Genomic DNA, 57,393 nt, shown 5'->3' with positions numbered 1-57,393 from the left:
ACCAATAACACCACAATCGAAATGACCGCAGAACGCTCCGGTCTCATGTTCAGGGCGAACAGCGTATAGATCAGCACAACGAACGGTAAAATGAAGTGCCAACCCTGTTTGAGTGCTTCGCGGCCACTCGGGATATCAGCTTCTTCAACCTGTGCCACCCCTCGCCTGGCCGCTGTCAGATCAACATTGATGAAGATAGCGCTGTAGTAGAGCAGAGCAGATGGCAAAGCCGCCAACATCACGGTCGAATAATCCACGCCAATAAAGTCGGCCATGATAAAGGCCGCTGCGCCCATCACAGGCGGCACCAGTTGCCCACCCGTAGACGCGACCGCCTCAACCGCGCCAGCATATCTTCCATTAAAACCAGCTTTTTTCATCATCGGGATCGTAACCACGCCAGTGCCGACGACATTTCCAACCGCTGATCCTGAAATAGATCCGAACAAAGCCGACGCCGAGACTGCTACTTTTGCTGGTCCACCCCTGAAACGACCCATCCCGGATAAAGCCAGGTCATTGAAAAAATCCGCGGCTCCACAGGCCGTCAGAAACTGACCGAACAACAGGTAGGGAACGACAATTACGACGGCAACTTTCAATGCTGCGCCAAGAATGCCGTTTGCATCCAGGCTCAGATAGATGACAAGTTCGTCCCAATAAGTAGGGCGGCTCTGGAGATCACCGGGGAGAAGATGCCCCCAGAGCCCGTAGGCTATGAAGACTAGCACTACGATTAGAATTCCGGTGCCCGCAGAACGCCGCAACAACAAAAGCAACCCACCCAGCAGAACGCAGCTGATCGCAACCAGCAAAGGGGGCACAAACGGAGCGTCCATCGAAAGCCGGACATAGTTCACCGCAACGTAGCCACCGGTAACAAGTGTGACCGCGGCCCACAGGACAGCAATTCTACGGGTGATCGGCCTGTCCGCGGTTTTCGCAAAACTTAAAATTCCAGAGGCGAGTGCGAGCGCGAAAGACGCGACCAATAATTGCGCATCATAGACGGACACCCCGACATAGCGATGCAGATTGGCAGCATAGATGACCGAGAGGGCCACGATCAGCCCACTCAGCACCTGATTGGCTTGCTCCAAACGAGCGGTTTTGGATGTTCCAACCATGATTTATGTCAGCAGAAGTTACTGCGACAAACCTGCTTTCTGATAATAGGTGGCCGCTGCCGGATGGTAGACGAGATCCCCCATATCAGGCGCCATTTTTTCCGGGTCGAACCGCGCGAAAGTTTTAAAGATACTCCGCACTTTTTCCGGATTCTGGTGAATGTATTCGACAATCGGGGCGATCGTTTCATCCGAAACATGCGCGCCTGCCAAAAGCACATAATCATAGAACATCATGTTCGTATCGACATCCACACCAGGGGCCGATCCTGCGGCTACAGTGTCAATATATGCGGTCGGAACGAATTCGCGCACACCGGCGAGTGCCTCGGGTGTGTTCTCCAGCCCCAACCAACGGACTCCTATCGCGGCGTCCGCTTCGCGTGTCTTGCCCCCAGCAAGGGCAAAGAACGCAACTTCAGCGGTGCCGGAAATCAAGTCGTCGACGCCGTTTGGCACCGACGGTACATTGTCGAGCTGCATCTCATCGATGCTTAAACCGCCGCCTGCAAGAATGGCGTCGACCTGTGGCCGAAGCGTCGGTTGTGCGGTGTATCCATAGGTGATCGTTTTGCCTTTGGCGTCTGAGACCATGGCCATGTCGCTGTCTTTGTTGACCATGAAACCATAGGCGGACCCACCCATGGCTGCAACGATGCGCAAATTACCTAGCTGTCGCCCTTCGAAGGCACCTGTACCACCCGCGGCGGCAGAAAAGTCAGGGCTGGGAGCAAGCAGCAGATCCAAGCGGGCATTATCGACCAGAGGCATTGTTTGGCCTGATCCCCCAAACGATTGCACTCGAATATCGTACCCAAGCTCATCGGCCAGAAGTTTTGCGAAACCAGCATTGGCCGCATAATTCTGTGATCCCTGTTTACTGGCTCCGATCCCCAAGCTTTGTGCGCTGGCAACTGTGCCAAGCGTCGCAATACCCAAGGCAAGAATTGCCATCCGGTTGATCTTACTGAACATAAAAATCCCTCCCTGTCAGGGTTGGCTCTTGGCTCATGCGGCAAAAGACGAGTGTTTTTAGGCTCTTAAAGTTTGCCAATGGTTTTGGGCGAGCAAAGCCAACCTCTATGGTGGGGATGATTTTTAGCAGAATTTCTATATAACAATAATACAATACACGGCATATTACATATCGTATGAAGTATACTTATCTACTCAATTCGCTCAGCCAAGGCTGGAGCAGGCCTGCCACGCGCCCCTTTTCAACTTGAGGGACAGGAGGTTGCGCACCGACCCAGGCAAGTCGATGGCTGGTCAAACAGCCAGCCATCTCATTAGGTTACACTGCGGGCTGCGAAAGCCCCAGAAGTGACCGCGCTTCTGTCCAGGTTGCCACCGGGCGGCCGTGATTATGACAAATCTCTGCAGTTCGGGCCACCAAAGCGGCATTTGATGGGGCAAGTGTGTTTCGATCAAGTCGGACATTGTCCTCAAGCCCGGTTCTTGCATGACCGCCGGCCGCAATCGACCATTCGTTCAGTTCAAGCTGATGCCTTCCAATCCCGGCGGCACACCATTCCGCGTCCGGGGCAAGCCTTTGCATTGTTTTCACATAGTAATTGAAGACATTCTTGTCGGCCGGCATTGAGTTTTTCACACCCATCACGAACTGCACGTAAAGCTTGCCCGGAAGCTTACCTGCGTTACTCATGGCGACAGCCTGGTGAATATGGCTCAGATCGAACGCCTCGATCTCTGCGGTAATTTCGTATTTCGTCATTTCCGCAGCCAGCCAATCGACCAGATCGGGTGGATTGTCGTAGGTCCGAGTTGGAAAGTTTGTCGATCCAACGGACAAAGAGGCCATATCAGGACGCAACGGCAAACTGCCCCCGCGTTCATGTCCTGCGCCCGATCGTCCTCCGGTCGAGAACTGAACAATCATACCCGGGCAATGTTTGTTCAAACCTTCAAACAACCGGCCGAATTTATCGGGATCCGAGGTAGGCGAGCCATCGTCATTGCGAACATGACAATGTGCGATCGTCGCCCCGGCTTCGAATGCAGCTTGTGTGCTTTCTATTTGCTCGGAGACCGTGATAGGCACCGCCGGGTTGTCTGATTTTTGGGGCAAAGATCCTGTAATTGCCACACAAATAATACAAGGCTTTTGCGTCATTGGCTTAGGACTCCACCTTTTCTGGCACCATCACAAAGTCAAAAGGAGAACGCCAAACTGTATCACCGTCCCTATTTTCAACAAATGGTGCAACCAGCGTCGCCTTTACGCCAAAAACCGCATCAGACTTGAGGTATTCATCTTCGCCAACAAAGGTATGCGTCACGATTTTCTCATGGCCAGGCGCCGTCACCATGTAATGCATATGCGCAGGGCGGAAGGGGTGGCGATCGAGCTTGATCAGAAGTTTTCCAACCGGCCCATCATGGGGGATCGGATATGACACCGGCTTAATCCCCTTGAAGTGGTAGCACCCATCCGGGCCAGTCGTGAAGACACCCCGATTGTTCCACTTGGGCTGAATACCGGGTTGCTGAACGTCGTAGAAACCATCTTCGTTGTCGCACCAGACATCGATACGCGCACCTTCGATCGGGTTTCCTTCAAGGTCCAAGACCCGCCCCTCAAACAGGCAAGACTGTCCCTTGCCGTCCAATGAGATGTCGGCACCCATTTCGTATTCAGGGGCGTTTTCGACATGGAATGGGCCAAACACCGTGTTCTCGGTTGCGCCTTTCGGGCGTCGGTTATTGATTGCGTCTGTCAGCATCGAGAAACCCATGACATCGCTCAACAAGATAAATTCCTGCCGGTTTTCGTCACAGATTTGACCGGTTGCCGTAAGGAAATCGATTGCGATGTCCCACTCGTCCTGACGCAATTCGACGTCCTTGGCAAAAGCATGCAAATGCTTGATCAATGCACCCCAAATCTGTGCCAGACGGGCATCGGCATTTGAACCATTGCGCCCAAGCACGGCCTCAACAGATGACTCTTCAGTGAAATAGTCGATTTTGGAAAGATCAACCAAATTTGACATGGGTATACCTCTATATTTGTGTGTGTCAGCGCGCTTGGTTTTCTTCCGGGGGCAGCTGTCGCAGAGACAAAAGCTCAATCCCGGTTTTTTCAGTGAACAGCCCCCACAATCCGCGCCGAGCGAACAGCATCACGGCAATCCCGAGACAGCCCAGAACGATCAGATAGACCGTGCCATAATCAGCAAGGGCCCGTTGCAAGAAATAGAACACGATCACACCGATGATCGGTCCCGGCAGTGTTCCGATTCCACCAATCACGGTTATAAAGATCACGAAAGCGGTCCAATCCACCACCGAGAATGCCGCCTCGGGTGTAACCCGTGTAATCTGAATGAACAGAAGTGCACCGCAAAGACCGGTACCAAAAGCCGTCAGCATGAACACCCAAGCTTTCAGACGCGTAGGATTTACACCGACTGACCGGGCAGCCTCTTCGTTGTCGCGCAGCGATTGCAGGCCCAGGCCCATTCGTGACTTTAGGAAAAGATACGCCGCAATAAGGGTTGCAAGGGCCAGGGTCAGTGCTAGCCAATAGGTCAAAGCGTCAGATGCGGCGGATGAACTACCACCCAACCAACTTTTGATCTCAGGCACGCCAAACATGGTTTTTGTGGTGCCTTTCGGCAATGAGGTGCCGGTACCGCCGCCAAGTGCTTTCCATTGGGCAAAGCAAAGGCGCGTTATCTCTGCGATGACCCATGTTCCGATGGCAAAATAGGCCCCGGCCAACCGGAATGAAAAGAAGGCCATTGGAATTGCCAGGATCATGGCAGTGATACCTCCAACGGCGATGCCAATCAGAGGATCCAGACCCAGCAGGATAACGCAGGCGAACATGGCATATGCACCAACGCCGACAAAAGCCTGCTGGCCCACGGATACCAACCCGGCAAATCCTGCAAGCAGATTCCAATTCTGCGCCAGGATCAAAAGCGTCAGCACGCCAAACAGATCTTGCACCAAGGCCCGGGAGCCAATGACAGGCACGAGAAACAAAAGTACGATGCCAGCAAGGCCAAAAAGCTGAAGCAAGCGGGTCATATTCTTTTGATCAGACACTGCGGGTACCTCAGTCTTTGGAACGTGGGAAAAGTCCGCGGGGGCGAACGAGAAGGACAACGACAAATGCGATATGTCCGGACAGAATTTGCCATTCGGGGTTGATGGAAGCGCCCAAAGCCTGAGCGACACCGATAATCACCCCACCAGCCAAAGTGCCCCAAAGCGAGCCAAGCCCACCAATGATCACCGCCTCAAATGCGTAAAGAAGGCGTGCGGGGCCAATGCTGGGATCGAAATTGGCGCGAATGCCAAGATACAAGGCTGCAATCGTGGCAACTACCATCGCAATACCTGTAGCGACTGCAAAGACGTTATTGGGGCGGATCCCCATCAGACCTACGGTCTCGCGGTCGTCCGAAGTGGCTCGGAATGCACGCCCAAGCTTGGTTCTGTAGAAGATCTGGTTCAGCGCAAAGATAACAACAACAGCGGATACAAAGGTCAGCAAAGGCATCACCCCAACGGTGACCGGCCCCAGCGCCAAAGACTGTGCCTCGATGGGCCCGGCTGTCAGTTTCTGACTATCCGCTGTGAATATTTCCAGCAAACCATTCTGAATCACCACAGACAGGCCGAAAGTCACGAGCAAGGGAGGCAGGATATCATCCCCAAGCACACGGTTCAGCAAATAGGTTTGCAGCCCCCACCCCACAGCAAACATGATGGGAAACGCGAGGATCACCGCGACAAACGGGCCGAGATTCAGAGCCGTGCCGATGGACAAAATGACAAATGCTGCCAGTACAATCAGATCACCATGTGCCAAGTTGACAAGGCGCATAACGCCAAACACCAGGCTAAGCCCGGCAGCGAACAGAGCATATAGGCCACCAAGCAAAATGCCCTGAATGAGTGTGTCGACTAAGATCATGCGCTTACCCCGAAATACGCGTTGTGAATCTCTTCTCGCGACAACTCGTCGGGCGTGCCCTGTAACGTCACGCGACCTTCCATCATGCAAAACACCCGGTCTGCAACTCTCATCGCTTGCCCAATATCTTGCTCAACGACGACAACAGAGGCTCCGCGCTCTTTGATCGTCGGGAACGAAGCATAGATTTCTTTGATGACAACAGGTGCAAGCCCAAGGCTGAGTTCGTCACAGAGCAAAAGATCCGGGTTTGACATCAACGCCCGACCAATCGCTACCATTTGCTGCTGACCACCGGATAATGCGGTACCCGGATGATCCCGGCGGTCCTTCAGTGCAGGAACGACTTCGTAAACACTCTCAAGGTTCCAGACCCCATTTCCGGTTCTGGTATGTGCCCCGATCAGAAGGTTTTCTTCCACCGTGAGAGAGGGAAACAACCGTCGCCCTTCCGGGACCATGGAAATCCCCCGCTCCAGCACCTCTGGTGCAGAGAGGTCACCAATGCTCTCACCCCGAAGTTTGATTGCGTCCGGTTTGTTCTTCAATAGACCCGTGATGGCACGCATCAGTGTGGATTTTCCTGCACCGTTCGCACCGATGATGGCAATCGTTTCGCCCTGCTTGATGTCGATATCGACACCAAACAGGGCCTGGAAATCACTGTAGTGAGCCGTAAGTCCGTGAGTGGATAATAGTGGCTCAGTCATACTTCAATCCCCAGATAGATTTCTCGGACCGCAGGGGCGTTCATGACCTCGTCAACCCCTCCGACCATGAGATTCTTACCGAAATTCAACACCATAAGACGATCGACAACCGAGTTGAGAGCATGCAGCACATGTTCAATCCAGATGATTGACGTACCCTGACTGTGGATGTTCTTGATCGTCTTGATCAGATCGACACACTCACCGTCGGTTAGACCTCCGGCAATTTCATCCAACAAGATCAGCTTGGGAGAGGTCGCCATAGCCCGCGCCAATTCCAGGCGCTTGCGCTGCAACAGTGATAGACCACCCGCCAGATCGCGTGCGCATGATTCAAGACCGGTTTCAGACAATATGGACATGCAAAATGTCCCTGCCTCGTATCCCCGATGTTCTCCTCCGAACTGGGCAGCAACCATCAAGTTTTCGTAGACACTTAAATGCGCAAAAGGTTGTGGAATTTGGAACGACCGCCCGACCCCGGCATGAACTCTTTCCATGGGTGTCCGCTGAGTAACGTCCACACCCTCAAGAAAGACCTGCCCTTCATCCGGTTTGATGTTCCCGGCAATCAGATTGAACAGGGTCGACTTCCCTGCCCCGTTGGGCCCGATAATTCCCAGAGCTTCCCCTGCCTGAACGTCCAGAGACACATCGTCCGTAACCTTCAAAGCCCCAAACGATTTAGATACTGATTTGAGTGTCAGGATAGACATTCGAATCTCCGAACAAAAGGAATTGGCACCGGGCCCGATTGGCCCGATGCTCAAAGGCGCTAGTTGAGGGTTTCGAGCGTACCGTCGAGCGGGATCTCGGGCGCGTTGCTGTTCTCAACGATCAGAAGTTCGAAATCACCACTGTCCTGGCGGCGCCACTGGCCACCGACCAGGGGTGTCTTGGCCACGTTTTTCTGCGCAAATGGTGGCAGGTTGTCTTTGCCCCAACCGATATGGCCAACCACTGTTTCCAGATCGGTGCTGGCAATCGCTTCAGCCAATGCATCTCCGTCTGTTGGGTCTTCGGTGCGCTGAATTGCGCTGGCCGCAACTTCGAAAAGGGCGTGTGTAAAGCCGACGGGTTGCGTCCATTTGCGCTTAGCCGCTGTTTCGAAACCGGCGGCCAGCTCAGCACTGGTTTCACCAGTCAGTGACGATTTGAAGGGGAACGAAGGTGTCCAGTAGACTTCGCAGGTCAAGTTGTTCCCGAGATCGCCAAGTTGCTGAACGCTTTCGGGGAACAACAATGCCTTGGCGATCGAAGCCATCTTTGGATTATAGCCCTGCTGTTTCGCCTGAGTCCAAAACGTGGTGAAATCCGGAGGGATCGGAATGCCCGTAAAAATTTCCGCGTTCGCATTTTTATAAGCGTTGATCTGCGCGCTGAAATCATCGGTCAGGTTTTGGTACCGACCCGGATCGATCAGCTGATATCCTGCAGCCGCTGCAGCCGGTGGCATGCCAACATCACTTGCCCAGGCGTTCCCGTCCCCATCATTGGGCCACAGCGCCCCTAGTACCTTGTTGCTTTCAATGCTGTTCCACATGTTCAGGAACACGGACACGTTGTCTTCCAGCCCCCAGAAGAAGTGGTAGACATAGTCGAATTCCTGCCAGCTGGACGGATCACCCGGATTGCCTTGCTGACCGATGAACCACGGCTGCCACGGAGCCACAGAAGAAATCACCGGGATTTCTTCGGCTTCTGCAATGGTGCAGACAGGGTTTGTAGTTTCAGGTGTCGATGCGACACAGATCAGATTGACCTCATCGCGGACAATCAATTCGCGCGCAACTTCGGCCGCACGGTTGGGATTGGATTGGCTGTCCTTGACGATCACTTCAACATTCAGACCGCTTGCGGCACTGTTCTTGATGAACTGTTCGATGACATAGTTGTCAGCCTCGGAAAATGCGCTGAGCGGGCCGGACTGCGGGCTGACATATCCAATCTTAACCGTTCCGTTCTGGGCCAGGGCTGGCATCGCCAAGGCGGTGGCCCCGGCGGCTGCGCCTGTTTTCAGAAGTGTGCGTCGTGTCAGCATGTTGGTTTCCTCCCTGATGCATTTGACGGTATTTCAGGCTGTTACTCTGGTCGGCGACCTTCAAAGGCCTGCTGCAGCAATTCCCTGATCGCCTGACGTTCTATTGGGCGTGGATTCCAATAAGGATTCTGGGTCGCAATCTCGGTCGCGAGGTCCAGATCGACTGCTTGGACATTCAAATCGCGCAGTGCCAGCGGGGCATTCAGAGATTTCGCAAAATCCCACAATCCTCCGCCAATAGAACCACCGAACAGATCGGCGATCGGTTGCATCTCATCAACCACAGCAGGCGCGTTATATGCGGCTGAGTGTGGCAACATGATCGCGTGCGTTTCCGCATGCGGCAGATCAAATGTCCCGCCCAGTGTGTGGCAAATCTTGTGGTGCAGAGCCATGCCCACAGTCCCCAGGACCGCGCCACAAAGCCAGGCACCATACAGTGCTTCGCTGCGTGCTTCGATGTTTTTTGGGTTCTCCACAATGCCGGGCAGAGCGTCTCGTAGCGCGCGAACACCTTCCGCTGCCATAAGCGAGGTCACCGGGTTGCGGTTTTCAGCGTAAACAGCCTCGACCGCATGCGCCATCGCATTCAGCCCCGACGTTACGCTCATGCCTACGGGCAGACCCACGGTCAATTCGGGATCATAAATCACAACTTCGGGCAGGATCTTGGCGTGACGGATAGTTGTCTTCAGTCCATTTTCAGTCTGCCCGAGGATCGGCGTGACCTCTGATCCCGCGTAAGTGGTTGCAATCACGACCTGAGGGGTGTCATTGCGATAGGCGATTGCCTTGCCGAGGCCGATAGTGGACCCTCCGCCCAAGGCAATAACACAGTCAGCATTCGCTGCTTCATAGGCAGCCATGGCTTTCTCAGTAACATCCACAGGCGTATGCATGGCCGCCTGTGAGAACACCCCAACGGCAAGTGAGCCCAGATCCGCAGCCAGTTTTTCAGCGTCATTCGCCTGAAATGGCGTCGACAAAACCAGTGCCCGGCTACAGCCCAAGCTGCTAACTTCTGCCGCGACATTGGTCGATGCTCCCAGCCCGAATACGATCCGCGCTGGATTTGCGTTGTAGGTAAACCCTGAAAACATGGCGCCCAACCTCACTCAGCGGCTACGGCAACGGCCGTATCCAGGTGCAATGCTGACATGACCTTGTCAAAACGAGATTGGAGATTTTCCGGTGTGTTGGCAGTAATAGCCACGTAAAAATCAGGACGCACCAAGACATATTTCGCGTCGATGTCTTCCAACCAGGCCTTATAAGTCCCTTCGGTGTCGACAACATCATGCTGACCGCCTGGTGCACCAATCTGAACGCCGAAGCCTTCCAATTTTCCTAGTTGCTCACGCTGGGTTTCAGTCAATGCTGCAATCGGGTCCGCCTGATAACCGATCAGAACCCAACCCCGACCAACAGCCTGGTCAAAGCGACCGTTGTTTCCATTGTATTTGACAACGCCTTGCACAGAAAGTTCACCGGCATGAGCGCTTTCATCACACCAGACACCCTCGCCCAGATGGCAGATATCTGTCGGTACCGGCTGATTGTTCCGATGTTTTAGATCGGCGATCATACGCGCGTCGCGGTCAATCGCTTCCTTCTCATCACTGATACAGATGATGCTGCCCAGCTCCTGGCTGAAGTTGATGTAGTGTTTGGCGTGCTCAATGCGTTCTGACGAGTAGCTTTCCAGCACCTCAATCCCGGTCTTACCCTCAAGAATGGCATTCAGACGCCAGCCCATCGCCACTGCATCGCGCAAACCAGCGCACATCCCTTCGCCAGCAAAAGGCGGCATCAGGTGTGCAGCGTCGCCGCCGATGAGGCACCGGCCGCTATGCCATTTCTTGGCCCAGCGGGCCTGAAAGCGATAAACTGCAGCGCGTTCCAATTCAGAGTTTTCCGGGGTCAGCCCCCAAGGCTTCAACAACCTCCAGGCATTTTCCTCTTTCTGAACTTCCTCCACTGACTCACCAGGGAGAACCATGAATTCCCAACGCCGGCGATCCGGGCCACCTTCGACAGGGCCAGGCCCGCCTGGCACAATCGTTGTTGGGCGCTTTGGATCGCACAGCTGCCACTGCGCCGGATCTTCCGGGCGTGAGGCGCAATAGTCGAACTTCGGGACCATATCCAGGATGAGCCAATCGAAGAAGTAACCCTTGTCTTCGTTCTCGATACCCAAGCTTTCGCGCACGAAACTGTTCGCGCCATCGGTTCCAACGGCGAATTTTGCGCGAATGACTTTGCGTTCTCCGTCGGGCCCAAATTCTTCGGGGTTTTGCTTAAGCGACAGCGACACGCCAGTGCTATCCTGATCCAGAGCAACGCCGTCCCAACCGCGCAAGATTGTTACGTCGGGGATTTCACCGGCAATCTTCAGCAAGCGCTTTTCAAGCAGCGGCTGGTTGAACCAGTAACGCACGCGCCAGCCGCTGGCTGATTGGCTCTGCCAGTCAACAATCTGCAGGTTCTGACCATCCCGGTTGCGCCAGTAATACAACTCATCATGACAGTTGATCGCTGAATCGGTTTCGGAATCGATTCCAAGGGACGCCAGAATGCGGGCAATCTCGTGGTCGTATGTAACCGCACGCGGCAGGCCGTAATGCGTGGACCACCGCTCAACCAGAGTGACCTTCTTCCCCTTCTGGCCCAGCAGAATGGCCAGCATGGTGCCAACCGGACCAGCACCTACAATTGCAACATCAGTATCGAAATCACTGTTGGTCGCGGGATGGGTCATCTTTGTCTCCTCCTAAGCCCTTAGCCGTTCAACCAGAGCCCTTAAACGGGCTGGAACGGCCAAAAAGTTACCTCTTCTTGACGCTAGATCGTTTTCGAATACTCGTCAAGTTTGGATACTATTCGCTATTGGAGGCCACTCTTTCCAGTGAAGGTGAGAAATATTATTGTTTGTTTATCGTAAGTTATGATCGCATTCCGGCGTTTTAGGGTGAGATCCAAAAATACGACAGAAGCAATCCATAGGCTTCAACTTTCCCAATGGTTGTGAAAGAAGTTGTGGCAAAATTCAAAATTGAATATGATTCGATTATTGTCAGGCGGAACTCAAAATGAGCGAAATGATCCCCGTTAAGGAGGGCCGAGTTGCAAAGCGTCAGCGTCGAAATAAACAGGCGCTGATTGGGGCTGCTCGTGAAATCATGTCCGAGCGCGGCGTCGATGCCGCAACCATGTTGGAGATTGCCGAAAAGGCAGATGTCGGCGCTGGCACAGTCTATAGCTATTTCAAATCGAAAGACGAATTGGCAATCGCCGTTTTGGAAACCCTGATGCATGATCTGGCGTTGAGGATCGAAGAGGTCACGGACACGTTCGACGACCCCGCCCAGGTCTACGCCTTTGGTATTAGAACCGTGCTCGATACAGCAACAGGCGACACGCACTGGAAACAGCTTTTGCACAGATCTGAGGTCATATCAGACACGATGTTCCGGATGATGGGTCCCTTCGCCATTCGCGACTTGAGGCGGGCCTCACAGGCCGGTCGATTTCAGGTCTCTGATGCCGAGCTGGTCTGGAGGTTGACCACACATGCCCTGATTGGTGCCGCCCTTGCGATAACCAATGACAATGTCCCTCACAGCAGCAAAAGCCAAATCATCACCCAACTTTTGTGCATGACGGGAATTGGCAAGAATGCAGCGGTTGAGCTGGCTGCGCGTCCACGTCCGGAAATCAGTGGTCAATAGCACCTACGCTTCAACGCCTACTGCCCAAGCATGAGGTTCGGCAGCCACAAGGTCAACGCAGGGAAGAACACGACCAGGGCCAGCAAGACAGCCAATGCGATTAGGAACACTCCGGCTTCACGCACGACCTGACCAACTCTGGCACCAGACTGGGCCGCGGTTACGAACAGCAAAATGCCAACCGGTGGAGTAACCAGACCAATCGCACCGGCCAGGACCATCACAAGTCCAAACTGAACTATATCCACCCCTGTCATGATCGCTGTGGGTGCCACAATCGGGGCCACAACGATTGTGATGATCACCGGGTCCAGTACCGTCCCCAGAATCAGCATAAAAACCGCCACAAGCGCCAAAAACATTGTCGGAGTGGGCTGAATCCCATTCACCATTGAAACGAATTGCGCCCCAACCCCCATGCGTGCGGTGATCCAGATGAATGCACCGGACACACTGACGATGATCAGGACCTTGGCGCTGTCAATCGCCGCATCCCCAAGCGCCGCACAAAAGCTGCGCAGCGTCGTCTCGCGATAAATGAGAAGTGAGACAATTATCGAATACAGTACGGCAATCGAACCAATTTCTGAAACAGTTGCGAAGCCAGATACCATCCCTCCAATGACGACAACTGGCAGGATCAGCGCAAGGATACTGCGCCGCAATGCGACCCAAACCGCACGCCAGCCCTGCCAACGCTGAGCGGGATATCCGCGCTTGATCGAAACGACGATCGATACGCCCAAAAGGAAAATCCCCATGAGAATCCCGGGCAAAATCGCAGCCACGAAAAGTCGCGTGATATCTGCACCCGTAAACAGCGCAAAAACGACCATCGGAATTGAGGGGGGAATGACAATTCCGATGGTCGCAGAGGCTGTAGTCACCGCCGCCGCGTAGGCAGGGCTATACCCATCGCGTTTCATTGCGGGGATCATTACTGATCCAACTGCGGCGACATCAGCTATGGCAGAGCCTGAGATACCGGCGAAAATCATGCTCGACCCGATATTGGCATGGCTCAATCCACCCCGGATATGCGCCAACAGAGTCCGGGCGAGATCCAGCAATCGCGCACTCATGCCTCCGGCGTTCATGATCGTGCCAACAGCCATGAAGTAGACCAGCGCCGTAAAGGCGGAATTGTCGAGGCCCTGAACCAATCCCTGCACCACGACCGAGGGGCGCATGATCGGTGCATAGACAAACGCAAAAGCTACGACCGAAAGTGCCATCGCATAAAACACCGGAAACCGTAGCAGCATCAGGACAATCATTACGGCTACGGTAAACGCAGTCTCTAACACGGCTTCAGTCCTTTTGAACGAGTGCCGTGATACTGACCAAGATCAGTAAAAACGACCCCACCATCACTGGAAAGAACTTCTGGTTTGCATGCGCGTCAGGTATTGATGTCAGATCAATCTGCGCATAGCGGGCCGCAGCCTCAGACGCGTGATACAACAGGAATCCACCGCTCACCGCCATGGAAAGCTGTAAAACAATTTGCCCTACCCTGCGCAGGGACCGGATGTTTGGCACAGGTATGAAATCGACGGATATATGCGAACGTTTCATCCACAACAGAGGGGCGCCCAGCCAAGCCAGCCACATCAACCCGATTGTTGAAACATCTCTTGCCCAAGGCAACCCCAGCGCAAAAAAGTAGCGCAGAGTGACCTGCGTAGACTCCAGCAACACCAACCCGACCAAAAGCCCCCCCAGCACAGCCCGCAAAAACCATGTGAGGGAGGTGTCGATCTGTTTAGACCAATCAACGACGTGCAACATGAACCTCAGAGACCTTTGATCTGGTCGTACAACCCTGCGGGCCACATCTCTCCGTCAAGTTTTTCGATGACTGGAGCTATGGCCTCCTGAAAGGCCTCAATATCCGGCGTCGAAATCGTGACACCACGCTCCGCCGCAAGCGCCTGAGCGGCCTCCATCCGGGCTTCTCCGGCCGCGTTTATAGTCGCAGAAGTGACAGTTGCGGCTTCGGTCACCCAACCCTTTTGCTCCTCTGTAAGTGTGTCCCACTTTCCACCTGACATCCAAAGCCCCATGCCGGCATGGACGGTATTGATTGGCGCGTAATAGGGACTGGCCTCATCATAGCCCGCGTCAAGGTAGTCTACGAGACCTTGATCTTGACCATCTACCGTTCCGGTTTTTAAAGCGATCATAAGTTCGGGCGACGGGATCGGTGTCGGCACCGCACCAAACGCTTCGTAGGTCGCTACGATGGCCGGGTGCATTGCCACACGCACCCTTTGGCCCGAAAGGTCTTCGGGTTTGACAACTTTAATATCACGGGTGGAAACGGCACGTGGATAGCGATCGCCAACATACCCGACATAATGAATTCCGGTCGCAGTGTCAGCGCGGTCCATCATGGCCTTGAACAGCTCGCTTTCTGTAAACCGATGTAGATGCGCTTGATCTTCAAACAGATAAGGCGCGAAGAGTACTGAAAAGTCCGACGCTTCCTTCATGAAGCTGACGCCGACAAGTTCAAACAGATGCAGATCCAGATCACCGGCCCGCAGTTGAGCCCAGTGATCCGGAATACCCCCCATTGCGCCGCCGCCAACAATATCCACGGCAACCGTTCCGCCGGATAGGGTGTCCAGTGACTCGGCAAAAATCTCGGCGCTTTCCTGAAACACCGAATTTGTTGGTGCGGTATGACCTAACAAAAGTGTGACATCTGCTGTATATGCAGCACCTGCGCTTAACGTCAGTGATGCAATAGTACCGTTCATCAATCTCGTAAGCATTCCCATGAGTTTTCCCCTCCGTATTCGGTTTCAAACAACCCTGAATTAATCCAATCGGCATCTCTCTAAACTGGACAGCCATTGGCGCGGTTGTTTCCGGGGCCGATCTCAGAATTCACATTGAGCGCATCAGAGATGTGGCAAGCCTTGCAAGCTGACGGCACATCGATAGCGTTGTTCTGCATTTCGAACCTATTAGCCAAAACGGCCCCCAATTCGGCTAACGATTGTAGCCTAATGTCGTAGAAAACATTGTGTGAAATACATAATTTTTGCCCCATTAATATCCTATAGGATATGTTTCAGAAAACTACTAAGAGGTTGCCGCAATGGAAATCCCGAGACAGCTCCCAAACCTAGTGAGCGAGGACAAGGCACTCAATCTAACCTGAGGAATCCGCCTTAGGTCGGTCATCCTGGCCAGGATGACGCATCGCGCTTGTCAAAAAAGATGCAAAACTTCGGTTTTTGTGCAGACTAGAAAAGAAACCGAAGGGAGAATGCGCATGTGCCAGGTATTTGCCGGTCAAGACCCGGAACGTTATGCGAGCGCAACGCGGCGCATTCGTATTAATGGCCAAAGCACGAGCATCAGACTCGAAAATGCATTTTGGCAAGTCATTGATACGATTGCGGATAATGACGGGATGACGACACCGGTTTTCATCTCGAAGCTGCATAGCGAAGTTCTGGAGCTTCGCGGAGAACCCGTTAATTTTACGTCGCTTTTACGTTGTGCCTGTTTGAAATTCATGGAGATTTCTACCCATGATGAACAGCCAGCGGTAGCCGCGGAATAACCTCGGAGTTCTTAGAATATAAATTCTGCAGGGTAGTAAGCCTATACTACCTGCCTAGCCAATGATGGTCTGTAGACTGCTTCTGTCACAACAGAAGGGGGAAGCGGGCTTTGGCAAAAGCAATACACTCGATGATACGTGTTCTGAACGAGGCACGATCCGTCAGCTTCTACGGCACAGCATTCGGCCTCAAAGTTGCCGATCGTCTTGATTTCGAGAATTTTACGCTCGTTTATCTCAGCAACCCTGAAAGCAGTTTCGAGCTGGAACTGACCATCAACAAAGGCCAGACCGAAGCCTATGGGCTGGGAAATGGCTACGGCCATTTTGCGGTGTCTGTCGACAACCTTGATGAAGAACATGCGCGGTTCGAACGCGAAGGGTTATCTCCACGTAAGCTCGTCGAGTTTGCCCCGGACGGCAGACTTGTCGGCCGCTTCTTCTTTGTCACCGACCCGGATGGCTATGAGATTGAAGTTCTCGAACGGTCTGGTCGCTTTCAGTAAAATCAAAGGGAGGAAAAGATGGAGAGTTTAAAACGCCGGAAGGGGCTGACACGTCGACAGCTTTTGTCTAATGCGACAGCAATAGGCGCGTCCTTCGTCGTCGGTGCAACATTCATCGCCGCACCAAACGCAGCCTGGGCCGTCGAAACGTCAGTTCTAAAGCCCGAGACATTTGCAACGCTGGTTCAGATGGCACGCGATATCTACCCGCACGACAAAGTGGGTGACGAATTCTACGTGATCGCGGTCAAAGGATATGACACCGACGAAGCCGCAGCATCTGTCGAGGCCGGTATTGACGCCCTGAACGCGGCTGCACAGGGCAAGGGATATGACAGCTACCTGGGCACCGGCTGGGAACGAGATCGCGTCGATATTCTGCGCAGCATGGAAGATAGCCCGTTTTTCCAGACAGTTCGCGGTGGTCTTGTGACCGGTCTTTACAACCAAAAAGCCGTTTGGCCAATTTTTGGGTATGAGGGCTCCTCTTTCGAGTTCGGGGGATACATCGACCGAGGCTTCAACGACATCAACTGGCTTTAAAGGGAGAGATGGCACCATGACGGCACCTTTTGATCTCACCGACGACAGCGTTGTTGTCGTAATTGGAACCGGCGCTGGCGGCGGCGTTCTGTCAAACGAATTGGCGCAGAAAGGCATTAGTGTTGTCGCGCTCGAAGCTGGCGGGCGATACCTGCCAGAAGATTATGTAAATGACGAATGGGAAAGTTTCGGCCAGCTTGCCTGGGTCGACCCTCGAACGACATCGGGTGACTGGCGTGTTGCAAAGGATTTTTCTGGCCTGCCTGCCTGGATCGTCAAGGCCGTTGGCGGCACCACAACGCATTGGGCCGGAGCGTCGCTGCGCTTTCAGGACCACGAGTGGAAGGCCGCGACGACCTATGGTGACGTTCAGGGTGCAAACCTATTGGACTGGCCCATCGACCCGCGCGAGATGGATGATTACTATACCAAAGCCGAAAACAAACTGGGTGTGACCCGAACCGGAGATCGTGCCGGCTTGCCGGGAAACAACAACTATCTCGTCTTCGAAAAAGGCGCAAAGGCGCTTGGGTATGAGCAGGTTAATACCGGTCGTATGGCAATCAACTCTGCCGAAACCGAAGATCGCTTGGCCTGCCAACAAACCGGGTTTTGTTTTCAAGGATGTAAGTGGGGTGCGAAATGGTCCGCAGCGTACACTGATATCCCAGCAGGCGAGGCCACCGGCAACTTAGAGGTGCGCGAAAACTCCCATGTCGCACGCATCCTGCACAATGATGAAGGCAAAGTCACCGGCGTCGAATACTTCGACAAAGATGGCAATCTTCAGATGCAACAGGCCCGTGTAGTTTGTGTTGCGGGCAACTCGTTCGAAAGCCCGAGAATGCTTTTGAACTCTGCCTCTTCGATGTTCCCTGACGGTTTGGCAAACAGCTCTGGCCAGGTTGGGCGGAACTATATGCGTCACATGACCGGTTCGGTCTATGCTGTCTTCGATCAACCCGTGAAAATGTGGCGCGGCACCACGATGGCAGGGATCATCCAAGATGAATCACGTCATGATCCAAGTCGCGGTTTTGTCGGCGGTTATGAACTTGAAACTCTGGCTCTTGGGTTACCATTCATGGCGGCCTTCTTGGATCCGGGCGCTTGGGGGCGTGAATTCACATCAGCTTTGGATTCATACGAGAATATGGCCGGTATGTGGATTGTTGGCGAAGACATGCCACAAGAAACAAACCGCGTTACGCTCAACCACGAAGTGAAAGACCAGCATGGACTGCCAGTCGTGAATGTACATTTCGATGATCACCCAAATGACATTGCAATGCGCAATCACGCCTATGCGCAAGGCGCTGCTGTCTATGAAGCGGTTGGTGCGACACGGGTCTTCCCGACGCCACCTTACCCCTCCACCCATAACCTCGGGACAAATCGAATGTCCGAGAATCCGCGGGACGGCGTGGTGAATAAATGGGGCCAGACCCATGACATTTCCAACCTCTTCATCTCGGATGGTTCGCAGTTCACAACCGGCGCTGCCGAGAACCCGACACTGACCATTGTGGCTCTTGCCATCCGTCAAGCCGACCACCTTGCCGAACAAATGTCAGCGGGTAACCTCTGAAACTTTATTTGCGTGCCCGGGCAATCCGGGCACCAAAACATCATATTTGGATCGCATTATTTCAGCGTGAATCCGCTGGATTTTGAAGATACAAGAAAAACTATGCCAGAGCCCATGTTTTAAGGGCATTTCATCGTTGTATTCGGTGCTCAGCCTAGACTCAGAAGGCTGAAATTGCTAGTTTAAGATACATAATAAAAAGCCAAAATAGCACGCGGACAAACATATCGCTTTTTGTCACGGTTGTTGCCCCGTTGTTTTTTTGGCGAACCGAACAAACAGGGAACTGCGAGATTAGGCATGGTTGATATTTTCTCGAAAAAAGACGGCCCGCGCCGTGAAGACCAAGACGCAAGGCGCCTTCTGCAAGGGAACGGCGCAACCATTCGTCGACTAGCAGATCAAATCAGCGGCGGCGGATACTCTCGCTCCCGCGCTGCCATGGCAAACGCCAAGAAAGAACCAGAGCCTGAGGGCCTGAACATCCATGTCTATGGCGGTCCATCTGCGCCCTCGGAACTAAATCCCGTCGTTCGCATCAGTACAAATGAACGTGTTTTTGTTATGGATGCGAACTCTGGTAAACAAATGGAGTTCCTAGGACAAATACGCGTAAATGATGGCGTAAAGTTCTTTGCTCTGGCGACCAAAGAAAATGGGTTTGTATCTCCACTCCCCGATGAAGTCACAGAGGTTTTGAGCGACCTGAACAACATCGTAATCGAGTCTGATGAAATAAAGGAAAAGCTCGCAGATGTCATAACACGTCGTCTCGAACTTTGAGGCCATCCCAGAAGTAGCCGTTTTTTGAACCGCCTATCTATTAGAGGTGGTGTCAGTGAAAGAAAAACATGCGAAACAGATCCTCCACCTTCCCCAAAACCCCCCTCACGCAAGTCAGCAACGACAGCGACCAAAGAGCGACAATGAACGCTTGGGAAGCTTTCGTCGACACTGGGCGAAAGTCCGAAGAAGTCGAGAAAACCGTAAGGCGGGAAATCCTGGACTCGTGGACGAGGTGCACAGATTTAGGCATCAACGCACTGACGCCGGCGGGCACACCGCAAAAAATTGGCGACGAACGCGTAGACGAATTGAAGCGGAAAAACGCTTCTTTATGCCGTGCTGCGCGCTCGGCTTTTCTGCGGCTTGGCCCCCATTTGTCAGAGTCCGGTGCTGTCCTTCTTTTGACCGACCGAAACGGAACAATAATCGATGCCATTGGCGATGATAAAACCCTGGACGAAGGGCGTGATATCCAACTGGAAGTAGGCGGTGTCTGGGACGAAAATGTCATTGGCACAAACGGTATCGGCACAGCTTTGCGCACAGGAAAACCAACCTATGTGCACGCGTCAGAACACTTCTGTCAGGGCATCAAATCCTGGACCTGTGCCGGTGTTCCGATCTTTGATCCGCTTGACCGGCAAGTCTTAGGGGTCGTCGATCTGTCGGGACCACTGGATATTTTTCGCCCCCATAATTTAGCGCTGGTTGTGGCCGCCGCAAAAGAAATTGAAATCGCTCTGGCAGAACAACAAAGGGAAGAACGAACCAATTTGCTTGAGGCATTTATCGATTTGCAAAAGCCGCGCAGCACAGACGACACTGTCGTCTTGCTGGATTCAACCGGCCGGATCGTTTTCAGTCGAAATACCGAGGTTGAACCTATTCTGAAAACTGGCGGCCTACCGATCGGAAAACAGCTTTTGTCCTGGACGCCAGATATGACGGACGGGGATTTGGTCGCAGCATTACCATCTTCACTGAGCGGTATTGAGATAGATATTCTTAAGTCCGGAACGCAGATTCAAGGCGCGGCACTAATACTTCCAGAGAAAAGAACATCCCCGACACCTACACGATCCACTGGGATCACCATTCGGCCACGGCATGGCGTTGAAGAAGACGAGATCCAAATTCTCGGCGAATGTCCTAAGATGTTGGAAGCTATCGAATTCGCCCACCGGGCCGCAAAGGCAAACGTCACGGTTCTTGTTCAGGGCGAAACCGGCGTTGGAAAAGAACTGTTCGCCCGTCTCATCCACAGCCATCACGCCGATAAAAAAGCCCCCTTCATTGCCGTCAACTGTGCAGCGATTTCGGGTGAACTTATCGGGGGTGAACTGTTCGGCCATGTTGCCGGGGCCTTTACAGGTGCCTTACGTGAAGGTCGGCCCGGAAAGTTTGAGCTGGCAAATGGCGGTGTCCTTTGCCTGGACGAAGTTGGTGATATGCCACCCGAGCTGCAAACATATCTGCTGCGCACGCTAGAGCAGAGGGCGCTTTATCGAATTGGCTGTGACAAACGCCGTCCGATTGACGTTCAACTGGTGGCGGTGACAAACAGAAACCTTCGGCAGGACATCGAAGCCGGCCGGTTCCGCAGGGATCTTTTCTATCGAATTGGCACCATAGTCATCGATGTACCTCCACTGCGTGAACGTGGGCGGGACATCGTCTTGCTGACTGAACATTTCAATCAAAAACTGTCAGCGAATTTTGATCGTGAACCGCTGCAATTTGATCAAGATGCCATGGCCGCTCTTCAAAGCTATCATTGGCCTGGAAATGTCCGTGAATTGCGCAACATAGTCGAACGGCTTTGCCTGTTGCACGGTACCGCAAGGGTATCTTTCGCCGATCTACCCGAAGAGATTTCCAGCCCCGAACCAAGCGACAGCATGTTTGGGAATACACCCCGGAATGTATCCACCAATTTCAATCTGCATGGAATTGAATCCGAAGCCATCCAACGTGCCATTGAGCAGGAAAATGGGAACCTGACGAAGGTGGCTCAATCACTCGGAATTTCGCGCCCAACTTTGTACCGGAAGATAAACCTGTACGGTCTTGGCCGCGGGAAATAATAGATGCGGCGACAGATCAAATCTGCCGCCGCATTTAGGGACCGATTTTCCATGGGGAGACGGACAGAACAGGTTCCCTAATTAGGCTGTTATTCGCGACTCTAAGGAACGATGACAGCGCGTCCCGTGAACTTGCGATTTTTAAAATCGTCAATCGCTTGATTGATGGCATCAAGCGAATACTCAGTCTGGTGCATCTTCACCAACCCATCGGCATTCAGCTCCATCAACTCTACAAGTTCGGTATAGTCTCCAACCAGGCTACCGCCAATTTTGATCTCATTGACTACCAGGTCGACAGTCGGGATCTCGATCTTACCACCATAACCCACAACGATCAGTTCGCCGCCTTGCCGCAAAAGCTTCCAGCAAATGTTCTCGACGCCAAGCTCGCCGACAAAGTCGATGACAACATGGCTACCACCGCCAGTGACATCCATGACTTGTTCAATCAGATCCGGACCACCATCAAGAACAATGTCGGCGCCGAGTTCCTTGGCCAGAACCTGCGCGCCTGGCTCACGGTCAACTGCGATAACTCGGGCGCCGCACAGGTTCTTCAAACACTGAATCGCAATATGCCCTAGGCCACCAACGCCCAGAACAGTGACATATGCGCCTGGGTAAACCAGTTCGGCCGCACGCTTTGCAGCGCGATATGCAGTAATGCCCGCATCAGCCATAGGGGCAACTTCCAACGGAGTCACATTGGTGTTCAACTTGATCAATGAGCTCTCGTTTGTAACGAAATACTCTGCAAATCCGCCGTCCAGACCGAGGCCGGGAAACAAGCCATGATCACAATACATATCGTGGCCATACCGACAGTTTAAACAGATCCCGCAACTGCGATGTGGATGGCAAATCACCGCATCACCGGGTTTGACAGAGGTCACGTTGCTGCCAACATCTTCCACCCAACCGGCATTCTCATGGCCCATAATGTAAGGCAAAAGGCTGCCTTCGACATCCATGATATCTTTCCAGACGCCTTCAATGATGTGCAAATCAGTACGGCACAAACCTGCGGCACCGACTTTCACAATCACCTCATCCGGAGAATTTACCGTTGGGGCAGCGACCTCTTCGATCTTTAGCTGAACATTCATGGCCGGATCGTAATCATACAAGCGTGCGGCTTTCATGTTTCATTCCTTTTCTTAACTTATTTTCGGGTCTTCAAAAGCGATAGGTTACGGGCGGCCCAACAATTCGGCACCGCCACCCAGGGCCGGGCCTTCGGTCGGATCGGCTTCACCTTCTGACAGGTCACCGACCAGTGTTTCAGTGGTCAGGATCAGCGTTGCGACTGATGTCGCATTGACCAAGGCACTGGCAGTGACACGAACGGGATCGATTATTCCTGCTTCAAACATGTCTCGGAACTCGCCCTTTGACGCATCAAAACCGTGCCCTCTTGGACCGGCCGTAATGGATGCAATCACTGCATTCGGATCCGCGCCGGCGTTGCTGGCGATCCGTTCGACTGGACGGGTCAGAACCGAGCGAACCAATTCAACACCTTTGCTGACATCGCCGTCATTCGCCGAAACAATGCCTTCCAGGACCGAGCCAATCTGAGCAAGCGCCGTTCCACCACCTGCGACGACCCCATCTTCAGAGGCCGCGCGAACCGCACAGAGGGAGTCCTCGATCAACTGAATTTTGCGCTTTTGTTCAACAGGTGTGAAACCACCGGCATAGATAACAGCAGTTCCGCCGGATAGTTTGGACACACGCTCACGCAACTTGTCCTGCTCAATATTCGGCGGAGCGGCGTCATGCTGGCGCTGCACCTGCGCGCGTCGAGCGCGCACAGCAGCCGGGTCACCGTCACCCTTCAGTATGCTGGTCAGAGAGGATGTAACCCGCGCCTTTTGAGCACCACCTAGTTGTGCCAACGTGACGTTTTCGATCTTTTTGCCAAGGTCACGCGCAAGCACTTCACCGCCGGTCATGATCGCAAGATCATCCATCATCGCGGCGCGCCAGTGACCATACTCGGGAGGGTGCACAATCAGGTATTTGCCCGCACCGTTATTGTCCATCAACGAGATCACGACTTCTGGCGCAATTTCTTCAGCGATCACCAACAAAGGTCGTTTCTGTTCGTCGGCAATGCGTCTTGCATTATCCAGAATCTCAGGACGCAGGATTTTTTGATCCGTCATCAAAATCAGCGGATTCTCTAGGACCGCTTCCATGTTTTCACGGTCCGTCACCATATGATGTGAGATATAGCCCCGCTCGAAGGACATACCCTCAACCACCTCAAGCGTTGTGTCGATCGTCACCCCGAAATCGGCAGTGATTACACCCTCTTTCCCTACACGTTTGAAAGCTTCGGCAACCAACGATCCCAGTTCAGGTTCTGTTGCGGACACCCGCGCGACGGATTCCAGATAGCTGGGGTTGTCGTCGCAGGATCGCGATGCCTCATCCAGCGCGTTGATGATTTTGTGTACAGCCAGCTCTATGCCTTTGCACAAATCCACGGGTTTGACACCCTCGGCAGTCAATTCGACGCCTTTCTGGATCAACGCATTGGCCAGAACTATTGCAGTGGTCGTACCGTCGCCCGCGACTTCATTGGTCTGCATCGACACTTCACGGACCACTTGGGCACCCATGTTTTCAAACCGGTCGGACAACTCAATTTCGGATGCGATGGATACACCGTCCCGGGTCACCAAAGGGGTGCCAACGGGCCGGTCAATCATCGCGTTCAGCCCCTTGGGACCAAGGGTCGGCTCCACTGCCGCGGCCAGTTTGGAAACACCCTTGGCGAGCGCCCGCCGTGCTGTTCCGTTGTGTATCAGTAGTTTTGCCATGACTTCTCCCTTCCATCGGCTTAGAACCGATAGCTTCTTATGTTGACGGTTATGCGTGAAACGTTTTTAGCTGCGGGCTTCAGAAACTCTTGGTGGCACCCGGTTCTGAATGAAATCGATCAATGTCGGTCCATCTTCACCAATTTCAACCTCCTTGTACCGTGTTGATTGAAGCCCCCGACAAAGCGCGCCGTTGAACTCCATGTTGATGCGAACACCCCTGAGCTTACCCAGGTAGTCGCGCAATCCAGCCGCTGTTAGACGGTCACCTTCCCAACTGACAAAAGCCGGATCTTCTGCTGATTTTGCCAAGTTTTGGGACAGCAGCAATTCGCGGTAACGCGGTTTCTGCTTGGATTCCTCACCGCCGGAAAACTCGATGGCGTCAAATTCTGAAAGTGTCATGTTGACGATCTTGGGCCCCGAAAAACCTTTGGCTTCCAACCCAAGCAATACGGTTTCCTGACGGCGTATAAATGCCTTCTCCAGAAATTTCGCACGGATTGAATTGAGATCATCACCATTACAATATTCAGCGAACACTTCGGTGAAGTCTTTCTCACCGTTAACGCCGTCATTCACTCGATCTGCAAAACAGTGATCATTCAGGGTGACTCTCACCTTACGAACCCAACTCAGCTTGCCAAGCTCATGGCGAATATCAAACGCCATGAGAAAAGCAAAATTTGGAGAGCACCAATAGGTCGGGAGCCGAAATTCGACCTCTACAAGTTTTGAATCGATGTTCACATCAACAAGTTCGACAAATCCCATATCGGTGATCGGTTCGTCCAACTCAGGATCCGTGACCAGATCGAGACGTTGCCAAATCTCCAACTCCAGCTCATCTTTGTGCATCTCCAAAAACATCGGCTTACTCCGCCGCGATCTGCACTGGTGATGCGCTAAGCTCAGCCTTCTTAGCTTCGACATCGATATCGTAAAGTGCTGCTGCATTCAGACCCAGGATCTTTTCTTTGATCTCATCGGTCAGTTGAACGCCGCGTTCTTTGGCGATGTCTTCAGGGATCTGATACTCCCAGAATTGCTCAACAAGCCATTGAGGGGTCCAGATTGCATAGTCCGAGCCGAACAGGATCTTTTCCTCGCCGATCCAGAACAGCAGTTCCGCCATCACTTCACCGAAATACCTGGGACGGGTGAAAATGAACGGCATGGCAACGGCAAGACCGCCGTAGACATTGGTTTCCTGCGTCGCAATCCAGCAGAAATCATCCAAGCGCGGCAATCCGCAATGCTCAATTATCCAGTTCAGATTCTGGAAATCGGTAGCGGCATAATCCACATCACGAACGTCAAACGCATCCATGCTGAGCGGAATGATGGTCGGACCTTTGTGAACATGGATATTCTTGATACCCAGCTTGTCGCACAGTTCAAAGCACTTGTAAGCGGCAGGGTCATTGAGGGCCCAACCCTTGCTCTCTCCGTTCCATTCAGCGGTGTACATTTTGACACCTTGGATATCGAAGTTTTCCTTCATGTAGTGGATGTATTCCAGCGCTTTCTCACCGTCTCTCGGATCGAATGACCCGTTCACGATAAAGCGCTCAGGATGGCGCGAGGCCATTGAGCTGCTGCGCTCAATGCTAGAAAAACCATTCTTGTAGAAGTCGCGCAGATATGTCGACTGGATGATCGCCACATCATCAGGCCCATCGATGAACAGATCCCGATAGACATCGTCTTCCGAGTACTTTTCGAACCGTCCTTTTTCCCACAGCTGTTCCGGCGGGCTTAGGTTGGTGTGGTAAGCATAAAAGCAGTCAATGAACTGCTTACCGTGAATATTGCTCTGGTTTTCCGGGCTGCCGTCCCAAAAATGAGTGTGACCGTCGACCACGAATATTTCTTTGCCATCTTTGGTTTTAAACATCGATTCCTCCTCAGGTAGTCTGAATTTTCACGCCGTGAAGTTTGGGAATGCGAACCCGAGCAAAGCCGGGTTCGCACATCGATTTTGTCACTCGATATATTCGAAGACGTCGTCCATGTTTCCAAACAGGACGACGGTGTTGTCATCGACCCGGACCATCCGGCCATAATGAGTGGACGTGTTGACTTCGAAAGTTTCCGCAGTCATTTCGCGACCCAGAAATTCACTGATCTCATCCATTTTGAAAACCAGTTTGCCCTCGCCGTCGACACGGATGGTCGCAGGGTTGTGGGTTACTGTGACTTTGGGATCTTCGCCCATGAACTCGGCAATCGCCCGGGCTTCAACAGAGTCATTCATGGTCACACCGCACTGGTGCGAAATGGTCTGTTCAAACTTGATTTCGTTCATCGGCTTGAAGATGTTTTGTTTTGAAGCGTCGCGTGCTGTACTCGACATCGTAAATTCTCCTTTGGGTTAGCGGCTCAGGCCAAGTTCAGACAGGATTTGGCCAAGACGCTCTTGCGAGACGGCTTTGACATCTTCGAAAGCAACGGGCTTGGAATGCGGCTGTGACCAGACTGGTTGCAACGCCAGTACGGCTTTGTCAGCCAGATCAGCATGTTTCTTGATCCAAGTTTGGAACAATGCCTTGTTATGCGCACCATGCTCTTCATCGTTTGCCAGCAGGTACATAAGGTCGATTGTGTTCGCGAGGTTGCGCTCATAATCGGCCTCGGCGGCCGAGATAACTGGCGGCGTGATGAAGTCATTGTTCGCAGCGGCGGCCTGCATCAGGAAACCCGACCGGAAAAGCTCGCCAACCAGCGGTTCAAAGATCAGATTGATCGCGAAATACTGCTCAAGGTAGTCTTCCGACCCCATGATGGTTTCGATCGCCTCGCGGCACGGTTGCCACATTGGATCTTCCAGCCAGGCTTTCTTGCCCAGTTCATCGTTCCAACCTTCGATATCCATTCCGATCTCGGCCAGATACAACGTGATGTCCTGGCACAACCGCATTTTGTAGGACGAGTTGGTCAGCGTGGCGTTGTTGATCATCTGAGTATAGCCATACCTCTGGGCTTGCATCAGAGATGTGCCAAGACCAAACTCTGCATGTTTCCAGGCACCCAAATGAGTTTGCAGGATACGCTCCCAAGCCTTGTCAAACGACTTGTGGGCCCCGGCCTTGCGCGCATTGTCGACGACCGATTTTACCATTGAACAGATTTTGGACTGGCGCTGATAATGCGTGCGCTCCCATTCCTGATCAGGGGCTCGGAAGGCGTGCCAGTTTGAACTCAGCGCAGCTGTATTGTCCTTTTGATAGGCACCGCCGCCTTTGCCGCCTTCGAACTCGATGATCCAGTTTTGGATCAGATAGCGTTCGGGATCTGGTTGCACGTCGACGGTTACGTCTTCGTAATGCGTGGCGCGTTTGCCGCGTGGTTCAAAATAGTTGTATTTGCGGCTGGTCGATCCGACGAACGTTGCAGCGCCTGCGGCACCGGATCCAACGGAACTTGATGTAGCTACCATGGTAGCCTCCCTTGTTGTGTTTCATTCACATGACTAGCGATCAACCCAGCATCAGTGGGTCGATGAACCGGAAGTCGGTGTGAATTTGTCGTAAAAAACGCGCTCGCCATCGAAGTCGTTCATGAACAGCACCGGCGTCAGTGCATCGATCATCGGAGGGGGGCCGCAGGCGTAAACATCGCCTTCTCCATCGACGTCCAATTCCTTTAGATATTCGTCCACGATCTCGTGAACGAAGCCCCTAGCACCCGTCCAGTTATCGTCATCATCTGCGTGGCTTAACACTGGGATGAATTTGACATTCGCATTGGCGCCAGTGATCTCTGCGATCTCGTCCAGCTTGAACAGATCCTCTTGCGTGCGAGCCCCGTAAAAGAAATAAATATCGCGATCTTCGCCACTGCTGAGTTGATCATGCAGTATTGACCAGACCGGCGACATGCCGGAACCCGCCCCGACCAGGATCACCGGTCCTTGTCGGCCTTCCCGTCGGAAACACATTCCGTACGGTCCGCTGATTTCGACGGTGGCGCCTTTTTTGATCCCCCCTGCGTCGAGCTCGTTTGAGAACCTCCCGTCTGGGTATTTTTTGATGATGAAGGAGAGTTTCTGGGCTTCGCTCGGCGAATTTGCCATGGAGAACGAGCGTGTAATCTTCTCCCCTTTTTCGGTGGTAACCGTGATGTCGACATATTGCCCCGCCCAAAATTTGAGCGGTGTATCAATTTCAATATCAACACCGCGAATGTCATGGGTCAGCTTTTGGAAATCGACAATTCGGCCATTGAATTCTTTGACCGGAATGGATTTCGATAAAACCTCCTCGTCATAATTCAGGAGTTCAATTTCGACGTCGCTATACGCCACAGTTCTGCACATCAGAACGTGTCCACTTTCCTTCTCAAAGTCATTGAGTGCGAAGGTTGAATACTTGAGCATTTCGGTTTCGCCATCCAACTGGACACATTTGCAAGCCGAACACTGGCCTTCTTTGCATCCATGCGGCAGAGCTATGCCTTGGCGGAAAGCGGCATCGAGAATAGTTTCATCCTCTTCAACCTCTATTTCCAAGCCAACCGGCTCAAAACGAACCCTGTATATTTCACCCATTAGTCGAGTCTCCTGTGTCCCGAAATCACGCGCGGAATTCGGACCTTCCTGTATGCAAGGGCCAATCAAGGCCCTTGCAAAAGATTGCTTTAGTTGAAGGGTGTGATGGTGAAACCAGCACGGTACTCGGCCAGATGTGCTTCACGCTCACCGTCCGACATGCCACGCAGTGCATTAAGCGGCGAGCCAAGGGTGTGACCGCGAACATCGTCCAGCGTCCACATATCCTTGTTGTCAAAGCGCAGATGCGGCTGCGGCACCAGTGTCTTACCGTCTTCACGAACGAAGTTGAGGTCTTTGATGGCATCCGCCAGATCCCAACCGTCGTAAACGGTTTCCCACTCACGTTTGCCCGAGAACTTGCCCATCGCCGGCGTTGGCCGACCCTGGTATTCGTCTGCGAACGCTTCAACAGCGGTCCAGCGATCAAGCTCATGTGCAAAGGTGTGCAGCTGACCGTCGATTTCGTCGACAACCATGTCTTCACGGATCAGGCACGGCACCAGGCACGACCAGCAGCGATGCGGATAAACATAGCCAACTTCTTCGTTGAAGGTGATGACTTTCTGGCCCGGAACGCTCAACTTGGCATACCATTTCCAGAAGTCGCCAAACTCGGCATACCAACCCGGATACTTGTGCTCAAACCACTCAAAATCTTTCTCGGTCTGAGCTTCAATCCGCCAGAAGTTCACCGGCCAACCGACTGCGAAGAACTGAGCAACTTTGTGCACATAGTTCTTCTCGGTGATCCGCTTCCAGGCTTCCTGCACATCGTCGTGATGTACTTTAACGCCGTATTTCTCGAGCGGCAGCATGTAGGTCCGGTAGTAGTCTTCAAAGATCCAGCGATGCCACATCTCCGCATAGGATTCCTTTTCCTTGTCGCGGTTGGTGGTGCCATATTCGATGAACGTACCGATCGCCGCATCAACGATGGCGTGGTTCTGCCAGAAGGAGTACCGCAGGTCGCGTTCCAAAAGCAGATGGTTCTCTGGCTCTTTCAGGGCCGCCATCAGAAGCGAGTGACCGTTACCGATGTGACGGCTTTCGTCAGACTGAACCGACAGGAACACAGTTGGCAAAGCATAATCGCCATTGCGGGCGGCCTCTGAAGGCATTGCCACAAAGAGAGTGTTCGTAAACGCGGTTTCAGCAACAACGGTCAGATACATGCATGCGGCGGTCATTGTGTCGCCGGTGATGAACCCTTCGCCGAATTGACGGCCAATGGTGGTGGCATAACACTTACCAAAGGCTTCTTCGGTGATGTCGAAACCAGCCGGATCGATGTAGTTTTCCATGTACCACTTTTTCAGGTTCATCTGAATTGTGGAGTGACGGAATTCATCAACCATCTGCATAGTGAAACCTGTGCGCAGGTCTTCACCCGGCGCCAGACGAGCCACCATGGCCATCGAACGCGCAGCCGAAATTTCCGGGAACGGAATGATCGCCAGGAACAGCTTCATCCATTCGATCCAGCGCGGTTCAACGTTGCGGAACATGTCACCACGCAGCGCAGCGTCTAGCGCACCGTATACCCGGTTGTCTTTCTCTTCTTCCATCGGGAAGTAAGAGCGCAGAACCTGCTTCATCGGGTCGCGCGGCGCTTTGGTGATCTTATAGTCTGTGGGGAAAGTATTCGCTTCCTGAACATAGGTTGGATTCCAACCCAGGTCCGAAATCTTCTTGGTGGCCTCCCCTACCGAGATTCCTCTCTGAGAGGTAATTTTATTTAGCGTAATCGCCATGCCATGAGACTCCTTTGTTGCTGACCAATTTCTCGGTCGGTTGGAGACAGCGCATGCTGCCGTTTCTTCGACCCGATCACTGAACAGAGCCAAGAGGCACGGTCAGTTGATCCAGTCGTTCGGATCACGGCAAAGGTTTCGGAATGTATGCTCGGCGCTGCGCGTCAGTTCCTGCCGAATTCATCGGCGGGCACTCACTTCTTTGGCCGAACCCTCCCTGGTCCTTCGTTCTTGATGGTCCCCGTTTGAACGGGAACGCGGCGTTATGCCTAATTACATGCAAGGGGCATGCCAGATTTTGGATTTGGGTGATATTTTGGCTTAGAAAATCAGAGTGATTTATATAACATATTGTTTTATATGTTTATTTAATCTCTAAAAATTCTACTTCGTTCACACATGCTGTGAAGAGATCGTGTTTTGACAGTTCCAGAATCCTGTCAAAACTGTCACGTTGCTTTACAAACTTTACGTTCACACCGCTGTTTACACTTAGCGTTACGATTAGGCCGCACGCACGGTAACAGGTATTTTTCTGCGCTTATTTTCCGACTTCAGAGGCTTCTTTGCTCGAATTGACGACACACTCTGTGCTGCGTGGAACCTGTTCCGGACCACGCGCCACTTTCAGAGTGCATCTACAGGAGCGCAAATACGTAAGCCCACTACCCGAGCGCTTGGCAACCCAATGCGCAAAACCGATCGCGAATCACCACCTTGGTCAAACAGGCATGCCCAACGACAGCAGGACGTTGAATTTTCCCTTTGTAAAACAATGAAACTAATCCGCGTTACACTCTGTAAACATGTTTAACTAATCGCGCCAAGGTTGTGAAAAAAGATGCTTTTTCGAGGCATATTTTGCGCTGAACATTCTTTGTAGACCAGACAACTGATGATAATTTGAGCACTGCAAACATCGCACGTCTTCAGTCAGGTCAGCCGCAATCGGGCGAAGCGTTTTGAGGCAGCACAGTCGAGTAAGGACAGTGTTTAATCGTATCTTTTCGGGGGATCAAATGAGCGACCAAGGCACAATCAAAATAGCCCCAGGTCGCCGCGTAACAGTGTCTCAAATGTCAGTTCGGTCGTTCGGTTTTCACAGCGTAGGGCATCTGGTCCCAAATCGCTTCGATATCGCTGCTCAAGAGCGCGTGGAGTTCCCGCAGTATTTGTTCACGAAGATCACCCGAAGTTTGTGCCAGCGCCTCTTGCGCGGCTACGAGGTTTATCGGGCTTGGCTCGGAAGCCGCCTTTTCAGCCGCATGTGTCAGCAAGCTGTCATTGCCGCACAAATCCAGACTGATTTTGTGCAGGCCCTGAAAGAACCGATCGGTTACGTCTTTCTGTTTCACGAGAAGTCTCTCATCTGTTCCAAGCAACAGCTCGAATTTCTAAAGGAGGTTTGAATGGCCGGTCAATCCTCAGCAGTCTCGGATTTGTTTCTCAAGCGCATGGAACTAATCAACGGTTTGTCGCAAGCCAATGTAGAGAACCTGCGCATTCTACAACAAATCGCCGGCTACGACATCTTACTGATGAAAGACCCGGACTGTGCGCAGACGCTCGATGCAATTGACAAATCTTCGAACGAATTGACCGCTTCACAGGAACATATCGACGCTTTGGAACGCGATGTTGCGAAGATCGATGAACAAATTGAAAACGCCCGCAATCTGGAGGACGGATAATGGTCGAAAATAGTGCCGCAGGGCTTTCTTTGTTTGACCTTCTGGGCCGAGACTGGGCATTGGATGATGCAATAGATCAGGTTCTCTTCAATAAAGAAGACAGTTGTGCAGCCTTCAAACTGACATCTGGAAAATTGGCGTTGGCTGCTGTCGAAGATCTGGAAAGTCCAAAAATTCGAACCCGAATGGATTTGGAAACCGGTCGGACAACCATCCGTCCGCGCGAAAACCCGATAGCGCCGGTTAAGACCCCGGACATCTCTGTCCGTACTGACCTATCCATCGTTCGTTTTGGAGCGCAGGGCTTCGCGGCAATCTGTGACGACGGGGTTCTACGGCAGATCACGGCGGGGGGACAGGTTGTTGACAGGCTCAAGCTGCAAGATCGGAACGTAACAGGTGCCGCAGGCACTAAGAATGGCGATCAAATCGCCATTGCTGCAGACACGCTGATTGAGGTCATCTCAACATCAGAATTGACGTCCGTAGTCACACTCACAACAAGTCATCCTGTTGTTTGCCTGTCATATTCCGACGATGGCCGCGCTCTTGCTAGCTGGGGTGATGGCAAACTGACCCTGTTTGATCTGGGCACCCCCGATACGGCCCCTGTCACATATGACATCGCAAGCGAGATTACGGAAATCAAATGGCGTCATACAGCAAACCATCTGTGTTGTGCCTCAGCTGACAACAGCTTTTATCTTATCGACCGCAGTGCGGGATCGGTCCAGCAGGTCGAAGGATACCCTGCACCGGTTCGCAATGTCGCGTTCAGCAAATCGGCCAATGCGCTCGTGACATCAGGTGCGTTCCGTCTTGTTGGCTGGGACGCAAATGACCTGCCGCAGAATGACGAGGCAGGCACACCAATCGCTACTGGCAAACCCGGCTTTGTCGTACTGAACGCGATTGCCGCACATCCCAAGCGGGACGTTGTCGCAACAGGATATGCCAGTGGTCTGGTGACTTTAGCCAGCGTCGGAACTCCACAAGACATGATGTTGCATCAAGAACGCGGAACCGAAGTGACCAGCCTGGCCTGGTCAAAGACCGGAGAGCATCTGGCAATCGGTTTTGCATCTGGAAAGGCTGCACTGGCGACCTTCCCTTCTCAGATGTTCAAATAAACCACTCCACCCAAGCCATCAGGAGATAGAAAATGTCCAAGACCTTGTCCCCGGAAGAGCAAAGTAAAGATAAATACTTCGCTCAACTATCGAAAATTTCAGAAGCGATGATCGAAGAACATGGCAAAGACTTTGCCATGGGCGCTTTGGTAATGGCGGCGCAATGGATCGCTAAGAACCAGTTGGGCCCGCAAGAAGATATCGTGCACTAGAACTAACTGTGCAGAACTGCCAACACGCCAGCCGCGTCAACCGCAAGCATCCGCCTCATCTGATCAACGGTTACTTCGGAAATCAGCGGCGTCATGCGCCCGATGCCATCATGTGCATCTGGCCCTTCAGCATTGCGAACCGCAGCCAGATCCTGCCCGAAATCACCGTTTAGAACATGAGAATACGCACACATCTCTTGCAAGCGCAGAGTGACGAAATAGAGGCAATCCCCGGTTTCGTCGAACTGGCCTGCGTATGGTTTGGATCCACGTTTTCCGGAACCAGAGAAAGAGGTATGAACAGCAGTGCCCAGGATAGCCTTAACCTGTTGGCGCCAAGCGGCATACGTCCCATCCTGATCAAATTCCAGGCCTGCGCGGTAAAGTCGTTCGCTTACTGCTTTGAACGCGCGACCGCCTGCAATATGACGCCGCCAAAAGTCTTGAGCTTCCTCGATGGTCGTGCACTCGACAAATCGTTTGGCCAGCTTCGGTCTGGATACAAACGCCAGCGCCATATCCACATCTTCAGAAATAGATCGTGCAATCTGCATAGACGGCGTCGGCAAATCATGTTGGAAAAGCAACCGGATCGCGTCCAACTGTTCGATCATTCGAAACGTCAATGCGCGAAGCGCCTCCCACTGATCCGTTGTAAGCCCACTGTCCGGCAAATTGACTGCCTCAACCGACGCAGAGTGCAGAGACGCAACCCAGATGGCAGCCTGATCAAACATAAAGAACGTATCGACTGCATGGCTGTCGGTACCAATGTCCCAATCTTCAAGAAAGCTAAAGCCGCGAAATCGGACAATCGTCTTTCGCCAAACGTCATCCAGGTCGAGACCTTTTGCCGACCACATTTGCCGGGTCCGCGCAAGAAGTTGAGGGGAAACACCGGGATAGCTGCGTTCAAAAGAGCCTGGGAAAACATGAGACGTGTCAGATTGCATGTCGAAATTGTCTCTCATTGGGTTGCGTCAGTCTATCAACGATCTCTGACGCGACAAACCATCAATGCAAAGCATCCGCGCCAAACGATACGTAATTTCGACCGATCTTTGGCATTTGAGGTCTGAGGGGTAATCCAATGGTTATGAGTTTCCGACATTCGCAACGTCAGACCGGGCTTTTGAACCACTCGATGGCGCAAGCGATCAAGTTGATGCGGATGCATAAGTTCGAACTACTGAACCACTTGGCGCAAGTCACAGAAGAAAACCCGTTTCTCGAAGCTGGTTCTGAGGACCTTGGAGAGCAATCGGGCGGGTTAGTTGCACCCATGACTGACATGTCCGACACTGTTGCCGACACCAAGACCAGCCTTTACCAAAATATAGCTGAACAACTGCCGCTGATTTTCGACAAAAATAGCGACATCAGCATTGCATTGGCATTCCTGGCCGAGATCGAACCCAGCGGATGGCTTGGGGCTTCGGTGGATGACGTCGCCGCTGCCTATGGCTTTTGCCCCAAAACCTGCGCCGAAGTCCTGTCAAAGCTGCAAACAGTCGAACCGGCTGGACTGTTTGCCCGCGACCTCAAGGAATGCCTGCGCCTACAGGCGAGTGACCGCGGAATTCTAAACGGAGCTATGTCGAAACTGATCGACAATCTCGACGCACTGATGGATTGCGATCTGCCAAGTTTGGCACGAAAACTCGGGGTGGATCTGGCAGATATTGCACGATGTCTGGATGACATACGCAAAATGAATCCAAAACCAGGGGCTAACTTCGAAAGTGATGAAACACTGGCACGGGAAAGTGACGCCACAGTAGAGATCGTTGGTACCGACCTGTTGATAGCGTTGAATTCGTCAAGCTTTCCGACTGTTCGATTATCGCGGGCGCTGAACTCGAGCGAGCCTGCCAAAGCCGCACTGCAAAATCACCACGTTTCAATGATACGACAAGCCAAGTCATTGCGTTCAGCATTGGAGGTCAGAAACGCAACTGCGATGGCAGTAATTACAGCGATATGTATGCGTCAACGCAGGTTTCTTGCACGCGGATTCTATTCGTTGCGCCCAATGCGCATGAGTGATGTTGCCGAAGACACTGGCTTCAGCGAAGCGACGATAAGTCGGGTCGTGTCAGGTCTGACGATTCAATGTCCATTGGGTAATATTTTGGCCAAATCGCTTTTTTGTGCACCAATTGCCCAGGGTGCCCTGTCCGAGACCAAACATGTGGCGTTGCATCAAATCAGGCGTTTAATTGCGTCCGAAGACAAATTCGCTCCTCTCAGTGATGGAGACATCGCAGTTCATGTGAATAAATCTGGTTTCGCTCTGTCTAGGCGAACAATTACCAAGTACCGGCAATCACTTGGACTTAGCGCACCCAGCGTCAGACGAAAAAAAGCCGAAATAGAAATGCTGTCGATAACCGCACGAAAGGGAAGAACCTTAGGTCAGCGGGGTTTTGGCGAGAAGCAGAACCTGGGAACCTGAATTTCCCAAGGTAGATCCCAGTGAAACCCGTTATTATTCAGTCAACTGAGAAACAGGCGATGCCTGAAACGAAACAATCATGAACCGAACACCAAACGAGTTCGTAGAGCCGGTTATGCTGCGTAGCTTACGCCCTGTCTCGCTCGATGACCTAGGGGCCGTGCACGGGGCCCTTCAAAACCACGACCTGGTCCGCTGGCTGGGGGCATTGCCATTGAATGTCGATTGGGAAACGTCCCGGAAGTACCTTGAGTTCCTCCTGGACCCAGAAGTGGAATCTGCCGCAATCTGTTTGGGTGACCGACTGGTCGGAACCGTCAGCAATGGCCTCGAATTATCATTCTGGCTGGAACCTCGCCTTCACCGTCGCGGCTTGGGAAATTGGGCTATCTCGACTTTTATCGAGAGGCTTCCATCTCATTGTAACACGATTACTGCATGCTGCATGATAGACAATTTCGCGGCTTCGGCAGTGCTGGGGCAAATCGGGTTCCAGCGAGATAACCTGCCGTTAAGACGATTTTCGTTTGCTCACGAACACTCTGTTCCGATGTGGCGACACACACTGAAACGGTTCCCTGAAATTTAGGAATCCCAACACAAATTTCGCTTGCTAATTTACATTGCCAGCTATTGATACTCAACCTCTACGGATTACTTTGATAGCGTTGAGATACTCTGGAAGCTCAGTAGGGAAAAGCCTTGCCGAGGAAACCAATAGCTGAGGACGTCCTTACATATGTGCACTGTGGTGACCTTGTGAAAATAGCGTGTTCATTAATCACCAGCAGCGCGCGCCCAAAACAAGCGGAGCGCCAAGGGGCGTTCAGGTATCTTCCTGAACGGTCTATTGATCACGCCCCTACGATCACAGCAGGATAGAATTTGAAAAGGAAACAACTGAAATGACAAAAGCAGGCTCGTCAGACAGATCATTCTTACACGGACATGCTGACGGAGGCGTATGGGATAAGGCCGGTGCCCCGACGGGCGAAGATGCGTGGGATCCGGTTGATCTCGGGAACGGGATTTTTATGTTGGAAGTCGGCAGTGGGAACCCCGGCGGGACGCTCGGGCTTTTGGTTGGTGATGAAGGTTCTGTCCTGATCGACAACGGTTTGCAAAAAGCCGCCGATGTCACTGTATCCACAACCGAGAAGCTGGCTGGCGGACCGATAGATTTCCTTATCAGTACGCACCTTCATGGCGATCACGTCGGCTGTAATGCGAATTACGCGGCAAGGGGCGCAACTATTCTAGCCCATGACGAAACACGCCGCGCGCTGTTGGAAGATGATCAGTTCGACAAGGCCGGATTGCCGGTCATCACATTCAATGACAGGATGACGTTCCACCTGAATGGGCAGACAATTGAACTGATGCACTTTGCTAATGCGCACACCGTCAGCGACACAATCGTCCATTTTGTCGAAGCTAATGTCATTCATGCTGCTGATCTGTTCTTTAACAAGATCTATCCGTTCGTCGATCTTGAGAATGGCGGTAGCATCGACGGGTTTATTTCAGCTCAAAGACAGATCATCGATTTGGCCAACGACGACACTGTTATCATTGCAGGGCACGGTCCGGCGGGTAACAAGTTCGACATGCAGGCTTCGGTCGATTTGATGCTTGCGATCAAGGACACGATGAAACCCCTCGTCGATCAGGGCATGTCCATGGATGAAGTCCTGGCGCAAAATCCGTTATCCGTCTTTGAGAAGTTCGCCTGGTTTCACATTCCAACCGAGCGGATGACGATGATCATCTATTGTCTGCTGGCAGAGAACTGAAATTCTCTTGGCCGAATTCACCTCCTAGAATTTGGCCGTCAAGAATAAGGGCACAATGCGAGGCAGTAAGCTGCCTCGCTCAAAACCCCACACAGCCCGCAATAGGCGCGCTTCACAGATGATAATGGACCCGCTAGATCAACGGAATTCACTAGCCAGTGCCAGTTGAGGCAACGGTACCGCAGCGAGTGTTCGCCAGCCTTCTGGTGATACAAGTGTAGGGGATTTCTTTCAGGTTGCAGAGAAAGGCACCTGGCGAAGAAACGGAACAGATATTTCCTGCAATAGGTTCGAAATCCGCTCGGAAATGTACGGTGCTTTTTACACAGATAACCGCGTAGTTCGTTGGGTCTAATCCGATATGAGTAAAATGCGCGCGATCAAGACATTGGTTCCGTATACTTGTGACAACAAGGTCAATACTTGCCTCATGCCCAATCAAACGTAGGGCAGCTGTCTCGCCCAGCGTAGCTACCCCACCGCCATACATTTTTCCGGTATAGCGACAAAGGCCATCACCCAAAGCCAGAACTTCAAACTCTGCTTTGACTGGAACGTGCCCAGCCAAGTTGGACTTTGCACCGACCGCAAGTTTTATCCGTGCACCTTCTCCGGCCTTATGGGCTTGTTTTGCACTTTCAGGGTCATGGAACAGACCCATTAAGACACTCTTTGTCCCGCCCTCAATCAGTGCTGCCAGCAAGCCTGTAGTATCTGATGTCCCGCCCGCACCAGCGTTGTCCTGGACATCTGCGACAACAATGGGTTTTCGCCGCCTCTCGCGACATATCGAAACGGTTTCCTCTAGAGACAACATCGAACAATCAAGATCGGCTTCGCGAGATACGAACAAATGCACGACTTCTTCCGCGGCAGCAGCAGCTTTCTGGGCTGTGGCCGCGTAGGCAAGACATGATGGGCCTGTGTCTGAGAAGTCCGCCGCAGTGAAGCCGAGGGCAATTTCTGCCAGAATTTCCTGCTTCTCAAATCTTTCGGGCAACTGATAGATCTCGCTGAATGGCTTGGAGCCCGTATGTTGCGCATGCAGAGGGATGAGGTAAGGCACCGGTTGGAAAGCCTTGTAGAGCGTTTCGCCCGCTAGCAACCGCTGCAGGACAGGAACGCATCTTGCGCCGGTTTCCGCCATATCCAAGTGGGGATAGGTTCTGAAAACAGACAAATAGTCTGCATTGTCGACCATCTCAGCCGAGATGTTGGCGTGAAGGTCCAAACTTGCGACCACTGGCAATTCGAAGCCCACAACTTCACGTACACGACGCAGAAGCTCTCCCTCACCGTCAGCGAAGCTTTCGGTGACCATTGCCCCGTGGAGATCGAGATAAACGCCATCAATGTCGCCCACATCCCGGATGCGATCCAACAACATCTCGCAAATTGTTTCGAATGCGTGATCGGTTACATGTGCGGACGGTTCGGCAGAACACCACAGGGTTGGTGCGACTTCAAATCCTGCTGCCGCTGCAGCCTTCGCAAAACCGGCGATAGGTAGGTTCATGCCAAACGTTTCCGATATCACCTGCGCACCGTGCAACATGCTGGGCCAGGAATCGGCCATCTCAAACTCGTGCAGACCGGCCTGCGTCACACCAAAGCAATTAGTTTCATGCTGAAAACCCGCGATCGCAATACGCTTGGTCGCCATCATGTGTGCTCGATTTCTTGTTCGGCATGGGGCGCAGCAAAAACACTTTGGCCATAGCGGATCGTTTCAAGCACCCGCGTATCTGTCAGGCGGTCCGGATCGTGCAGTGGATTACGCGAAAGGACAACAAAGTCAGCAACTTTGCCCGGTTCGACAGAACCGCGCTGCTCGTCCTTGAAGACTTGCCAAGCAGCTTCGATGGTCTGAGCGCGCAAGGCTGACAGAACGCTGATCTTCTGATCTTCACCGAGCACGCGACCAGAAACGGATTTTCGATTTACCGCACAGTGGGCCAGATGGATCGGACGCGTCGGAGTGACCGAAGCATCATTGTGGATTGTATATCGCAAGCCAAACCGCTCGGCAGACGCCGCAGGGGATATCCGCTCGGAGCGCTGCGGCCCCAAGAATGTATCGTAGTGGCGATCACCCCAAAAATGTATATGAGCCGGAAAGAAACTGACGGTGAGTTCAAGCTGGGCCATACGCTCCAACTGATCATCCCGCAGAGCCTGACCGTGGATAATGGTGTGGCGATGATCTTGGCGAGGATGCGCAATAAGCGCCTTTTCCACCGCATCTATGAACATCTCGGCACCGGCATCACCATTGCAGTGGCAATGCATTTGGAAGCCCTTGCCATGGAGTTTTCTGACGTCGGCATCTAACTGTTCTTGTGAGGTGTAAACCATCCCACAAGGGTGGCAGGGATCGGACGGCTTGAAATACGGGGTAGACAAAAACGCGGTCTGCAACTGAAAAGCCCCGTCCGTGAACAATTTCCGCGGACCCAGTGTGAAATGCGGGTTGCCGGGCCAGTTCGTACCGATCCAATGCTCGGACAATTCGGGTTCCAGACTTCCGACGGGTAAGAGCTCAATGTCTATTCCCGGATCCAGATCCGCGGGCTGGCTGGCAAAGTGTTCCAACATGGTTTGCGACGCCCAGGCGTTTTGGGCATAGGTCACACCATAGGATAGGTATTCGTCACGACAGGCCTCAAAGCCTTGCCAGAACCTTTCGCGGTCAATCAGGAAATCAGTATCGCCCATCTCGCCCATGGCCGATAATCCTTCGATCAATCCCGTCAGGGCTCCGGTCTCAGGATCACGGCCAAAGCGGCCGCCTTCTGGATCAGGTGTTTGACAGGTTAACCCGCGCCTCTGAAGGGCAACAGAATTGGCTACGCCACAGTGCCCCGACGCATGAATAACCCAGATTGGATGACGCTGTGATACATCGTCCAGCTCAGCCCGCGTGGGCATGCGACCTTCGCGAATGGCAGTATTATCAAACAACACGCCCATGACCCATTCACCCTCGGGCGTCTCGCCAGCCTTTTCCCGAATCCTATTCAACGCCTGCGCCATGTGCTTGCAGTCCCCTAAAGGGGGCGACGATAAGTCGACACGGAACAGCCGTATGAACCCTGGATCCGGGAAATGCCCGTGCGGGTCGATAAACGCCGGCATCAGTGTACGACCCTGAAGGTTATACTCATGTGAGTCAGCCGGCATGCGTGCGCGCAGATCTGCTTCTGCACCGACGGCCTGAATTCTTTTGCCCTCGGTCAGAACAGCCTCTGGAGAGGAGTTCTGTGCATCCATAGTCAGGATTGTGCCGTTAAAATATAGTGTGCTTGGCATTGGGTTTCCTACTACGACAGCGGGGCCAGACAACGCAGCCCGTGGCCGCCATTTACTTCCCATTCCGGAGTCTGGGTGCAGATATCCTTGGCAAAGGGACAACGCTCGCGGAACTCACAACCGGACGGGCGTTTGAGCAAACTGGGGGGCTCACCTTTAAGAGCGATCCGTTCCAACCGCGCATCCGGGTCCGGCTCTGGGTTGGCACTCAGCAGGCAGCGGGTATAGGGATGGCGCGGCTCGTTAAAGATGGCCTCGGTTGTACCTTCTTCAACCAATCGGCCCAAATACATGATGCCCATTCTGTCAGCCACATGGCGTACGACGCTAAGGTTATGCGTGATAATCACCATCGCAAGCCCCAGCCTTTCGCGCAGGTCGTTGAGCAGGTTCAGCAGCTCGCCCTGAACCGACACATCGAGACCTGCAGTGGGCTCATCCGCAAGGATCAATTTGGGTTCCAGTGCCAGTGCACGTGCCACACCCACACGCCGAGCTTGGCCACCAGATAGCTGATAAGGATAGCGGTCCGCGAAATGCGTGGGCAAGTTGACCATTTCCAACAGGCGCTTGGCTTCGGCGTCCATGTCACGGTCTTTCATGCCCTGAATGCGGTAAGGCTCGGTAATCAGACTGCGGATGGTCAGACGCGGCGACAGGCTTCCAACCGGGTCTTGAAACATCATCGCCATGTCTTTGCGCAACGGGCGCATGACACTTTCGGGTGCGCCCCGAATTTCCTGACCTTCGAAGGTGACCGAGCCATCTTGCGCAGGTGCTAACCCGGCAATGGCGCGAATGACCGTGGTTTTACCAGACCCACTTTCACCAACCAGCGCGTAAGTCTCTCCGGGTTCTACGGTAAAGCTGACACCCGCCAGTACATTGACCGGGCCATAGCTGGTATTGAGGTCCACAACGTTCAGCAAGCTCATGATGCGACCTCCTGATGGTTCAGCCAGCACGCAGCGTGATGGCCTTCTTTCAACTGATCCAGTGGCGGTACTTCGGTGGCGCAGCGCGCCATGGCCTGATCACAACGATCCCTGAAAATGCAGCCCCCCGGCAGGTTGGCCAAGTCGGGCACTTCACCGGGAATGGTTGGCAATACACGGGCACGCTCTTTGATGTGACCGGGGTCGCATTCGATCAGTCGGCGTGTGTAAGGGTGTTTAGGATTGTGAAAAATCTCACGCACGTCCCCGCTTTCAACAACTGCGCCAGCATACATCACAACAACCCTGTCGCAGAGTTCTGCGATCACGCCCAAATGGTGCGAGATGAACAGGATGGCACAGTGAAACTCGCGCTGCAGCTCTTGCAGGCGCTCAATAATCTGCACCTCCAGTGTCGCATCCAGTGCAGTTGTCGGCTCATCCGCAATCAAAAGATCAGGTTCGGACATCAACGCCATCGCGATGGCGATCCGTTGACGCATCCCGCCAGAGAATTCATGCGGATATTGCGCCAGACGCGCCTCAGGGTCAGGAATGCCAACAGCGCCCAACAATTTGGCCGCGTGCGCCAACTTGTCAGCCTTGGACTGTCTGGATCGGTGCTGAATATCCAGCATCTGCTGACCGATAGTCAGAACCGGGTTGTGCGTTTGCATCGGATCCTGAAAGACGATGGATATATCCGCCCCGCGCAGGTCCCGCATGTGCCGCTCAGAGGCTTGCAGCAAATCCTTCCCCTTGAACCTAATTTCTCCTTCACGGAACCGGGTATTGGGCGCGGTCAAACGCAGAATGGATGAGATCAACGTGGATTTACCACAACCGGACTCTCCCACGATGCCAACGATTTCACCTTTGTTGACGTTGAATGTGATGTCCCTCAATGCCCTGAGGTCGCCACGGCCTGTTTCGTAATCGACGCAAAGCTGGTCGATTTCCAGAAGTGTCTCGGTCATCGCTGTTTCCTCAGTTTCGGGTCAACTACATCGCGCAGGCTTTCACCCAGAAACGTGAAGCCAAGCGTTGCCAGAATGATCGGCAGGCCTCCGCCAACAACCAACCAAGGAGTTTGGCGGATCAGGGAATAGCCATCCTTAAGCAAAGAACCCCAGCTCGGGGTCGGAGGCTTAACGCCCAGACCCAGGAAGGACAGGCCGGCCTCAAGCGCGATGACTGTGGGGATATCCATGGCTGCCAACACAGCCAGAACGCCAATGATGTTGGGCAGCATATGAACGCCTAGAATGCGCGCCATGCTGGCCCCCATTGAACGTTCAGCCAGGATGAACTCAGAGTTGCGGAGTGTCAGCGTTTGGGTCCGCGCCACGCGCCCATATGTTGGGATCGAGGTCGCCATGACGACAAACACGACCGTCTGCAGACTGGGCCCGATCAGGGCCACAACGGCCAGCGCGAACATCACTGTCGGAAAGGACCGGATGGTATCGAAGAACAGCATTAGAAGATTATCGAGCCATTTCGGCCCATACCCTGCAATCATGCCCAGTGTCAGGCCAATCGCCATTGCTCCGAACACGGCGGGCAATGCCACCTTGAGCGCAACTTGGCCCCCCGCGATGACCCGCGAAAACGTATCGCGCCCTAACTGATCTGTGCCCAGCAGGTGTGCTGTGGACGGTCCCTGCAAGCGGGATTTGATATCCATCGCAATCGGATCATAGGGTACGATCCAATACGCAAAGATTGCGCAGAAAACGATGACACCGACGATGATTAAGCCCATGAGACCAAGCGGGTCGCGCGCAACGCCGACTATGATCTGGCCCATTTCGGAACGAGATTTTTCCATGTGCCTGCCTCCTCAATGAGCCGTGCGCGCGCGTGGATCAAGCAGCGCATTGATCAGATCGGCCAATGCGGTCGACACCACGAACAAAGCTGTTGATACTAGGACAGAGCCCATCACAATCGGGTAGTTTCGGGTCGTAATGCTGTCGATGACCAGTTTGCCCAAACCAGGTCGGGCAAAGACGATTTCAGCGAAAACCGCCGAGCTGAGAAGAAAACCCATCCCAACACCGATCACGGTAACCACGGGCAAAATGGCGATCCGCAGCGCGTACACCATGACTACGCGACGTTCGGCGATACCAAAGGCTCGGGCCGTGCGGACATGGCTTTCACCCATAACCTCCAGCATCGAGGCGCGTACCAACCGGGCAATATAGCCAACCCAACTGAGCCCGATGGCAAAGGCGGGCAGGACCAGATGGTCAAGACGGTCAAGGAAGCCTTCCCCGGCACCGATCGCGGGAAACCACTGTAGATGCACCGCAAAAACCAAAAGAGCCAAGAGCGCGACAACAAAGGCCGGAGCGGCCACAAAACTGACAGATATCGCGGCGGCAACCCGGTCGATCAACGTATTGGGATGCGCAGCCGCATAGGCGCCGAGTGCGATGCCCAGCGTTGCTGACCACAGGATCGACGCGAAAATCAGTTCCAGTGTGAATGGTAGTTGCTGGAACACGATGTCAGTCACGGAACGACCCGAAAAAACATCGGTTCCCAAGTCACCCTGCAAGAGGTTTCCGTAAAAAATCAAAAGCTGTTTCCAGATTGGCTGGTCCAGCCCCAACGCTACTGTGAGTTGGGCCTGAAGCTCGGGCGTGGCGCGTGGGCCGAGCATGATTTGGACCGGGTCGCCTGGCACGGCGCGGATCATCAGGAACATGACGGTGACCGCCACGAACAGGATAAGCAGCGACAGCCCGAAGCGACGGGTTGCGAATTTCAGCATGGCCAACTGGCTCCTTTTGGCTTGATGGCGTTGGTGTCGGTACGGCGAGCGTTACGCACCCGCCGCACCTGGTCGACCTGGGGAGATCAGGTCGCCTTGCCAAAATAGCGAAGCAGGGACAGGCCATCTGGCCGCAGCGCTGGAATGACGCGTGCGCTGTGAATAACCGGTGTCGCCTCGTGAGTGATAAAGCGATAAGCACCGCTTTCTTCCATCAGATCCTGCGCACGCTGATACATTTCAGCTCGCTTTGCGATGTCCGTTTCAGCAGCCGCAGATTCATGGATTTCGTTAAATTCCGGGCTGTTAAACCGTTCCCAGTTCCATTTCCCGATCTGTTCTGGTGTGAACCACGACGTCGCATAATACGGATCAGGCGTCATCGAGAAACGGTTCAGAACAAGCTGTAGGTTCTCATTGTCACCGGACGCCCAGAATGCCCCAGATTCCAGAACGTTAACCTCAACCGTGATTCCGATCTGCGCCAGCGTCGCCTGAATAATCTGTGCAGTTGTTGTAAAGGTCGTCTTGTTCAACGTATCGAGGGTTAGCGTGACATTGGTTTCACCGGATTCCGCGAGCAACTGCGCGGCTTTCTCGAAGTTCGCCTCAGGTGGTACAAGCGAAGATGGCCGATGGCCAGCAAGGCCCGGTGCGATGATGCCGGTAGCCGGTTCAGCAGCTCCAAAATATGCTGCCTCCAGGATGCTCGGAACATCCACTGCGTGCTGAATTGCCTGCCGCAGTTTTTGATTTTGCAGCTTTGGATGCTCGACGTTCATTCCCATCCAGACATAGTAAAGCGAGGGTTTCTCAACCAGCGACCCACCATTGGGAACCCCGGCGCGATACCGCTCAACCGAGCCCAGCGACACGCGAGTTACGTCCAACTCGCCTGCCTCGAACGCAATCTCGGCCGTGTTTTCATCATCGATCGGATAGATCTCGACGGTATCCCAAGCGGGGGCATCCCCTTTCCAGTCAGGGTTGCGCTTTAGAACGGTCTTTTCTTTGGGCGACCAACTGTCTCGCAGATACGGGCCGGATTCCGCAACCGGATCAGCACCGATCCGGCCACCGGCGGCTTCGACCGCTGCCTTCGAGACGATGTTTCCAGTAATATACGGCAGGGCAATCGACCAGATCGGGGCAAACGGGCTGTTCAGAACGATTGTCCCTTCACGGTCTCCTGTCACTTCAACATGGCTGAATGGCCCTAGGTCGGGCTTATTCGGACTGTCGGTCGTGTCGTCCACGATCCGTTCCATGCTGAATTTGACGTCTTCAGCAGTCATCGCGCCAAATCCGTTGGTGAATCCAATATCGTCACGCAATGCGAACTTGATATGGGTCGGGTCAACCTGCTCGATCATAGTTGCCGCATCCATTTGCCAACCCCATTCCTCGCCCGGCTTGTATTGGATCAGCTTGTTGTAGATGGAGGCATGCACTTCTTCTTCAACGACACCAACGGAATGTGCTGGATCCATGTTCTGTGCATCACCATAAGCCCGCACCCGCAGAACACCGTCATCTGCTGCAAACGCGCTGTTCGCCCACCCCATCGGAAGCGCTGTAGCGGCCCCTAGCGCAGTTGCACCTTTCAGAAACCTCCGGCGACCAACATTGGCCTTTGTCCATTCGATCTTCATAGTATCCTCCCTTAGATTAAGTCAGAGAAGTCCGCGTGGAACGGTTTCGGACCATTCCCTTGTTAGGACTTCGATTTCATTTGCGCCTTCGGTGGCGCGTAGTTTGCGGTAGAGATAGAAATTCTCGGTGTCACAGCTCATGCGGCACTCGGTCGTGATGGCGACCTGCCATTCTTCGCGCTCGAACGAAAAACTCCAAGCGATCTCGAAATACGCGGTTTTCGGATCATCGGGGTGAATGCGGTAAAGCATGCGTACGTCGCTACCAACAATCAGATCGTGGTAGGGATCGCGCGTTTTACCATAGTCATCAAACGTCTCCAGAACCACGCAACCGCTTTCCGTCACCGTGCGTTCTGATTGCGCTGAAGGTAAACGCAACTGCTCAGCTGCCAGAACCGGATACGCCTGCGCCGGGCCGGGTTCAGAGGCTTGAATTTCATGCGCAACTTCGCGCACCGGCAGATGAAGAGTACAATCCAGCAAGTGTAAAGTTACCGTGGCCGATTGAGGTGCTGGCCAGACAATCGGCCAATAAGACGTCGACAACGCCAGTCGCAAAACGTGGCCCTCGCGCAAATGGTGCGCACATTCGTTCAGCGTGATTTCAGCCTCGTAGATCTCACCTGGCTGCAGGACCTGCGGCGTCTCATGACTGTGGTAGTGACACAGGTTCAACGGACGATAGCTGATCCGCTGTGACACACCTTCGGGTGAAACATCACACAGCCGCGCGACAAGCTGGGCAACAGGCTGATCCACTGAAAACTGGAACTTTAGCTTTGCCCGACCCAGCAGCTCGAGCGGTGCTTGCAGCGGCGAGCTGTCAAAACAGACCGATAAGGCATCATCACCGGCCTGATCCCCTGCAAGTTCATTGTCGATACGCATGCCCGCACAGAAATATCCGCCTTCCCCACCAACATGGTTGGGCGACGTGACAACGACCGTACCAACCACCGGGTCCCGCGAAAACCCACCAGGAACCAGATGCCAGACCCGTTCTGAGACATGAGGTGACGGCCATGCCGTCTCTGCAATCCAACGACCTTTCCGAGGACCGTTTTGCGCAGTCGGATTGACGTGTTCCTGCATGTAAGTCCGATAGGCAGGCAAATCCTCGGCGCCGTTTTGTTGTCCCTTCAGCCAGCGGTCAAACCACCCGACGACTTCGGAATGAAAATCTGCGGGATCGAGCTTTGAGATGTGCGGATAGCGGTGTTCCCACGGCCCAATGATAGCTTTGGTTGGCGCTGTCAGGTTGGCTGCCAAAGCCGGAGGCGCATTGACGTAAGCATCTGCCCAGCCTGTAATCGCCAAGACAGGGGTTTGGATCGCGGTCCAATCCTCGCAAACTGAGCCGTGCTTCCAATATGGGTCGCGCGTCTGATGTCGCAGCCAATCTGCAGAAGAGAATGGGACGCTTTGCAATCGGGCAAGCCAGTCCTGTCGCCAATCTGCGCGAAGCTCTGGATCAGCTGGGCGCGTCAGATAGGCAAACATCTGACTGCCCCAATTCATGTTGTCACTCAGCAGGCACCCACCCATGAAATGGATGTCATCGGCATATCGATCCACAGTCGAAGCGACACTGACGATGGCTTTCAGTGCAGGTGGTTGCCTGAAGGCCAGCTGCAGACCATTAAACCCGCCCCAAGATATCCCAATCATCCCGACATTGCCGTCACACCAATCCTGCGCGGCAATCCAGGCTATGACTTCCTCACCATCATGCAGTTCCTGTTCCGAGTATTCGTCGTCGAATTGCCCTTCGCTGTCCCCGGTGCCAGCTATGTCGACCCGAATACAGGCATAGCCCGCCTTTGCAAAAACCGTGTGTGTTGTTTCGTCTCTGGGCGCGGTGCCGTCACGTTTGCGATATGGCAGATATTCCAGAATGGCCGGTGTGGGGCCTGTCTCGGGCAACCAGAGGCGCGCCGCAAGCCGTCGCCCATCGGCAAGTGTGATCCATGTGTTTTCGATTGTTTCGATTGGCATCTGAAGCTTGTCTGTTACGATCTGATGCTGAAGAAGAAACCGATTTGCAGATAAATCAAATTGTGCAATCTTATGCGAGTTGACGCAGTTTGCAGTGATATAGCGTCAAAACGCGAAAGGTTTTTCTTGTGTCCGAGTATTTTTCTGCCAACTTACGATCGTTGTGCGCAGAGCATGGAAACATTTCGCAGATTTGCCGCGAAATCGGCGTCAATAGACAGCAATTCAATCGCTATTTGAATGGCTCCAGCCTGCCCTCTGCCCATAACATGCGCCGCATTGCACGTCATTTCGACCTGACCGAAGCACAGCTTTTCGAGGAAACTGCAAGCTTCGAACGAATGCTAAGAGGCGTCCTGCCACAAGTTGGGAAAACGCCCACAGATGCGTTTTTGGAACCCTTCCGGGGGCAACAGAAGAACCTGAGGCGCTACATAGGTTTTTATCATTCCTATTTCTGCACGCCATCTTGGGAAGGAAAAATCTTCTGTTCATTGATCCGCATTCAGGAAGTTGAAGGGCTAATCACGATCCGGTCCCGTGAAATTGCCACGTCTCCAGACAAGAGCATGCATCAGATTTCGCGCTACGCTGGCTTTGTAACTATGCGCGGGAACAGGATATTCGTGACTGAACACGAGCTCGCGCGCGAAGGCAGCGTTTCCAATACAATCTTGTACTCGGCGCATCGCCAGCAACTGAAGTATTTGCGAGGGATGACCATGGGCGTTGCTTGGCGCCCATACCCCCATCCATACGCAGCCAAAACAATCTGGAAACGTCTGCACGAACGCGTAACTGCGCGCGAGGCGATCGCAGCTTGTGGCATTTACCCAATTCAAAGTAATAGGATTGATCCAACTGTCAGAAAGCACCTGACCGAGGTTTGAATCGCCGGATAGACATAAGCGAAAGCACCGTTCTTTAGGTGCCGACTCCAATTCCGATAGCAATTTTTCGTCCAAGCTGTACGAGATCAATTCGTACCAGTTCTTCGAGACAGCACTGACAATGCCGCAAGTCTAGCTCGTGCAACGGGTAATGTTCGTCTCTGATTGCTGCGAAGAGGCGGATTATGACCCAGGCATCAACACCGATCTGGCAATACCATGTGTGCGCAGTAGCATTTGTGCTGCTTCTGCAAACATGCTGCCTGTCTGACGTCTGGCACGAAACACTGGTCAGAACTTAATCCACCGCTGCACGAAAACGCCGCCCCCGATCAAAGGGGCGGCGCAAGGTTTTTAACGCTATAGGTTGATTACTCGGCAGCCTGTGTGCTTGCGTCAGCATGCTTGTCACGCTGTCCGTCGCGGTAAAGCGCTTTGGTCAGCGAGACCATCATCAGGGCCATCACCATGGTAAATGGCAATGCACCGATGATCATCGCGTTGCGCAACGCATCCATCGGGTTGTTTTCCCCTGCAGCAAGGATCAGCGCGCCGATCACAGCCGTCAGGATCACCCCCCAGATGATGCGGTGCTTGATGCCGGTCTCCTGGCTGCCGCCGGACATGATGGTGTTCATCACCAGAATGCCCGAGTCAGCTGAGGTCACCAGGAAGGTCATGATCAGGATCACGCACATGACGTTCAGCATGGACAGCAGCCCTCCGTCGATCATGTAGGACAGGGTCACGAACAGCTTGTTTGTGTTCGAGGCACCAATGATCGCGCCTTCTGCGGCACCGGCCAGTTCCAGATCAATCGCGGTGCCACCCAGTACAGTCATCCAGGCGAAGCACACCAGTGCCGGTGCAAGCACGCAGCCCAGAATGAACTCACGCACGGAGCGACCTTTGGAGATACGCGCCAGGAACAGGCCCACAAACGGCGAGAACGCAATCCACCAGGCCCAGTAGAACGTGGTCCAACCGGCCTGCCAGCCGAATTGACGGCCCTGCTCACCAGCGGCATATGCCGCGGCCAGCGTGGCCTCGTCCAGTTCAGCTGCTGCGCCCTCCAGACCGCTCTTGAAGCCATCAAAGCTGCCCCAGGCGTTGGTTGCGCCACCCATCAGGGCATCCGCATGTGCCTGCGCTTCGGCAGGCAGAGCCGCCGCAAAGGCCTCGGCTGACAGCGGGCCATAGGCACCAAAGCTCAGCGAGAGGAAGTTCAGAAGGTAATCAACCAGGGCTGTACCATAGGTGGTCATAGCAAAGACAAAGGACCCGAAGATCACAAACGTGCCCAGCAGGATGATCGACAGGACAAGGTTCAGGTTCGACAGGTATTTAACACCCCGGCCAACACCCGACACCGCCGAAATGATGGACAAGCCCATGATAACGACCAGACCAGCAATCAGACCAACTTTGCTTGGCGTCGGAACATCTCCGCCAAAGTCCATGATCCATTCCATGCCGGTGATGGCATAGAGACCGTCGATGAACTGGCTGACGCCAAAACCGATGGTCACGGACACACCCAGGATCGTTGCAACAACGCCCAGAACGTCGACCACATGGCCAAGGAATCCGTTCATCAAACGACCGAACAGCGGGGTCAGAGCCGCACGGATGGTCAGAGGCATGTCACGGGTATAGGCGTAATAGGCCAGCGACAGGCCAGTCACCACATAGATTGCCCAGGCGTGGAAGCCATAGTGCAGGAAGGTATACCGATAGGCCGACTGAACGGAGTCGGGATCGTTGCCAGCAACTGCACCGGACACGACCTCGGGGTTTGATCCCCACAGGCCCAGCGGTTCAGCGGTCGCAAAGACCATCAGGCCGACACCCAGACCGGCACCAAACATCATCGAGAACCACGAGAAGTTCGAGAACTCGGGCTTTTCGCCAGGTGTTCCCATGACCCGCTTCCCTGTCGACGGCAGGATCGCCACAATCACCAGAAAGATGGCAAACAGGCCGACAATAACAATGTAGAAGCTGTTGAAGATTTCCAGCAGCTTGCCATTCCAGCTACCGAGGGTGCTGTTGGCATTGGCCGGGAAGACAAGCGCCCACAGTACAAGGGCAACCATGATGCCCTTGCTGATCAGCGCGATCGGTACGCTGTAATTCTCATAGAAACCGGCATCCGCCGTTTCTATCTCTAGATCCGTAAATGGTTCAGGTAATGACATAAGGTTCCTCCCAGTTGTCACTTTTTCATTATTTTTCCGCACAGGTTAGTTGGCTTTGTACCATGAACCCGACGGGCCTTTGGTTCGAACACACGTGCCGATCTTCTCATGCAGCGTGGCGGTTAGCGCTACGTCTCCGGTAGCGGCACATTCAAGGATTACCGACGGTTCACATCTGGCAGGCGAGCATTGCTCGCCGACTGAAACGACGCGATCAGGTTCAGAAGTGGTCACGTCTGGCTCCAAATTCGGCAATTCCGATTCAGAGCAGAATGCAGCTAGAGGGCGATATCAGTCAAACTCAATTAGCTTTAATTAACTTCAGTAAAGATGAAGTCGGTAACTTTCCTTGCCAGAATTCAACAACCGCACGGATCTACTTAGGTGCATGCATAGGGTCGACACTAATGATCTGACCCGCGCCAACAGGTCGTAACCTTTGAATAGCGTTGGGCCTATCCCGCCCTATCCGACGCGAAACCGGTTCAGTCAATTTCGGCCTCGGCCGGGTTGGTAACAGCTACAGTCCCCGTCGCATAGATCTCTATCAGGGCTTCGCCAGTCTGTGATCCTTCTAGCTCAACCTCAATGATCTCAAGGAATTTTTCGGTCTCAATCGCAGCCACCGCCATTGTCCGCATATAAATTTCCCAAAGATTATACTTGCGTTTGGACGAAAGATTCCCATCATTCGATATACAGTCTCGTATTGTGAGAATTTCATTAATATGCACCTAGAACGTCTGATCCAGATACTTGAAATCATCGCAGTCGTCGGACGCCCTGTTTCGGTGGCAGAGGTTCAACGTGCAACCGATCTGCCCAAGCCCACATGTTACCGGCTCATTCAGTCACTTGTTGAACAAAATCTCCTCGACGAACCCTCTGATGACGGAAAATACATCATTGGCGAGCGGATGATCAGGATTGCCTTGCTTGGAAAGTCCGATGCCGATGTCCGACGCTGTGCAGCCCCCCTCATGCGCCTCGCAGCGACAAATTTTAATGAAACGGTTTTTCTTGCGCGCTTTCGCGACAACAAAGTTGAAATCATCCACGTAGAAACACCCGATGATCCCGCTCGTGCCTTCATTCATCCGGGCTTGGGCGTACGTCCCATGCATGCCTGCTCGTGCTCGAAAGCCATTGCCGCCTTTGCGGAACCGGAATTTCGCGAAAGCATCATGTCAGGGAGCCTGAAGGCGTATACTGAACACACCAAGACGTCCGAAGATGAGCTACGCCGCGAATTCGAGATAATTAGCGAACGCGGCTTTGCCGATTGTGATCAGGAAATCGACATCGGAATTGCCAGCGTTGCGGCACCGGTATCGATCGGCAACATCGGAGCTACGTTCAGTATTGGTGCGGTTGGCCCCATTCGCCGGTTCCGCACCGAATACCGCATCGAGATCGGCGAGAAACTGAAAGGCTTGTCCAAGAAGGTCAGTGGCGCAATCCAGCTGTGCAACGTAACGGATACATAAGGAAACGAATAACTAAGGGCCCTTTTGGCCAAAAGGATGACACTGAGAATAGGAAAAATTCAACAAACCGGAGGAAACTAAATGAACCTGAGACCAGATCCAACGTTTCACGCCTCGCCTAAGCTTGCAATGCAGGCACCGGTGGAAAACTACGCCTTCACTGTAATGCTCAGCCCGGACGGATCGCAATCTGATGGCATCGCGGTCATTGACCTCAAACCGGACTCCGACACCTATGGCCAGATCGTACATCAGGTCATTGTTCCCAACAAAGGCGACGAATTTCACCATTTCGGCTGGAACGCCTGTTCGTCATCTCTGTCTCCTCTGACCGGGCACGCCTTTCTGGAACGACGTTATCTGATCGTACCTGGAATCCGATCCTCACGTATTTACATCATCGACGTGAAAGACCCGTTGAAGGCTAAGATCCACAAGACGATCGAACCCGAAGAACTATTTGCAAAAACCGGTTATTCGCGCCCGCACACCATCCATTGCGGTCCCGAAGGGATCTATGTTTCCTGCCTTGGAGGTGGCGGCGAAGACGGTACAGACGGACCTCCGGGCATCTTCATCATGGATTGCGAGACGTTCGAAATAATCGGGCAATACGAGATGGATCGCGGCAAGCAGGACAAGCACTATGATTTCTGGTGGAACCTGCCGCAGGACTACATGGTTAGTTCCGAATGGGGTTTGCCGCCGCAGTTTGAAAACGGCGTGGTGCCCGAGGACCTGTTGTCGAACAAGTATGGCCATTCGATCCACTTCTGGGACTTGCGCGCGCGCAAGAATATCCAGACGATGGATTTTGGCGACAATTACCAGATGGCACTGGAAATTCGCCCTGCGCATGACCCGACAAAATCTTATGGTTTCTGTGGTGTCGTGGTGGACACCACCAACCTGCAAGGCGCAATTTTCACATGGTGGCGCGGTGACGACGGCAAATGGCAGTCCAAGAAAACGATCACCATCGACCCGCGCCCCGAAAAGCCCGAGAACCTGCCGCCACTGTTGCAAGGGTTCGAGGCCGTGCCGCCGCTGGTCACCGATATCGACCTGAGCCTAGACGACAAATACCTCTATGTTGCGTGCTGGGGGCTGGGCGAGATGCATCAATACGATGTCAGCGACCCGATGAACCCGAAGCTGACCGGAAAAGTCGAGCTGGGCGGCATCGCCCGCGGCACCAAGCACTCCAACGGCAAGGATTTTGCCTATGGCCCGCAAATGGTTGAAATCAGCCGCGACGGCAAGCGCGTCTACTGGACCAACTCGCTTTACTCCACCTGGGACAACCAGTTCTATCCCGACGACGAAGGCGGACAAATGGTGATGGCCGATGTGGGCGAAAACGGGGGGCTGACGCTGAACAATGACTTTTATGTCGACTTCCCCAAAGGTCTGCGCAGTCACCAAATTCGCCTGGAAGGCGGTGACTGTTCGACCGACAGCTTCTGCTATCCGTCCGTCTAAGAAATGGGCGACATAACAACAATGACAGCCCTTTGGTGGGCTGTCATTTTTTCTGGACTCTACCACGGTATCAACCCCGGCATGGGTTGGCCGCTGGCCGTTTCGGCGGCGTTGATGGAGCGAAAGCACAGCGCCCTGCCAAAAGCGCTGGCAATGTTGGCCACGGGGCATTTCCTCGCGATGATTGGCATCTTGTTGCCATTCTCACTGATGATGTTCCTTGTTCAGTGGGAAGTTCAAATCCGCGTGGTCGCCGGGCTTTTGGTTATCGCCATGGGCCTCTATCTGCTGATCAACCGAAGACATCCGAAAATTCTGGCGCGCGTGCACCCTGCCCGGTTGGCGCTCTGGTCATTCCTCGCTGCGATGGCGCATGGGGCTGGTTTGATGCTGGTGCCGATTTTTCTGGGCATCTGTGCGATTGGAGCGAACGAAACCGGTCATGCCGCAGCACAAACACTTATGAGCAGCAACGTGACGACTGCGTTTCTTGTTGCAGCAGTACACACGTTGTCGATGACAATTGCTGGCGGCACCATCGCAGTTGTGATCTACCTTTGGCTGGGGCTCAGGTTCCTCTCAAAGACATGGTTCAATCTTGATGTCGTTTGGGCACTCAGCCTCATCGCCGTCGGAGCATTCGGACTCTATGCAGCACTTTTTGGCCATTGAAATCGGTTACCCGGCCAAATGCCACCTGTTCACGAGCTGGCAGAAACCAGCAATCCCGGCAGTTAATCTTTCAACGCATCTAGTGGCACCTGAAGCACCGCGTTGCCGGTTTAGTCAGGTGGAATTTCTCCTGCAGGCTCTGCCGCAAACTTTTCAACTTGATTGCCTGGAATAACCCCGACCGGCATGATGCGTGAGTCAATCTGCAAAGCGGATGCTCAACACGCTCTCGTTCAAAGGATGCCATTTTCCAAAGCACATCGTTGTTCACGCAATCTACTTTTACTCACGATACTCAGTGCCTTAACGCGACCTGGAGCAGATATTGGCTGAGCGGGGCGTTGCGGTTGATCATGTGACAATCAGCAGATTGGGTGGTGAAATTCTCGCCCCAGGTCAAGATTGAGACGCATAAACGTAAGCGCCCTGGTGCAGTTTCATGGCGCATGGACGAAACCTATCTCAAAGTGCGCGGCCATTGGATGTATCGGTATCGGGCGGTTGATCGCGACGGCCAAGCAATTCTTCGCGGAGGCATTGGCCAACAAAGGCATTCCGTTGCAGATCGTGGTCGACAAAACCGCCCCTCTCGCTGCAAAATCTGTTTTCATTCCAAGATCAAACATCTTCTTTATACTGGTTACGCAACCAGTCTACAAAGATCTCGACCTCTGGTCGTACAGCTTTTTTGGAAACAGGTTGCATTAGGAAATGTGCATCCGGGTGTGGCAGCGGTTTACCGGCAAATCGAACGCCCGAGGCGAGCCCATTTTCGGCATTGACCAGTCGCGAGAACACTAGGGCATAGCCACCGCCACTCGCGACAAGTTGCAGCGCCGAAATGGTTGTGTCTACCAAGTATTGCGGGGCGTCTTGCGGCTTGGTGCAATCATATGCGCTCAAGTATCTTTCCCAATGGCCTTCATGGCCTAATATGTGAACAAATGGACCAGACAGCAGATCCTGCACTTGCTTTGCACTGTTCTTCCGGCCTTTAGCGCATATCGGGACGATCGCTTCATCAGAGAGTTTCTCGGAGAGTGCGTCGGTCCAGTTGCCACGACCCAAGCGCAGCTCTACGTCGATCTCTTCTAAATTGGTGGTCTCTGTCCAGATATTTGTCACAAGGCGAAGATCTATCGTCGGGTGGTCTTTCTTGAATGACGGAAGACGGGGCGCAAGCCAAAGTGAAGCGGTCGATATCGGCGCCTTGATCGTAACTGTCTTCGTCGCCATCGACCCGAAAAGGTTTGCCGAGGCCATATCGATATCAGCAAGCGCCTGCCGGACAGTTGAGCAATAAGCCTGACCAAGCTCTGTGAGAGACAGGTGTCTTGCACGCCTCACAAATAACTTGTGCTGCAACTGCTGTTCCAACGATCGGATGTGCAGGCTGACGGCAGCCTGCGTCAGCCCCAATTCGACGCTTGCACTGGTAAAATTCAGATGTCGGGCCGCGGCTTCAAAGCTACGCAGCCAGGTTAGACTTATCTGGTTGGACGGCATTTACCACCAAGAAAAATTCGCGATAGATCGTTTTATCTATCAATTTTCTTCTATCAGCAAGTTCCCAAATTTGGTCTGGTTTTGTTCTTTCACTCGACCAGGAGATACGGGCATGACTGAAAAAAACATAAATCAGCAGGTAATTGGGGTTCTGTCGCAAACTTTTTGGATGGCGGAACATCAGTGGAATTGATTAGCAGTTTACCCCGCCAGTTGGGCGAACTGCTGAAACGGACGGAGTTTGGGTGTGAATTGACCTTTGCGGATCATGTTGACCAGTTCTATGCCTGCCAGGACAGATGCGGCTGAAGCGAAAGATTTGAAGCCGAGCATTGGCCTCATGAGCCGCTTGATGAAGCGGTGATCCTGTTCAATGATGTTGTTGAGGTATTTCCGCCTGACCATATCGATCGGGATCGGACAACC

53 protein-coding genes and 1 pseudogene (1 of these 54 only partly in view) are annotated in these 57,393 nt (G+C 53.3%); 18 read left to right on the top strand and 36 right to left on the bottom strand.

The genetic code is table 11. The features are described 5' to 3' along the window. The 11 genes from AC2FHX_RS12050 to mhpA all read right to left on the bottom strand — a co-directional run. A protein-coding gene (locus AC2FHX_RS12050) for a TRAP transporter permease (protein WP_496702018.1) crosses the window boundary here: on the bottom strand, positions 1 to 1,127 show its 5' portion. 778 nt of this gene lie to the left of the window's left edge; the window shows 1,127 of its 1,905 coding nt (coding positions 1–1,127); its start codon is at positions 1,125 to 1,127; its stop codon lies beyond the left edge, outside the window. 18 nt (positions 1,128 to 1,145) lie between these two features. Continuing rightward, complete coding sequence (locus tag AC2FHX_RS12045; RefSeq protein WP_496702020.1) at positions 1,146 to 2,102, bottom strand: TAXI family TRAP transporter solute-binding subunit; 957 nt, start codon at positions 2,100 to 2,102, stop codon at positions 1,146 to 1,148. Between the two features lie 319 nt (positions 2,103 to 2,421). Continuing rightward, on the bottom strand, positions 2,422 to 3,261 hold the full coding sequence (locus AC2FHX_RS12040; protein ID WP_496702022.1) for a 3-oxoadipate:acetyl-CoA acetyltransferase: 840 nt from the start codon (positions 3,259 to 3,261) through the stop codon (positions 2,422 to 2,424). Positions 3,262 to 3,265: 4 nt separating this feature from the next. Further along, on the bottom strand, positions 3,266 to 4,141 hold the full coding sequence (locus AC2FHX_RS12035; protein ID WP_496702024.1) for a dioxygenase family protein: 876 nt from the start codon (positions 4,139 to 4,141) through the stop codon (positions 3,266 to 3,268). A 25-nt stretch (positions 4,142 to 4,166) separates the two neighbouring features. After that, complete coding sequence (locus tag AC2FHX_RS12030) at positions 4,167 to 5,183, bottom strand: branched-chain amino acid ABC transporter permease (RefSeq protein WP_496702026.1); 1,017 nt, start codon at positions 5,181 to 5,183, stop codon at positions 4,167 to 4,169. A 28-nt stretch (positions 5,184 to 5,211) separates the two neighbouring features. Continuing rightward, on the bottom strand, positions 5,212 to 6,075 hold the full coding sequence (locus AC2FHX_RS12025) for a branched-chain amino acid ABC transporter permease (protein ID WP_496702028.1): 864 nt from the start codon (positions 6,073 to 6,075) through the stop codon (positions 5,212 to 5,214). Then, on the bottom strand, positions 6,072 to 6,785 hold the full coding sequence (locus AC2FHX_RS12020; protein ID WP_496702030.1) for an ABC transporter ATP-binding protein: 714 nt from the start codon (positions 6,783 to 6,785) through the stop codon (positions 6,072 to 6,074). Before AC2FHX_RS12020 ends, AC2FHX_RS12025 begins: the two co-directional genes overlap by 4 nt. Further along, on the bottom strand, positions 6,782 to 7,501 hold the full coding sequence (locus AC2FHX_RS12015; RefSeq protein ID WP_496702032.1) for an ABC transporter ATP-binding protein: 720 nt from the start codon (positions 7,499 to 7,501) through the stop codon (positions 6,782 to 6,784). Before AC2FHX_RS12015 ends, AC2FHX_RS12020 begins: the two co-directional genes overlap by 4 nt. 59 nt (positions 7,502 to 7,560) lie before the next feature. Further along, positions 7,561 to 8,826, bottom strand: a complete 1,266-nt coding sequence (locus AC2FHX_RS12010) for an ABC transporter substrate-binding protein (protein WP_496702034.1) — start codon at positions 8,824 to 8,826, stop codon at positions 7,561 to 7,563. Positions 8,827 to 8,867: 41 nt separating this feature from the next. Continuing rightward, positions 8,868 to 9,941 (bottom strand): maleylacetate reductase, encoded by a 1,074-nt coding sequence (locus AC2FHX_RS12005; RefSeq protein WP_496702036.1) that lies wholly within the window; start codon positions 9,939 to 9,941, stop codon positions 8,868 to 8,870. After that, positions 9,938 to 11,584 (bottom strand): bifunctional 3-(3-hydroxy-phenyl)propionate/3-hydroxycinnamic acid hydroxylase MhpA, encoded by a 1,647-nt coding sequence (mhpA, locus tag AC2FHX_RS12000; RefSeq protein ID WP_496702038.1) that lies wholly within the window; start codon positions 11,582 to 11,584, stop codon positions 9,938 to 9,940. The genes AC2FHX_RS12005 and mhpA overlap by 4 nt, the downstream gene beginning before the upstream one ends. Before the next feature lie 331 nt (positions 11,585 to 11,915). Between mhpA and AC2FHX_RS11995 the strand changes: the two genes are divergently transcribed. Next, positions 11,916 to 12,554: a TetR/AcrR family transcriptional regulator gene (locus AC2FHX_RS11995; protein ID WP_496702039.1), complete on the top strand. Its 639-nt coding sequence runs from the start codon at positions 11,916 to 11,918 to the stop codon at positions 12,552 to 12,554. A 17-nt stretch (positions 12,555 to 12,571) separates the two neighbouring features. Here the strand turns inward: AC2FHX_RS11995 and AC2FHX_RS11990 are convergent, their stop codons facing one another. Genes AC2FHX_RS11990 through AC2FHX_RS11980 form a run of 3 tightly spaced genes read right to left on the bottom strand, consistent with a single transcriptional unit; the run spans position 12,572 to position 15,340 of the window. Next, positions 12,572 to 13,861: a TRAP transporter large permease gene (locus tag AC2FHX_RS11990; protein WP_496702041.1), complete on the bottom strand. Its 1,290-nt coding sequence runs from the start codon at positions 13,859 to 13,861 to the stop codon at positions 12,572 to 12,574. 4 nt (positions 13,862 to 13,865) lie between these two features. Next, complete coding sequence (locus AC2FHX_RS11985; RefSeq protein ID WP_496702043.1) at positions 13,866 to 14,345, bottom strand: TRAP transporter small permease; 480 nt, start codon at positions 14,343 to 14,345, stop codon at positions 13,866 to 13,868. A 5-nt stretch (positions 14,346 to 14,350) separates the two neighbouring features. Further along, the gene (locus AC2FHX_RS11980; protein ID WP_496702045.1) at positions 14,351 to 15,340 is read right to left on the bottom strand and encodes a TRAP transporter substrate-binding protein; all 990 of its coding nucleotides are present in this window, start codon (positions 15,338 to 15,340) and stop codon (positions 14,351 to 14,353) included. 500 nt (positions 15,341 to 15,840) lie between these two features. On the opposite strand from AC2FHX_RS11980, the gene AC2FHX_RS11975 reads away from it, so the two are divergent. The 6 genes from AC2FHX_RS11975 (at position 15,841) to AC2FHX_RS11950 (ending at position 21,641) form a co-directional block, all read left to right on the top strand. Further along, positions 15,841 to 16,134, top strand: coding sequence for a ribbon-helix-helix domain-containing protein (locus AC2FHX_RS11975; RefSeq protein ID WP_496697140.1), 294 nt, complete (start codon positions 15,841 to 15,843; stop codon positions 16,132 to 16,134). Positions 16,135 to 16,244: 110 nt separating this feature from the next. Then, positions 16,245 to 16,640 (top strand): VOC family protein, encoded by a 396-nt coding sequence (locus AC2FHX_RS11970; RefSeq protein WP_496702046.1) that lies wholly within the window; start codon positions 16,245 to 16,247, stop codon positions 16,638 to 16,640. Positions 16,641 to 16,658: 18 nt separating this feature from the next. Further along, the gene (locus tag AC2FHX_RS11965; RefSeq protein ID WP_496702048.1) at positions 16,659 to 17,183 is read left to right on the top strand and encodes a twin-arginine translocation signal domain-containing protein; all 525 of its coding nucleotides are present in this window, start codon (positions 16,659 to 16,661) and stop codon (positions 17,181 to 17,183) included. Positions 17,184 to 17,199: 16 nt separating this feature from the next. Next, positions 17,200 to 18,771 (top strand): GMC family oxidoreductase, encoded by a 1,572-nt coding sequence (locus AC2FHX_RS11960; protein ID WP_496702050.1) that lies wholly within the window; start codon positions 17,200 to 17,202, stop codon positions 18,769 to 18,771. A gap of 300 nt (positions 18,772 to 19,071) precedes the next feature. Then, a complete protein-coding gene (locus AC2FHX_RS11955; protein ID WP_496702052.1) occupies positions 19,072 to 19,554 on the top strand; it encodes a hypothetical protein in 483 nt (160 codons plus the stop codon). Positions 19,555 to 19,697: 143 nt separating this feature from the next. Further along, the gene (locus tag AC2FHX_RS11950) at positions 19,698 to 21,641 is read left to right on the top strand and encodes a sigma-54-dependent Fis family transcriptional regulator (protein WP_496697150.1); all 1,944 of its coding nucleotides are present in this window, start codon (positions 19,698 to 19,700) and stop codon (positions 21,639 to 21,641) included. 101 nt (positions 21,642 to 21,742) lie between these two features. On the opposite strand, the gene AC2FHX_RS11945 is transcribed toward AC2FHX_RS11950, so the two are convergent. From AC2FHX_RS11945 to AC2FHX_RS11905, 9 genes are all read right to left on the bottom strand, one after another. Next, a complete protein-coding gene (locus tag AC2FHX_RS11945) occupies positions 21,743 to 22,786 on the bottom strand; it encodes an NAD(P)-dependent alcohol dehydrogenase (RefSeq protein ID WP_496702054.1) in 1,044 nt (347 codons plus the stop codon). Positions 22,787 to 22,834: 48 nt separating this feature from the next. Then, positions 22,835 to 24,472, bottom strand: coding sequence for a molecular chaperone GroEL (locus AC2FHX_RS11940; protein ID WP_496702055.1), 1,638 nt, complete (start codon positions 24,470 to 24,472; stop codon positions 22,835 to 22,837). A 66-nt stretch (positions 24,473 to 24,538) separates the two neighbouring features. Then, complete coding sequence (locus AC2FHX_RS11935; protein ID WP_496702057.1) at positions 24,539 to 25,342, bottom strand: iron-sulfur cluster assembly protein; 804 nt, start codon at positions 25,340 to 25,342, stop codon at positions 24,539 to 24,541. A gap of 4 nt (positions 25,343 to 25,346) precedes the next feature. Beyond that, positions 25,347 to 26,369, bottom strand: a complete 1,023-nt coding sequence (locus AC2FHX_RS11930; protein WP_496702059.1) for an amidohydrolase family protein — start codon at positions 26,367 to 26,369, stop codon at positions 25,347 to 25,349. Between the two features lie 87 nt (positions 26,370 to 26,456). Further along, entirely contained in the window at positions 26,457 to 26,828 is a 372-nt protein-coding gene (locus AC2FHX_RS11925; RefSeq protein WP_496697160.1) for an MmoB/DmpM family protein, read from the bottom strand. A gap of 18 nt (positions 26,829 to 26,846) precedes the next feature. Continuing rightward, positions 26,847 to 27,911, bottom strand: a complete 1,065-nt coding sequence (locus AC2FHX_RS11920; RefSeq protein ID WP_496697161.1) for an aromatic/alkene monooxygenase hydroxylase subunit beta — start codon at positions 27,909 to 27,911, stop codon at positions 26,847 to 26,849. 51 nt (positions 27,912 to 27,962) lie between these two features. Beyond that, positions 27,963 to 29,021 (bottom strand): NADH:ubiquinone reductase (Na(+)-transporting) subunit F, encoded by a 1,059-nt coding sequence (locus AC2FHX_RS11915; protein ID WP_496697163.1) that lies wholly within the window; start codon positions 29,019 to 29,021, stop codon positions 27,963 to 27,965. An 89-nt stretch (positions 29,022 to 29,110) separates the two neighbouring features. After that, the gene (locus tag AC2FHX_RS11910) at positions 29,111 to 30,775 is read right to left on the bottom strand and encodes an aromatic/alkene/methane monooxygenase hydroxylase/oxygenase subunit alpha (RefSeq protein ID WP_496697165.1); all 1,665 of its coding nucleotides are present in this window, start codon (positions 30,773 to 30,775) and stop codon (positions 29,111 to 29,113) included. Between the two features lie 1,079 nt (positions 30,776 to 31,854). Then, on the bottom strand, positions 31,855 to 32,130 hold the full coding sequence (locus tag AC2FHX_RS11905) for a hypothetical protein (RefSeq protein WP_496702061.1): 276 nt from the start codon (positions 32,128 to 32,130) through the stop codon (positions 31,855 to 31,857). 54 nt (positions 32,131 to 32,184) lie between these two features. Between AC2FHX_RS11905 and AC2FHX_RS11900 the strand changes: the two genes are divergently transcribed. From AC2FHX_RS11900 to AC2FHX_RS11890, 3 genes are read left to right on the top strand one after another with little or no spacing between them, the layout of a single operon-like run. Then, positions 32,185 to 32,466 (top strand): hypothetical protein, encoded by a 282-nt coding sequence (locus AC2FHX_RS11900; RefSeq protein WP_496702062.1) that lies wholly within the window; start codon positions 32,185 to 32,187, stop codon positions 32,464 to 32,466. Next, positions 32,466 to 33,596, top strand: a complete 1,131-nt coding sequence (locus tag AC2FHX_RS11895; protein ID WP_496702063.1) for a WD40 repeat domain-containing protein — start codon at positions 32,466 to 32,468, stop codon at positions 33,594 to 33,596. The genes AC2FHX_RS11900 and AC2FHX_RS11895 overlap by 1 nt, the downstream gene beginning before the upstream one ends. A 32-nt stretch (positions 33,597 to 33,628) precedes the next feature. After that, positions 33,629 to 33,808, top strand: a complete 180-nt coding sequence (locus AC2FHX_RS11890) for a hypothetical protein (protein WP_496697173.1) — start codon at positions 33,629 to 33,631, stop codon at positions 33,806 to 33,808. A gap of 2 nt (positions 33,809 to 33,810) precedes the next feature. On the opposite strand, the gene AC2FHX_RS11885 is transcribed toward AC2FHX_RS11890, so the two are convergent. Beyond that, positions 33,811 to 34,779 carry a hypothetical protein gene (locus AC2FHX_RS11885; RefSeq protein WP_496697175.1) on the bottom strand — a complete coding sequence of 323 codons (969 nt, stop codon included), beginning with the start codon at positions 34,777 to 34,779 and terminating at the stop codon, positions 33,811 to 33,813. A gap of 125 nt (positions 34,780 to 34,904) precedes the next feature. Here AC2FHX_RS11885 and rpoN point away from each other — a divergent pair, with 125 nt between their 5' ends. The 3 genes from rpoN (at position 34,905) to AC2FHX_RS11870 (ending at position 38,056) form a co-directional block, all read left to right on the top strand. After that, entirely contained in the window at positions 34,905 to 36,263 is a 1,359-nt protein-coding gene (gene rpoN, locus AC2FHX_RS11880) for an RNA polymerase factor sigma-54 (protein ID WP_496702065.1), read from the top strand. Between the two features lie 79 nt (positions 36,264 to 36,342). After that, complete coding sequence (locus tag AC2FHX_RS11875; RefSeq protein WP_496730796.1) at positions 36,343 to 36,852, top strand: GNAT family N-acetyltransferase; 510 nt, start codon at positions 36,343 to 36,345, stop codon at positions 36,850 to 36,852. 316 nt (positions 36,853 to 37,168) lie between these two features. Next, positions 37,169 to 38,056 carry an MBL fold metallo-hydrolase gene (locus tag AC2FHX_RS11870; RefSeq protein ID WP_496702067.1) on the top strand — a complete coding sequence of 296 codons (888 nt, stop codon included), beginning with the start codon at positions 37,169 to 37,171 and terminating at the stop codon, positions 38,054 to 38,056. A 151-nt stretch (positions 38,057 to 38,207) separates the two neighbouring features. Here the strand turns inward: AC2FHX_RS11870 and AC2FHX_RS11865 are convergent, their stop codons facing one another. The 8 genes from AC2FHX_RS11865 to AC2FHX_RS11830 form a co-directional block, all read right to left on the bottom strand. Beyond that, positions 38,208 to 39,719 (bottom strand): M81 family metallopeptidase, encoded by a 1,512-nt coding sequence (locus AC2FHX_RS11865; protein ID WP_496730795.1) that lies wholly within the window; start codon positions 39,717 to 39,719, stop codon positions 38,208 to 38,210. Continuing rightward, positions 39,719 to 41,365, bottom strand: a complete 1,647-nt coding sequence (locus AC2FHX_RS11860) for an amidohydrolase (protein ID WP_496702071.1) — start codon at positions 41,363 to 41,365, stop codon at positions 39,719 to 39,721. Before AC2FHX_RS11860 ends, AC2FHX_RS11865 begins: the two co-directional genes overlap by 1 nt. A gap of 11 nt (positions 41,366 to 41,376) precedes the next feature. After that, a complete protein-coding gene (locus AC2FHX_RS11855; protein WP_142636099.1) occupies positions 41,377 to 42,300 on the bottom strand; it encodes an oligopeptide/dipeptide ABC transporter ATP-binding protein in 924 nt (307 codons plus the stop codon). Continuing rightward, the gene (locus tag AC2FHX_RS11850) at positions 42,297 to 43,277 is read right to left on the bottom strand and encodes an ABC transporter ATP-binding protein (RefSeq protein ID WP_496702073.1); all 981 of its coding nucleotides are present in this window, start codon (positions 43,275 to 43,277) and stop codon (positions 42,297 to 42,299) included. Before AC2FHX_RS11850 ends, AC2FHX_RS11855 begins: the two co-directional genes overlap by 4 nt. Beyond that, on the bottom strand, positions 43,274 to 44,131 hold the full coding sequence (locus AC2FHX_RS11845) for an ABC transporter permease (protein ID WP_496691389.1): 858 nt from the start codon (positions 44,129 to 44,131) through the stop codon (positions 43,274 to 43,276). The genes AC2FHX_RS11850 and AC2FHX_RS11845 overlap by 4 nt, the downstream gene beginning before the upstream one ends. A 12-nt stretch (positions 44,132 to 44,143) precedes the next feature. Continuing rightward, the gene (locus AC2FHX_RS11840) at positions 44,144 to 45,082 is read right to left on the bottom strand and encodes an ABC transporter permease (RefSeq protein ID WP_271948705.1); all 939 of its coding nucleotides are present in this window, start codon (positions 45,080 to 45,082) and stop codon (positions 44,144 to 44,146) included. 86 nt (positions 45,083 to 45,168) lie between these two features. Beyond that, the gene (locus AC2FHX_RS11835; protein ID WP_496702075.1) at positions 45,169 to 46,734 is read right to left on the bottom strand and encodes an ABC transporter substrate-binding protein; all 1,566 of its coding nucleotides are present in this window, start codon (positions 46,732 to 46,734) and stop codon (positions 45,169 to 45,171) included. 21 nt (positions 46,735 to 46,755) lie between these two features. After that, positions 46,756 to 48,732, bottom strand: coding sequence for a CocE/NonD family hydrolase (locus AC2FHX_RS11830; protein ID WP_496702077.1), 1,977 nt, complete (start codon positions 48,730 to 48,732; stop codon positions 46,756 to 46,758). A gap of 128 nt (positions 48,733 to 48,860) precedes the next feature. Here AC2FHX_RS11830 and AC2FHX_RS11825 point away from each other — a divergent pair, with 128 nt between their 5' ends. After that, positions 48,861 to 49,622: a helix-turn-helix transcriptional regulator gene (locus tag AC2FHX_RS11825; protein ID WP_281972993.1), complete on the top strand. Its 762-nt coding sequence runs from the start codon at positions 48,861 to 48,863 to the stop codon at positions 49,620 to 49,622. Positions 49,623 to 49,993: 371 nt separating this feature from the next. Here the strand turns inward: AC2FHX_RS11825 and AC2FHX_RS11820 are convergent, their stop codons facing one another. Together AC2FHX_RS11820 and AC2FHX_RS11815 are read right to left on the bottom strand one after the other, a co-directional pair. Beyond that, a complete protein-coding gene (locus AC2FHX_RS11820; RefSeq protein ID WP_496702079.1) occupies positions 49,994 to 51,820 on the bottom strand; it encodes a BCCT family transporter in 1,827 nt (608 codons plus the stop codon). 485 nt (positions 51,821 to 52,305) lie between these two features. Then, positions 52,306 to 52,461, bottom strand: coding sequence for a hypothetical protein (locus AC2FHX_RS11815; protein ID WP_496702081.1), 156 nt, complete (start codon positions 52,459 to 52,461; stop codon positions 52,306 to 52,308). Positions 52,462 to 52,548: 87 nt separating this feature from the next. Here AC2FHX_RS11815 and AC2FHX_RS11810 point away from each other — a divergent pair, with 87 nt between their 5' ends. The 4 genes and pseudogenes from AC2FHX_RS11810 to AC2FHX_RS11795 all read left to right on the top strand — a co-directional run. Further along, a complete protein-coding gene (locus tag AC2FHX_RS11810) occupies positions 52,549 to 53,307 on the top strand; it encodes an IclR family transcriptional regulator (RefSeq protein WP_282021716.1) in 759 nt (252 codons plus the stop codon). An 81-nt stretch (positions 53,308 to 53,388) separates the two neighbouring features. Next, a complete protein-coding gene (locus AC2FHX_RS11805; protein ID WP_281995033.1) occupies positions 53,389 to 54,789 on the top strand; it encodes a selenium-binding protein SBP56-related protein in 1,401 nt (466 codons plus the stop codon). A gap of 3 nt (positions 54,790 to 54,792) precedes the next feature. After that, positions 54,793 to 55,461, top strand: coding sequence for a hypothetical protein (locus AC2FHX_RS11800; protein ID WP_496691393.1), 669 nt, complete (start codon positions 54,793 to 54,795; stop codon positions 55,459 to 55,461). A gap of 446 nt (positions 55,462 to 55,907) precedes the next feature. Continuing rightward, a pseudogene (locus AC2FHX_RS11795) lies at positions 55,908 to 55,958 on the top strand (hypothetical protein); the annotation flags it as partial. 121 nt (positions 55,959 to 56,079) lie between these two features. Here AC2FHX_RS11795 and AC2FHX_RS11790 read toward each other — a convergent pair. Together AC2FHX_RS11790 and AC2FHX_RS11785 are read right to left on the bottom strand one after the other, a co-directional pair. After that, positions 56,080 to 56,967 (bottom strand): LysR family transcriptional regulator, encoded by an 888-nt coding sequence (locus AC2FHX_RS11790; protein ID WP_496702085.1) that lies wholly within the window; start codon positions 56,965 to 56,967, stop codon positions 56,080 to 56,082. Between the two features lie 201 nt (positions 56,968 to 57,168). Next, positions 57,169 to 57,393, bottom strand: a 225-nt coding sequence (locus AC2FHX_RS11785) for a DDE-type integrase/transposase/recombinase (RefSeq protein WP_496702086.1), incomplete at its 5' end; no start/stop codon positions are given.

The sequence above is a fragment of the Ruegeria sp. CDSC042 genome (genome assembly GCF_059610745.1).
Note: the sequence above shows the minus strand (reverse complement) of the source record. Positions and strands in the feature narration are given on the sequence as shown.

What these genes read in the sequence shown, in the direction of transcription:
- AC2FHX_RS12020 (WP_496702030.1), bottom strand. Translation starts at nt 6,785, where the DNA reads ATGACTGAGCCACTATTATCCACTCACGGACTTACGGCTCACTACAGT.
- AC2FHX_RS11790 (WP_496702085.1), bottom strand. Translation starts at nt 56,967, where the DNA reads ATGCCGTCCAACCAGATAAGTCTAACCTGGCTGCGTAGCTTTGAAGCC.
- AC2FHX_RS11940 (WP_496702055.1), bottom strand. Translation starts at nt 24,472, where the DNA reads ATGGCAAAACTACTGATACACAACGGAACAGCACGGCGGGCGCTCGCC.
- AC2FHX_RS12040 (WP_496702022.1), bottom strand. Translation starts at nt 3,261, where the DNA reads ATGACGCAAAAGCCTTGTATTATTTGTGTGGCAATTACAGGATCTTTG.
- AC2FHX_RS11935 (WP_496702057.1), bottom strand. Translation starts at nt 25,342, where the DNA reads ATGTTTTTGGAGATGCACAAAGATGAGCTGGAGTTGGAGATTTGGCAA.
- AC2FHX_RS11845 (WP_496691389.1), bottom strand. Translation starts at nt 44,131, where the DNA reads ATGGAAAAATCTCGTTCCGAAATGGGCCAGATCATAGTCGGCGTTGCG.
- AC2FHX_RS11975 (WP_496697140.1), top strand. Translation starts at nt 15,841, where the DNA reads ATGTGCCAGGTATTTGCCGGTCAAGACCCGGAACGTTATGCGAGCGCA.
- AC2FHX_RS11895 (WP_496702063.1), top strand. Translation starts at nt 32,466, where the DNA reads ATGGTCGAAAATAGTGCCGCAGGGCTTTCTTTGTTTGACCTTCTGGGC.
- AC2FHX_RS12030 (WP_496702026.1), bottom strand. Translation starts at nt 5,183, where the DNA reads ATGACCCGCTTGCTTCAGCTTTTTGGCCTTGCTGGCATCGTACTTTTG.
- AC2FHX_RS11945 (WP_496702054.1), bottom strand. Translation starts at nt 22,786, where the DNA reads ATGAAAGCCGCACGCTTGTATGATTACGATCCGGCCATGAATGTTCAG.
- AC2FHX_RS11870 (WP_496702067.1), top strand. Translation starts at nt 37,169, where the DNA reads ATGACAAAAGCAGGCTCGTCAGACAGATCATTCTTACACGGACATGCT.
- AC2FHX_RS11960 (WP_496702050.1), top strand. Translation starts at nt 17,200, where the DNA reads ATGACGGCACCTTTTGATCTCACCGACGACAGCGTTGTTGTCGTAATT.
- AC2FHX_RS11950 (WP_496697150.1), top strand. Translation starts at nt 19,698, where the DNA reads ATGAACGCTTGGGAAGCTTTCGTCGACACTGGGCGAAAGTCCGAAGAA.
- AC2FHX_RS11920 (WP_496697161.1), bottom strand. Translation starts at nt 27,911, where the DNA reads ATGGTAGCTACATCAAGTTCCGTTGGATCCGGTGCCGCAGGCGCTGCA.
- rpoN (WP_496702065.1), top strand. Translation starts at nt 34,905, where the DNA reads ATGAGTTTCCGACATTCGCAACGTCAGACCGGGCTTTTGAACCACTCG.
- AC2FHX_RS11810 (WP_282021716.1), top strand. Translation starts at nt 52,549, where the DNA reads ATGCACCTAGAACGTCTGATCCAGATACTTGAAATCATCGCAGTCGTC.
- AC2FHX_RS11815 (WP_496702081.1), bottom strand. Translation starts at nt 52,461, where the DNA reads ATGCGGACAATGGCGGTGGCTGCGATTGAGACCGAAAAATTCCTTGAG.
- AC2FHX_RS11805 (WP_281995033.1), top strand. Translation starts at nt 53,389, where the DNA reads ATGAACCTGAGACCAGATCCAACGTTTCACGCCTCGCCTAAGCTTGCA.
- AC2FHX_RS11915 (WP_496697163.1), bottom strand. Translation starts at nt 29,021, where the DNA reads ATGGGTGAAATATACAGGGTTCGTTTTGAGCCGGTTGGCTTGGAAATA.
- AC2FHX_RS11860 (WP_496702071.1), bottom strand. Translation starts at nt 41,365, where the DNA reads ATGCCAAGCACACTATATTTTAACGGCACAATCCTGACTATGGATGCA.
- AC2FHX_RS11910 (WP_496697165.1), bottom strand. Translation starts at nt 30,775, where the DNA reads ATGGCGATTACGCTAAATAAAATTACCTCTCAGAGAGGAATCTCGGTA.
- mhpA (WP_496702038.1), bottom strand. Translation starts at nt 11,584, where the DNA reads ATGACCCATCCCGCGACCAACAGTGATTTCGATACTGATGTTGCAATT.
- AC2FHX_RS11965 (WP_496702048.1), top strand. Translation starts at nt 16,659, where the DNA reads ATGGAGAGTTTAAAACGCCGGAAGGGGCTGACACGTCGACAGCTTTTG.
- AC2FHX_RS11830 (WP_496702077.1), bottom strand. Translation starts at nt 48,732, where the DNA reads ATGCCAATCGAAACAATCGAAAACACATGGATCACACTTGCCGATGGG.
- AC2FHX_RS12045 (WP_496702020.1), bottom strand. Translation starts at nt 2,102, where the DNA reads ATGTTCAGTAAGATCAACCGGATGGCAATTCTTGCCTTGGGTATTGCG.
- AC2FHX_RS11930 (WP_496702059.1), bottom strand. Translation starts at nt 26,369, where the DNA reads ATGTTTAAAACCAAAGATGGCAAAGAAATATTCGTGGTCGACGGTCAC.
- AC2FHX_RS11955 (WP_496702052.1), top strand. Translation starts at nt 19,072, where the DNA reads ATGGTTGATATTTTCTCGAAAAAAGACGGCCCGCGCCGTGAAGACCAA.
- AC2FHX_RS11865 (WP_496730795.1), bottom strand. Translation starts at nt 39,719, where the DNA reads ATGGCGACCAAGCGTATTGCGATCGCGGGTTTTCAGCATGAAACTAAT.
- AC2FHX_RS11840 (WP_271948705.1), bottom strand. Translation starts at nt 45,082, where the DNA reads ATGCTGAAATTCGCAACCCGTCGCTTCGGGCTGTCGCTGCTTATCCTG.
- AC2FHX_RS11800 (WP_496691393.1), top strand. Translation starts at nt 54,793, where the DNA reads ATGGGCGACATAACAACAATGACAGCCCTTTGGTGGGCTGTCATTTTT.
- AC2FHX_RS11995 (WP_496702039.1), top strand. Translation starts at nt 11,916, where the DNA reads ATGAGCGAAATGATCCCCGTTAAGGAGGGCCGAGTTGCAAAGCGTCAG.
- AC2FHX_RS11985 (WP_496702043.1), bottom strand. Translation starts at nt 14,345, where the DNA reads ATGTTGCACGTCGTTGATTGGTCTAAACAGATCGACACCTCCCTCACA.
- AC2FHX_RS11850 (WP_496702073.1), bottom strand. Translation starts at nt 43,277, where the DNA reads ATGACCGAGACACTTCTGGAAATCGACCAGCTTTGCGTCGATTACGAA.
- AC2FHX_RS11820 (WP_496702079.1), bottom strand. Translation starts at nt 51,820, where the DNA reads ATGTCATTACCTGAACCATTTACGGATCTAGAGATAGAAACGGCGGAT.
- AC2FHX_RS11890 (WP_496697173.1), top strand. Translation starts at nt 33,629, where the DNA reads ATGTCCAAGACCTTGTCCCCGGAAGAGCAAAGTAAAGATAAATACTTC.
- AC2FHX_RS11855 (WP_142636099.1), bottom strand. Translation starts at nt 42,300, where the DNA reads ATGAGCTTGCTGAACGTTGTGGACCTCAATACCAGCTATGGCCCGGTC.
- AC2FHX_RS12035 (WP_496702024.1), bottom strand. Translation starts at nt 4,141, where the DNA reads ATGTCAAATTTGGTTGATCTTTCCAAAATCGACTATTTCACTGAAGAG.
- AC2FHX_RS11875 (WP_496730796.1), top strand. Translation starts at nt 36,343, where the DNA reads ATGAACCGAACACCAAACGAGTTCGTAGAGCCGGTTATGCTGCGTAGC.
- AC2FHX_RS12015 (WP_496702032.1), bottom strand. Translation starts at nt 7,501, where the DNA reads ATGTCTATCCTGACACTCAAATCAGTATCTAAATCGTTTGGGGCTTTG.
- AC2FHX_RS11925 (WP_496697160.1), bottom strand. Translation starts at nt 26,828, where the DNA reads ATGTCGAGTACAGCACGCGACGCTTCAAAACAAAACATCTTCAAGCCG.
- AC2FHX_RS11885 (WP_496697175.1), bottom strand. Translation starts at nt 34,779, where the DNA reads ATGAGAGACAATTTCGACATGCAATCTGACACGTCTCATGTTTTCCCA.
- AC2FHX_RS11900 (WP_496702062.1), top strand. Translation starts at nt 32,185, where the DNA reads ATGGCCGGTCAATCCTCAGCAGTCTCGGATTTGTTTCTCAAGCGCATG.
- AC2FHX_RS12025 (WP_496702028.1), bottom strand. Translation starts at nt 6,075, where the DNA reads ATGATCTTAGTCGACACACTCATTCAGGGCATTTTGCTTGGTGGCCTA.
- AC2FHX_RS12010 (WP_496702034.1), bottom strand. Translation starts at nt 8,826, where the DNA reads ATGCTGACACGACGCACACTTCTGAAAACAGGCGCAGCCGCCGGGGCC.
- AC2FHX_RS11980 (WP_496702045.1), bottom strand. Translation starts at nt 15,340, where the DNA reads ATGGGAATGCTTACGAGATTGATGAACGGTACTATTGCATCACTGACG.
- AC2FHX_RS11835 (WP_496702075.1), bottom strand. Translation starts at nt 46,734, where the DNA reads ATGAAGATCGAATGGACAAAGGCCAATGTTGGTCGCCGGAGGTTTCTG.